This window comes from Sphingopyxis sp., from assembly GCF_025869345.1.
In the GTDB taxonomy this organism is placed as follows: domain Bacteria; phylum Pseudomonadota; class Alphaproteobacteria; order Sphingomonadales; family Sphingomonadaceae; genus Sphingopyxis.
In genome coordinates this window covers 57,672-115,342 of record NZ_JAOZVW010000138.1, presented here as the reverse complement: position 1 = coordinate 115,342, position 57,671 = coordinate 57,672, and the positions used below count along the sequence as shown (strand labels likewise).

Annotated in this window: 48 protein-coding genes (1 of these 48 only partly in view); 29 read left to right on the top strand and 19 right to left on the bottom strand. The window is 65.4% G+C overall.

Annotated features, from left to right (window positions below):
- From OJI97_RS15165 to OJI97_RS15125, 9 genes are all read right to left on the bottom strand, one after another.
- Positions 1-1,070, bottom strand: the 5' portion of a protein-coding gene (locus OJI97_RS15165; protein WP_297664839.1) for a histidinol-phosphate transaminase. 40 nt of this gene lie to the left of the window's left edge; the window shows 1,070 of its 1,110 coding nt (coding positions 1-1,070); it begins with the start codon at positions 1,068-1,070; its stop codon lies beyond the left edge, outside the window.
- An 11-nt stretch (positions 1,071-1,081) separates the two neighbouring features.
- Entirely contained in the window at positions 1,082-2,713 is a 1,632-nt protein-coding gene (locus OJI97_RS15160; RefSeq protein ID WP_297664837.1) for a thiamine pyrophosphate-dependent enzyme, read from the bottom strand.
- Between the two features lie 157 nt (positions 2,714-2,870).
- Positions 2,871-3,374, bottom strand: coding sequence for a flavin reductase family protein (locus tag OJI97_RS15155; protein WP_297664835.1), 504 nt, complete (start codon positions 3,372-3,374; stop codon positions 2,871-2,873).
- On the bottom strand, positions 3,371-4,162 hold the full coding sequence (gene pcaD, locus OJI97_RS15150) for a 3-oxoadipate enol-lactonase (protein ID WP_297664833.1): 792 nt from the start codon (positions 4,160-4,162) through the stop codon (positions 3,371-3,373). Before pcaD ends, OJI97_RS15155 begins: the two co-directional genes overlap by 4 nt.
- A complete protein-coding gene (locus OJI97_RS15145) occupies positions 4,159-4,863 on the bottom strand; it encodes a CoA transferase subunit A (RefSeq protein ID WP_297664831.1) in 705 nt (234 codons plus the stop codon). Before OJI97_RS15145 ends, pcaD begins: the two co-directional genes overlap by 4 nt.
- Complete coding sequence (locus OJI97_RS15140) at positions 4,860-5,765, bottom strand: dioxygenase (RefSeq protein WP_297664830.1); 906 nt, start codon at positions 5,763-5,765, stop codon at positions 4,860-4,862. The genes OJI97_RS15145 and OJI97_RS15140 overlap by 4 nt, the downstream gene beginning before the upstream one ends.
- Positions 5,766-5,790: 25 nt before the next feature.
- The gene (gene catC / locus OJI97_RS15135) at positions 5,791-6,075 is read right to left on the bottom strand and encodes a muconolactone Delta-isomerase (RefSeq protein WP_297664828.1); all 285 of its coding nucleotides are present in this window, start codon (positions 6,073-6,075) and stop codon (positions 5,791-5,793) included.
- 16 nt (positions 6,076-6,091) lie between these two features.
- Positions 6,092-7,207, bottom strand: coding sequence for a muconate/chloromuconate family cycloisomerase (locus OJI97_RS15130; RefSeq protein WP_297664826.1), 1,116 nt, complete (start codon positions 7,205-7,207; stop codon positions 6,092-6,094).
- A 192-nt stretch (positions 7,208-7,399) separates the two neighbouring features.
- Positions 7,400-9,937, bottom strand: a complete 2,538-nt coding sequence (locus tag OJI97_RS15125; protein WP_297664825.1) for a TonB-dependent receptor — start codon at positions 9,935-9,937, stop codon at positions 7,400-7,402.
- Positions 9,938-10,302: 365 nt separating this feature from the next.
- Here OJI97_RS15125 and OJI97_RS15120 point away from each other — a divergent pair, with 365 nt between their 5' ends.
- The 10 genes from OJI97_RS15120 to OJI97_RS15075 are packed head-to-tail and all read left to right on the top strand — an operon-like array spanning position 10,303 to position 21,161.
- Positions 10,303-13,506, top strand: coding sequence for a S41 family peptidase (locus OJI97_RS15120; RefSeq protein ID WP_297664823.1), 3,204 nt, complete (start codon positions 10,303-10,305; stop codon positions 13,504-13,506).
- Positions 13,507-13,508: 2 nt separating this feature from the next.
- Positions 13,509-14,864, top strand: coding sequence for an amidohydrolase family protein (locus OJI97_RS15115; protein ID WP_297664821.1), 1,356 nt, complete (start codon positions 13,509-13,511; stop codon positions 14,862-14,864).
- On the top strand, positions 14,861-15,997 hold the full coding sequence (locus OJI97_RS15110; RefSeq protein WP_297664820.1) for an amidase: 1,137 nt from the start codon (positions 14,861-14,863) through the stop codon (positions 15,995-15,997). Before OJI97_RS15115 ends, OJI97_RS15110 begins: the two co-directional genes overlap by 4 nt.
- On the top strand, positions 15,994-17,136 hold the full coding sequence (locus tag OJI97_RS15105) for an acyl-CoA dehydrogenase family protein (RefSeq protein ID WP_297664818.1): 1,143 nt from the start codon (positions 15,994-15,996) through the stop codon (positions 17,134-17,136). Before OJI97_RS15110 ends, OJI97_RS15105 begins: the two co-directional genes overlap by 4 nt.
- 35 nt (positions 17,137-17,171) lie before the next feature.
- Positions 17,172-17,531: a hypothetical protein gene (locus OJI97_RS15100; RefSeq protein WP_297664817.1), complete on the top strand. Its 360-nt coding sequence runs from the start codon at positions 17,172-17,174 to the stop codon at positions 17,529-17,531.
- The gene (locus OJI97_RS15095) at positions 17,528-18,055 is read left to right on the top strand and encodes a nuclear transport factor 2 family protein (RefSeq protein ID WP_297664815.1); all 528 of its coding nucleotides are present in this window, start codon (positions 17,528-17,530) and stop codon (positions 18,053-18,055) included. The genes OJI97_RS15100 and OJI97_RS15095 overlap by 4 nt, the downstream gene beginning before the upstream one ends.
- Positions 18,052-19,287, top strand: coding sequence for an aromatic ring-hydroxylating dioxygenase subunit alpha (locus OJI97_RS15090; protein ID WP_297664813.1), 1,236 nt, complete (start codon positions 18,052-18,054; stop codon positions 19,285-19,287). The genes OJI97_RS15095 and OJI97_RS15090 overlap by 4 nt, the downstream gene beginning before the upstream one ends.
- Positions 19,284-19,775: an aromatic-ring-hydroxylating dioxygenase subunit beta gene (locus OJI97_RS15085; protein ID WP_297664812.1), complete on the top strand. Its 492-nt coding sequence runs from the start codon at positions 19,284-19,286 to the stop codon at positions 19,773-19,775. The genes OJI97_RS15090 and OJI97_RS15085 overlap by 4 nt, the downstream gene beginning before the upstream one ends.
- The gene (locus tag OJI97_RS15080; protein WP_297664811.1) at positions 19,772-20,518 is read left to right on the top strand and encodes an SDR family oxidoreductase; all 747 of its coding nucleotides are present in this window, start codon (positions 19,772-19,774) and stop codon (positions 20,516-20,518) included. The genes OJI97_RS15085 and OJI97_RS15080 overlap by 4 nt, the downstream gene beginning before the upstream one ends.
- A gap of 10 nt (positions 20,519-20,528) precedes the next feature.
- A complete protein-coding gene (locus tag OJI97_RS15075; protein ID WP_297664810.1) occupies positions 20,529-21,161 on the top strand; it encodes a 3-oxoacid CoA-transferase subunit B in 633 nt (210 codons plus the stop codon).
- A 254-nt stretch (positions 21,162-21,415) separates the two neighbouring features.
- Here OJI97_RS15075 and OJI97_RS15070 read toward each other — a convergent pair whose 3' ends face one another.
- A complete protein-coding gene (locus OJI97_RS15070; RefSeq protein ID WP_297664808.1) occupies positions 21,416-22,639 on the bottom strand; it encodes an amidohydrolase family protein in 1,224 nt (407 codons plus the stop codon).
- Between OJI97_RS15070 and OJI97_RS15065 the strand changes: the two genes are divergently transcribed.
- Complete coding sequence (locus OJI97_RS15065; RefSeq protein ID WP_297664807.1) at positions 22,620-22,955, top strand: hypothetical protein; 336 nt, start codon at positions 22,620-22,622, stop codon at positions 22,953-22,955. The genes OJI97_RS15070 and OJI97_RS15065 overlap by 20 nt on opposite strands.
- A gap of 55 nt (positions 22,956-23,010) precedes the next feature.
- Here OJI97_RS15065 and OJI97_RS15060 read toward each other — a convergent pair whose 3' ends face one another.
- The 6 genes from OJI97_RS15060 to OJI97_RS15035 all read right to left on the bottom strand — a co-directional run bounded on the left by OJI97_RS15060 (position 23,011) and on the right by OJI97_RS15035 (position 30,811).
- Positions 23,011-23,859: a hypothetical protein gene (locus tag OJI97_RS15060; protein ID WP_297664805.1), complete on the bottom strand. Its 849-nt coding sequence runs from the start codon at positions 23,857-23,859 to the stop codon at positions 23,011-23,013.
- A gap of 13 nt (positions 23,860-23,872) precedes the next feature.
- Positions 23,873-25,846: a pyrroloquinoline quinone-dependent dehydrogenase gene (locus tag OJI97_RS15055; RefSeq protein ID WP_297664803.1), complete on the bottom strand. Its 1,974-nt coding sequence runs from the start codon at positions 25,844-25,846 to the stop codon at positions 23,873-23,875.
- On the bottom strand, positions 25,843-26,529 hold the full coding sequence (locus tag OJI97_RS15050) for a GntR family transcriptional regulator (protein ID WP_297664801.1): 687 nt from the start codon (positions 26,527-26,529) through the stop codon (positions 25,843-25,845). The genes OJI97_RS15055 and OJI97_RS15050 overlap by 4 nt, the downstream gene beginning before the upstream one ends.
- 30 nt (positions 26,530-26,559) lie before the next feature.
- Positions 26,560-27,474, bottom strand: coding sequence for an alpha/beta hydrolase (locus OJI97_RS15045; RefSeq protein ID WP_297664799.1), 915 nt, complete (start codon positions 27,472-27,474; stop codon positions 26,560-26,562).
- Between the two features lie 42 nt (positions 27,475-27,516).
- Entirely contained in the window at positions 27,517-28,455 is a 939-nt protein-coding gene (locus tag OJI97_RS15040; protein ID WP_297664797.1) for a serine hydrolase, read from the bottom strand.
- A gap of 124 nt (positions 28,456-28,579) precedes the next feature.
- Positions 28,580-30,811 (bottom strand): TonB-dependent receptor, encoded by a 2,232-nt coding sequence (locus tag OJI97_RS15035; protein WP_297664795.1) that lies wholly within the window; start codon positions 30,809-30,811, stop codon positions 28,580-28,582.
- Positions 30,812-31,058: 247 nt separating this feature from the next.
- Here OJI97_RS15035 and OJI97_RS15030 point away from each other — a divergent pair, with 247 nt between their 5' ends.
- The 5 genes from OJI97_RS15030 (at position 31,059) to OJI97_RS15010 (ending at position 37,463) form a co-directional block, all read left to right on the top strand.
- Entirely contained in the window at positions 31,059-32,378 is a 1,320-nt protein-coding gene (locus tag OJI97_RS15030; protein ID WP_297664793.1) for a DUF1254 domain-containing protein, read from the top strand.
- 3 nt (positions 32,379-32,381) lie between these two features.
- Positions 32,382-33,731 carry an alkyl sulfatase dimerization domain-containing protein gene (locus tag OJI97_RS15025; RefSeq protein ID WP_297664792.1) on the top strand — a complete coding sequence of 450 codons (1,350 nt, stop codon included), beginning with the start codon at positions 32,382-32,384 and terminating at the stop codon, positions 33,729-33,731.
- A 128-nt stretch (positions 33,732-33,859) separates the two neighbouring features.
- Positions 33,860-34,633, top strand: a complete 774-nt coding sequence (locus OJI97_RS15020; RefSeq protein ID WP_297664790.1) for a GntR family transcriptional regulator — start codon at positions 33,860-33,862, stop codon at positions 34,631-34,633.
- Positions 34,630-36,165, top strand: a complete 1,536-nt coding sequence (locus tag OJI97_RS15015) for a sulfatase-like hydrolase/transferase (protein ID WP_297664788.1) — start codon at positions 34,630-34,632, stop codon at positions 36,163-36,165. The genes OJI97_RS15020 and OJI97_RS15015 overlap by 4 nt, the downstream gene beginning before the upstream one ends.
- A gap of 56 nt (positions 36,166-36,221) precedes the next feature.
- Positions 36,222-37,463 (top strand): hypothetical protein, encoded by a 1,242-nt coding sequence (locus tag OJI97_RS15010; protein ID WP_297664786.1) that lies wholly within the window; start codon positions 36,222-36,224, stop codon positions 37,461-37,463.
- Between the two features lie 164 nt (positions 37,464-37,627).
- Here OJI97_RS15010 and OJI97_RS15005 read toward each other — a convergent pair whose 3' ends face one another.
- Complete coding sequence (locus OJI97_RS15005; RefSeq protein WP_297664784.1) at positions 37,628-38,662, bottom strand: hypothetical protein; 1,035 nt, start codon at positions 38,660-38,662, stop codon at positions 37,628-37,630.
- A gap of 147 nt (positions 38,663-38,809) precedes the next feature.
- On the opposite strand from OJI97_RS15005, the gene OJI97_RS15000 reads away from it, so the two are divergent.
- Positions 38,810-39,910: a helix-turn-helix transcriptional regulator gene (locus OJI97_RS15000; protein WP_297664782.1), complete on the top strand. Its 1,101-nt coding sequence runs from the start codon at positions 38,810-38,812 to the stop codon at positions 39,908-39,910.
- A gap of 322 nt (positions 39,911-40,232) precedes the next feature.
- Here the strand turns inward: OJI97_RS15000 and OJI97_RS14995 are convergent, their stop codons facing one another.
- On the bottom strand, positions 40,233-40,853 hold the full coding sequence (locus OJI97_RS14995) for a TetR/AcrR family transcriptional regulator (RefSeq protein WP_297664781.1): 621 nt from the start codon (positions 40,851-40,853) through the stop codon (positions 40,233-40,235).
- Positions 40,854-40,918: 65 nt separating this feature from the next.
- On the opposite strand from OJI97_RS14995, the gene OJI97_RS14990 reads away from it, so the two are divergent.
- The 10 genes from OJI97_RS14990 to tldD all read left to right on the top strand — a co-directional run bounded on the left by OJI97_RS14990 (position 40,919) and on the right by tldD (position 53,258).
- Positions 40,919-42,085, top strand: coding sequence for an SRPBCC family protein (locus tag OJI97_RS14990; RefSeq protein ID WP_297664777.1), 1,167 nt, complete (start codon positions 40,919-40,921; stop codon positions 42,083-42,085).
- Positions 42,082-42,957 (top strand): alpha/beta hydrolase, encoded by an 876-nt coding sequence (locus tag OJI97_RS14985; protein WP_297664775.1) that lies wholly within the window; start codon positions 42,082-42,084, stop codon positions 42,955-42,957. The genes OJI97_RS14990 and OJI97_RS14985 overlap by 4 nt, the downstream gene beginning before the upstream one ends.
- Entirely contained in the window at positions 42,950-43,819 is an 870-nt protein-coding gene (locus OJI97_RS14980) for a thioesterase family protein (RefSeq protein ID WP_297664773.1), read from the top strand. The genes OJI97_RS14985 and OJI97_RS14980 overlap by 8 nt, the downstream gene beginning before the upstream one ends.
- A complete protein-coding gene (locus OJI97_RS14975) occupies positions 43,816-44,436 on the top strand; it encodes a GNAT family N-acetyltransferase (RefSeq protein WP_297664771.1) in 621 nt (206 codons plus the stop codon). Before OJI97_RS14980 ends, OJI97_RS14975 begins: the two co-directional genes overlap by 4 nt.
- Positions 44,437-45,028: 592 nt before the next feature.
- Positions 45,029-47,269 (top strand): TonB-dependent receptor, encoded by a 2,241-nt coding sequence (locus OJI97_RS14970; RefSeq protein ID WP_297664770.1) that lies wholly within the window; start codon positions 45,029-45,031, stop codon positions 47,267-47,269.
- Between the two features lie 7 nt (positions 47,270-47,276).
- Complete coding sequence (locus OJI97_RS14965) at positions 47,277-49,052, top strand: ABC transporter ATP-binding protein/permease (protein ID WP_297664768.1); 1,776 nt, start codon at positions 47,277-47,279, stop codon at positions 49,050-49,052.
- Positions 49,053-49,215: 163 nt separating this feature from the next.
- Positions 49,216-49,548 (top strand): thioredoxin, encoded by a 333-nt coding sequence (gene trxA, locus OJI97_RS14960; RefSeq protein WP_297664767.1) that lies wholly within the window; start codon positions 49,216-49,218, stop codon positions 49,546-49,548.
- Complete coding sequence (locus OJI97_RS14955) at positions 49,545-50,426, top strand: hypothetical protein (RefSeq protein WP_297664764.1); 882 nt, start codon at positions 49,545-49,547, stop codon at positions 50,424-50,426. Before trxA ends, OJI97_RS14955 begins: the two co-directional genes overlap by 4 nt.
- Positions 50,423-51,787 (top strand): metallopeptidase TldD-related protein, encoded by a 1,365-nt coding sequence (locus tag OJI97_RS14950; protein WP_297664763.1) that lies wholly within the window; start codon positions 50,423-50,425, stop codon positions 51,785-51,787. Before OJI97_RS14955 ends, OJI97_RS14950 begins: the two co-directional genes overlap by 4 nt.
- Positions 51,788-51,803: 16 nt before the next feature.
- Entirely contained in the window at positions 51,804-53,258 is a 1,455-nt protein-coding gene (tldD, locus tag OJI97_RS14945) for a metalloprotease TldD (protein WP_297664762.1), read from the top strand.
- On the opposite strand, the gene OJI97_RS14940 is transcribed toward tldD, so the two are convergent.
- A complete protein-coding gene (locus OJI97_RS14940) occupies positions 53,255-54,229 on the bottom strand; it encodes a helix-turn-helix transcriptional regulator (RefSeq protein ID WP_297664760.1) in 975 nt (324 codons plus the stop codon). The genes tldD and OJI97_RS14940 overlap by 4 nt on opposite strands.
- A gap of 137 nt (positions 54,230-54,366) precedes the next feature.
- Between OJI97_RS14940 and OJI97_RS14935 the strand changes: the two genes are divergently transcribed.
- Both OJI97_RS14935 and OJI97_RS14930 read left to right on the top strand, forming a co-directional pair.
- Positions 54,367-56,388 (top strand): M3 family metallopeptidase, encoded by a 2,022-nt coding sequence (locus tag OJI97_RS14935; protein WP_297664758.1) that lies wholly within the window; start codon positions 54,367-54,369, stop codon positions 56,386-56,388.
- A complete protein-coding gene (locus OJI97_RS14930; protein ID WP_297664757.1) occupies positions 56,385-57,449 on the top strand; it encodes a PLP-dependent cysteine synthase family protein in 1,065 nt (354 codons plus the stop codon). Before OJI97_RS14935 ends, OJI97_RS14930 begins: the two co-directional genes overlap by 4 nt.
- Positions 57,450-57,671: the final 222 nt, after the last annotated feature.

Below are 57,671 nucleotides of genomic sequence, written 5' to 3'. Positions count from 1 at the left end.
TCGTTCTGGTGCGGCCGCCCGACGGTGATGCGCAGGCAACCGGCGGGGCCGCCGGCATGGACCGGGCGCGGGATAATCCCGTTCGCTTCCAGAAAAGCCGCCGCGCCCGCGGCATCATGTCCCGCGCCCGCGAAGCGCAGAAGATAGAAGTTGGCGGCCGACGGAATGAACTCGATCCCGCTGCCCGCGAAGGCGGCGGCGATCCGCGACAGTTCGATATTATTCTCGCGCCGCACGAAATCGGCATGCGCCGTATCGCGCACCGCCGCCTCGGCCGCCGCCAGCGCGGCCGCATTGGCGTTGAACGGCGTCCTGATCCGCTGCACCGCATCGATGATGCCGGGCGGCGCATACATCCAGCCAATCCGCAGGCCGGCAAGGCCGTATAGTTTCGAGAAGGTGCGCGTCATGACGACATTGGCGCGCGTTTCGACCAGGCGCTCGCCGGCATCGAAATCGTCCGCATCGACATAATCGGCATAGGCGCCGTCGAGGAGCAGGATCACATCGTCGGGCAGGCCTTCGACGAGCCGGTCGAGTTCGCGCTTCGGCAGATATTGTCCGACGGGATTGTTCGGAGTGGCGACGACAACCAGCTTCGTCCGGGGCGTCACCGCCGCGAGAATGCGATCGGCGTCGGGGCGCAGCACCGGCTCGTCGGCGACGACGAGCTTCGCCCCCTGAGCGGTTGCGTGGATGAAGGCCATTGCGAAGCTATATTGGCTGAGCACCACTTCATCGCCGGGTTCGACGAAAGCCCGGATGACGAGCTGGATCAATTCTTCCGATCCATTGCCGCACACGATCCGGTCGGCATCGAGCGAATGCACCTCGGCCAGGGCCGCGCGCAGCGCCTGCTGCGCCCCGTCGGGATAGAGCGCCAGCCGGTCGCCGACCGCACGATAAGCATCGACTGCCGCCGGACTCGGCCCGACCATCGATTCATTCGAGGACAGCTTCAGCGGATCGGCAACGCCCGCGATCGCCTGCTTGCCCTGCTGATAGGGGGCAAGGCTCGCGACACCCGCGGTCGGCTGGGGCTTGGTCCGATCGGAAATATCCACGCTCATCTCGTTCTGCCTCACTGTCCGAAAACCGGCGGGCGGATGATGAAGGGCCAGGGCGACGCCATGTCGGGCGTCGGCACCTCGATCAGCGCCGGGGCGCGGCGCTCGATCGCCGCCTTGATCGCGCGTTCCAGATCGGCCGGATTGTGGACCCGCTCGCCGCGCACCCCGAAGCTCTCGGCATATTTGACGAAGTCGGGGTTGGTGAGATCCGACGCGATCAGCCGGCCGCCGAACCATTCCTTCTGCTGGCGCTGGACGTTCTGGAACTTGTTGTTGTTGAAGAGGACGGTGACGAGCGGCAGATTATATTGCGCAGCGGTCGCCATCTCGTTCGCGGTGAACATGAAGCCGCCGTCGCCCGCGATATTGACGACCGCCTTGTCCGGGTGCGCCGCCTGAACGCCGAGCGCCGTCGCATAGCCATAGCCGAGCGTCCCCTGATAGCCGCAGTTGATGAGCGTGCGCGGCGCATAGACGGGCAGCGTGTACCACGAGGCATAGCCGCACTGGGTAATCTCGTCGACGAACAGCCCGTCGTCGGGAAGCGCGCGGCGGATCGCATCGAGATAGTCGAACTGCGGCTGCACCCGCGCCGCGATTTCGCCGCGGACGCGCTGCTTCACGCCCATCAATTCTTCTTCGCGCGAAGCCGCGGGGGTGGCGACGCGCTCCAGTGCCGCAATCAGTGCCGGGACGGCATCGGCGGCGTCGGCGTGGATGCGCACGTCGGGCGACTTGATCCGATCGAATTCATCGCCGTCGATGTCGATGCGGATGATCTTCATGTCGGGGCCGATGCCCCAATAGAGATATTGCTGCTCCATCCGCGAGCCGAGCCCGATGATGACGTCGGCGCCCTTCCACAGGTCATTACCCGCGGGGAACATCTGCGACAGATGGCTGCGGTCGCTGACGATACCGCGGCCGCTGCGAAAGGCGACGACGGGAGCTTGCAGGAAAGCGGCGAGCCGTTCGACATCGGCGCCCGCCGCGAGCGCGCCGCCGCCGGCGATGATCAGCGGACGCTTGGCGCCGGCAAGCAGCTTCGCGGCCGCGTCGACCGCATCCTGATCGAGCGCGGGCGCGGCGGGAATGACCGCGGCCGGCAGCGCGGCGACGTCGCGGCTTTCGGCCATGATGTCCATCGGCATTTCCAGGCTGACCGGGCGCTGGCGTCCGCTCAGCATCTGGCGAAAGGCCTCGTTGACCAGTTCGGGCGCCGCCTCCGGCGTCATCGCGCGATCGGCCCATTTCGTCAGCGTCCGCATCGTCGCGAGCTGATCGGGCAATTCGTGGAGATAGCCGATGCCCTTGCCCAGCCCCGCGGTCGGAATCTGACCGGTCAGGCACATGACCGGGGCGTTGGTCGCATAGGCGGAGCAGAGCGCGGCGGTGCTGTTGAGGACGCCGGGACCCGGCACCACGGTATAGACACCGGGCTTGCCCGTCGATCGCGCATAGCCGAACGCCATATAGGCGGCGCCCTGCTCGTGCCGGGTGCAAAAGACGCGAAGCTGATCGCCGGCATGAAACATGGCGTCGAAGAAATAGTCGAGCTGCCCGCCCGGAAGGCCGAAGATGGTGTCGACGCCATTGGCGCGTATCTGAGTCAGAAGCGCTTCGGCGCCGGTCATATTTGTCATGGTCGCTGTCAATCCAGTTTGATTGCGGAGCCGCCCAAGCCGATACTATCCGGCAGCGGAAGGCCTCCCTCTTCGGTTGTTTTTTTCGCCATTCGGGCGAGCGCGGACAATTGAAACAAACTGCCCCTTCGGATTAGCCCGCCTAATTCGGACGGCCTCAGCCCAGCAGTTCTGCGGGCACGGCATAGCTGCGCTGCGCATAGATCAGCGGCCTGCCCTCGCCCGAAAAACGCACCGCCTCGACCTCGCCGAACAGGACGTGATGCGTTCCGATCCGGCGGTGCTGCGCGACGCGGCAGTCGAAGCAAACGAGCGCGCCGTCGAGCAGCGGCGCCCCGGTCGCGCCCTCCTGCCAGGTCGCGCAGCCAAACCGCGCATCGCCGCTATGCGCCGAGCGTCCGGCGAAGACATCGGACACATCCGCCTGGCTTTCGGACAGCACATTGACCGCGAAGACGCCGTTTTCGATGATCGGCGCCGCGCCCGCGCTGTTGGCGTTGATGCAGATGAGCAGCGTCGGCTTCGGCGTGTCCGCGGATACCGACGTCATCGCCGAAACCGTCAGACCGGCGCGGCCCGCCGTTCCGCCGGTGGTGATGATGTTCACGGTCGCCGCGGCACGGCTCATCCCGTCCAGGAAATCGGCGCGCAGACCGGTCATCCTTCCTGCTCCAGAAACGCGCCCACCGTGGTATTGAACGCAAAAGACTGCTCCAGATTGGCAAGGTGGGCGGCGTCGAATTCGGCAAGGCGGGCGCCGGGAATCGTTTCGGCGAGGAAGCGGGCATGTTCGGGCGGAGTCGCGGGGTCGCGGAGGCCCGCGACGACCAGCGTCGGCGCGGCGACGAGGCGCGCGGTCGGGCGCATATCCATATCGCGGATGGCCGCGCTGCAGGCGGCATAGCCCCGCGGATCGGTCGCGAGCAGCATGGCGCGCGCATGATCGACGCGCGCCGGATGATCGCGGCGGAAATCGGGCGTGAACCAGCGTTCGATCACCGCGTCGGTGACGGCCTCCATCCCCTGCGCCGTGACTGCGGCGATCCGGTCCGCCCAGCCGCCGGGCGGCCCCATATAGGCCGATGTGTTCGCGAGCACGAGCCGCAGCAGCCGCTCGGGCGCGCGGTAGCCGAGCCATTGCCCGACCATGCCGCCCAGCGACACCCCCAGGACATGCGCCCGCGCGATCCCCAGATGATCGAGCAGGCCGATGACGTCGCGGCCCAGCCGGTCCATCGAAGAACTGCCGGGCACGACGTCCGAAGCGCCGTGCCCGCGCGGATCGTAGCGAAGAATCGAATAACGCCCCTCGAACGCTTCGAGCTGCGGTTCGAACAGCGCCATCGCGGTGCCGAGCGACGGCGAAAGGAGCAGCACGGGCCGCCCCTCGATCGGGCGATAGTCGAAAGCGATGGTGCAGCCATCGTCGGCGAGAAAACGGCCGGTCATGCGCCGCGCTTTCGCACCGTGAGCTTTTCGATCTTCCGCTCATAATGCACGCCCTGGACGATGCGGTTCACGAAAATCCCCGGCGTATGGATCATGTCGGGGTCGAGCATGCCGGGTTCGACCAGTTCCTCGACCTCCGCCACCGTGACCGCCGCCGCAGTCGCCATCGGCGGGTTGAAGTTGCGCGCGGTCTTGCGGAACACGAGGTTGCCGTGTGTATCGCCCTTCCACGCGCGGACGATCGCCAGGTCGGCGCGCAGCCAGCGTTCGCGGATATAGCGCTTGCCGTCGAACTCCTCGACCGGCTTGCCCTCCGCGACGACGGTGCCGACCCCCGTCGCGGTATAGAAGGCGGGAATCCCCGCCCCGCCCGCACGAATGCGCTCGGCGAGCGTTCCTTGGGGATTGAGCTCCAGTTCCAGCTTGCCTTCGAGGTAGAGCGTCTCGAACAGCTTGTTCTCGCCGATGTAGGAAGAGATCATCTTGCGGATCTGGCCATTGGCAAGCAGCGCGTAGAGGCCGAAGCCTTCGGCGCCGCAATTGTTCGACACGACGGTCAGATCGCGAACCCCATCCTCCCTCATCGCGGCGATCAGGTTTTCGGGATTGCCGACCAGTCCGAAGCCGCCCGACATGACCGTCATGCCGTCGAACAGCAGCCCCTCAAGCGCCGCCGTCGCCGTCGGATAGAGCTTGTTCATGCCGACGCGCGCGAGCGCGACGAAAAGCCTTCGTCGTTGGCTGATTCCGACCGCTGAAGAACGAAGTCGAACAGCACCGCCGGGTTGCCGCCGCTGCGATCCGGAACTGGCAGCAGGCCGTCGCGGGTGCCGAAGGCGAAATCGTCGTGCGCGTGCGGGTCGTCGCCGAAATTGATCTGCGTCGTCAGCGTTCGGTACCCCGGCGCCTCGATAAAGAAATGGACATGGGCCGGCCGATCGCCATGGCGTCCGAGCAGCTTCATCAACTGCTCTGCGGAACCTTCGGGCGGCACGCTGTAGCCGCGCGGCATTTTCGAATGAAAGGCATAGCGCCCATCGGCGCCGAGGCGGATGCGCCGCCGGTTGTTGAAGGGCGACTGCTCGCCCGTCGGATCGAAGTGCGAATAGAAGCCCTTCGAATTGGCGTGCCAGACATGAAGAATTGCATTCTTCACCGGCTCGCCATCGGGACCGGTGATGCGGCCCGACATCGTCAATTCCTCGGTATCGTCGGGGTCGGTGGTCAGATTGACGTCGTTGGTGGTCGTCAGGTCGCCGTCGACGAGCGGCGCGCCCGCGACATAGAGCGGCCCCTCGATCGTGCGCGGCGTTCCGCCGCTGCGTCCTGCCGCTGCATCCTTCGCGTCCATATGAAGATCGAGAAAATGCTCGATCCCGAGGCCGGGGACGATCAGGCCGAACTCACCCGCGCCGCGACCCAGGAAATCGACGCCGCGCCAGAATTCGCTTTCGGAAATGTCATGCCGTTCGACGACGCTCATCAGCGCCTCGAGCAGATCGCGGAGGATCGCCTTCAGGCGTGGGTCCCCGCCCGCCTCGCCGAGCCCGGCGGCGCGGTCGAGAAGTTGCTGCACGGCGTCGGATCGAATGATGTCGGTCATAGTCTTGCTCCCATTTGCTGCCGGCTCAATCGGCGTCGATCGCCGAGGGATGACGGCACAGCGCCGTCACCCGCACATCCATGAACGGATAGAGCGGCAGGCTCGTCATGATGTCGTGAAGTTCGCCGGCATCGGCGACGTCGAAGATACTGACATTGGCGTAACGCCCGGCAACCCGCCAAAGGTGCCGCCACTTTCCGGCGCGCTGCAGAGTCTCGGCCCGCGCCTTCTCGGTGGCCTTCAACGCGTCGAAGGTCTCCTTATCGATGTCGTGCGGCACGTTGACCGTCATTTCGACCATGAACAGCATGGCGGCTTTCCTTCCTTCAATTTCGTGCAAAGCGGCCGAGCCGCGCACGATCGATACGCACGCCCAGCCCCGGCCCGGCCGGAAGCTGAAGCATGAAATCGCGATAGTGCAGCGGCTCTTCGAGCAGTTCCTCGGCGAGCAGGAGCGGGCCGAACAATTCGGTGCCCCATTCCATCGGCGGCCCTGCCGCGAAGAGATGTGCCGACGCCGCCGTTCCGATGCCACCCTCGAGCATCGTCCCGCCATAGAGCGCGACGTGCGCGGCTTCGGCGATCGCGCAGACCTTGGCGGCCGCCGCAAGTCCGCCCGATTGGGCGATCTTGATCGAAAAGACGTCGGCGGCGCCCGCCGTCGCAAAGCGCCACGCGCTCGCCGGGCCGGTCAGCGCTTCGTCGGCCATGATCGCGCAGTCGAACCGCTCGCAGAGCGCGCGCATCCCGGCGACATCCTGTCCGCCGATCGGCTGCTCGATCAGCGCCACTCCCGCCTCCTGAAGCCGTGCGATGCCGTCGACCGCCTGCGTCCGCGTCCAATGCTGGTTGACATCGACCCGCACCGACGCGCGCCCTTCAAAGGCACGGGCGATCGCCGCGACATGAGCGCAGTCTTCCGCCACGCCTCGCTTGCCGATCTTGATCTTGAACATATTGTGGCGGCGCGCGGCGAGCATCGCCTCTCCTTCCTCGATGTCACGCGCCGTCTCGCCGCTCGCGAGAGTCCAGGCGACCGGCAGCGCATCGCAGCGGCGGCCGCCCAGCAATTCCGAAAGCGGCAGCTCTGTCCGCTGGCCCAGCGCATCGAACAGCGCCGTCTCGACCGCGCATTTGGCGAAGCGGTTGCCAACGATGAGCCGGTCGAGCAACGCCATCGCCGCCGCGGGCCGATCGGCGTTGGTTCCGAGGAGAAGCGGCGCAAAATAGGTTTCGATCGCGAGCTTGACGCCCTCGGGGCTTTCCTCGCCATAAGCGAGTCCGCCGATGGTCGTCGCCTCGCCGACGCCGACGATCCCGTCGTCGCGACGGACGAAGACGAGAACGATCGCCTGGGTGGTCATCGTCGCCATCGCCAGGACATGCTGCCGGATGGTCGGCACGTCCGCGATCACCACTTCGATTTTGTCGATACGCGCCATCGGCCCTCTCTTGTTGGAACGACGTCTAACGCAAAGGGCGCCCCGCCCTGCCGAGAGAAGATTTCATGCGGCCCATTCGCGGCGCTAATCGAACATTGTGCGGGAGCGCGCAGCCCTCCTCAAAAAAACAAGCCCGCCCCTTTTCAGAGGCGGGCCAGTCGAGGAGAGTTCGGGAAAACCCGAGCCCTGAACTTAGAACTCGGTCGTCCACTTCACCGACCAGGTGCGCGGATTATAGCTGAGCCGCGGACCGATGAAGCTGAAACCCTCGTTCGCGGTGTAATATTCGCTGGCGAAGAGGTTATCGATGTTGATCGACAGCTTGTTCTGTCCCCAATCCTGCGTGAAGCGCAGGTTGAAGAGACTGACCGGATCGACCTGCGTCGGGAAGGTCAGCGATGCCTGTTCAACCACGCCAAGCGCCGTCCGGCCACGATAGCTCCAGTTGAGCGCGACCGCCGCGTCGCCGCCCGCCAGCGGGAAACGCTGCTCGACGTTCGCCGAGGCCGTCCAGCGCGGCGAGTTGCCGATACGGATGCCGTCGAGCGGCTGGAGGGCCCCGCCCACGAGACCTTCGCCTCGTATATATTTGGCATCGAGATAGCCGACCGAGCCGCCGATCGTCAGCCCATCCGTAACCCGCGCGGTCGCCGACAGTTCGAAGCCCTTCGATCGCGCCTTGGGCAGGTTGGTGACCGAGTCAGCCTGAAGCTGGCGCGAACAGGTGCTGAGATCGAGGCCGGGCGTCACGATGACGATGGCGCCGGTCGATGCGAGGACGCAGAGCGTCTGGCGCGAGGTGAACTGGAAATCCTTCCAATCCATGTAGAAGAGCGCACCCTGCAACAGCAAGCGTCGGTTCATCAGATAGGCGTTGCCGCCAATCTCGTAGTTCCAGAGCTTTTCGCGCCCGAAAGTCGACGATCCGCCGAGCCCGCCATCGGGGTTGGCCTGACCGCCCGCCGGCTTGTAGCCCTTCGACACGCTCGCATAGATCGATGCGTCGTCGTTCGGCTTCCAGTTGATGGCAAGGCGGGGCGAGAAATCATGGGCTGCGCCGGTCGCGAAACGGCCGGTGCGCTGCTCATATCGTCCGCCGGTCACGAAACCGTCATAGACGGGAAGCTGACCCTGCGCGTCCATCAGCGCCTGTTCGGGTGTCAGCTCGCAGGGCCCATTGCCGTCAACGGCAGTCGACGTATCGAGCGGTGTGCCGACGGGGCGACGCGAGCAGGCCGCATAGACATCGCTCCAGCGGTTGGTGCCGCGGTCATAGGAATAGCGGCCACCGACGATGAGCGACAGGGCATCCGTCATATGCCATTCGGCGTTGGCGAAGGCCGCCCAGCCGCGCAGGCTGTTAAAGATGCGGTTTTCATTGGCCTTGTCGCCCGGCGCCCAGGGACCGAGCACCTGTTCGATCAGGATCTGGTTCACCGCGGTGAACTTTTCGCGATAGGCGATGCCGCCGATCGTCCAGTCGATCTTGTTATCTTCGCCGACCGACGAAAGCCGCCCTTCGACACTATAGGATTTGGTGTAGAATTTACCGAGCCGATTGATCGCGCGAATGCCCGATCCGTCGAGATCGAGGAACTGATCCTGGTCAGACTCGGCATAGCCCGCGACGAGAGTCAGCCCCACCTTGTCGCTGAATTCATGATAGGCCTTGCCGATAACCAGCGTCGTTTCGTTGTTCGTGAAATCGCGCGTGTCCTGGTAGAGCGAATCCTTGTTGTTACGGATGCTATCGACATCGAGACCGCCGAGTTGCGGCTGGGTTCCACCCGGCCCGGAGGCCACCCATTTGCGGAACTCGCCTTTTGCGTCGTAGCAGCCGATCCCGCCGAGCAATTCGGGCGTCGCGAGATTATAGGGCAGACCGAAGGCGCCCTGATTGATGCAGCTGCCGATCTTGGCCTGCATCCCCGAATTGTCGATCGTGTGGTTGACCTGGAGGTCGACCGTAGTCGCATCGTCGGGCTGCCAGCGGAGCTGGCCGCGAATGTTGAGATAATCGGCGTCGGTTCCGCCGCCGATCGGGTGACGGTTGCGCAGCGGCCCCTTGGTGGTTTCGCCCTGGACCGACAGGCGCGCGAACAGGCCGTCGGCCACCTTGCCGTTGATGACGCCTGCCAGGCTATAGGTGCTGAAACGGCCGAAGCCCGCATCGATCCGCCCATAGAAATCCTCGGTCGGCTTCTTGGTGCGGATGTTGATCGCGCCGCCTTCCGAGTTGCGGCCAAAGAACACGCCCTGCGGCCCGCGCAGGATTTCGACCGATTCGACGTCGTAGATATTGGGGTTGGCCTGCCCCGAAGCGAGCGTGCCCGCCGAAAATTCATCGACATAGGTCGCGAAGGCGCTCTGCGTCAGAACCTTCTCGCCGCCCTTGAGGTCGGCGATGCCGCGGATCGAAATGACGATCTCGCGCGCGCCGTTACGGCCGCCCTGCTGAAAGGAGACGTTCGGCGTCTGGAGCAGATAGTCCTTCGCATCGCTGTAGTTGCGGTCTTCCAGCGTCTCCGACGAAAAGACGGTGGCGCTGACCGGCACGTCGAGGATCGTCTGCAGCTTGCGCTGCGCGGTGACGACGATCGTGCCGTCGTTCACCTGTTCCTGATCGCCGGATTGCGTGTCGGACTGCGCGGCCGCCGGCGCAGCGAGCGCGAGCGCCATGACCGATGCGCCGATGACGCCGGCCCGTTTCCATTGACGGGACTGAATCATGTGCCGCCTATAAATGTCTGCCATCTGAAATCTCCTCCCAAAGTCCAGTCGAGCGACCCTGTAGAGGTCTCAGGCCCCACCGCCCGATCACGCAATTTTGTTGCGCATTCCGGCCAGGAAACTGGTCCAAATCCGGCCCCGCTCTGGAGGCATTGGAGTTATGGGAACCCCGCTCACCCTCACAAACGAGATAAATTTGCGGGAAACATGAGCCCGGCTCATGGAAGGCGCTCGCCGGATTAGGTCAGGTCATGGCCCCTGTGAGCAGCATTTGATTGTCCACCTGCCGCCCCCGCTTAGTCTTCCGGCTTACGGGTGCTGTCAGGAAGACGAAACTATCGTCGGCGCCCTCAGGGAGGGCTGCAATGACATATCGGAACAGGCTGCTGATCGGACTTGCGACGATCGCGCTGGGAACGGCCTCCGCCGCTGGAGCGACGACCGGCGAAGCCCGCCTGATGCGCTATCCCGACATCAGTGGCCAGCGGATTGGCTTTATCTATGCCGATCGCCTGTGGGTTGCCGACGCGAATGGCGGCAATGCCCGGCCGATCGCCGTCCCCGGCAGCGAACTCAACCGCGTCCGCTTTTCGCCCGACGGCCAGTGGATCGCGCTGACGGCCAAGGTCGACGGCAACGCCGACGTCTATATCGTGCCCGCCGACGGCAGCGCGCCGGCACGGCGGCTGACGCATCACCCGGCCGCGGATCTGGTGGTCGACTGGCGCCCCGATGGCAAAGCGGTGCTGTTCGCATCGACCATGGCGAGCCCGCGCGCCACTTATGACCAGCTCCACACCATCGACGTCGCAGGCGGCCTGCCGCAACGCCTGCCGCTGCCCTATGGCGAAACCGCGGCCTATACGTCCGACGGCAAGGCACTGCTCTTTACTTATCAGCGCGATTTTCAGGAAGAGGCCTGGAAGCGCTATTACGGCGGCCGCGCGCCCGACATCTGGCGTTTCGACTTCGCCACCGGCGCGACGCAAAAGCTGACCGATCATCCGTCGTCGGATTCGATGCCGATGCAGATTGCCGGGCGCACCTATTTCCTGTCCGAACGCGACGCCGCCGGGCGATCCAACATCTGGCGCCTCGGCGAGCAGGGCGCGGCGGACAGCGCCGTAACCGCCTATATCGACACCGACGTCCGGCGCCCGGCGACCGACGGATCGCGCATCATCTTCGAGGTCGGCGGCGGCCTTGCGATCTTCGACCCGGCAACGGGCGGCACGACGGCGGTGACCGTTCGCATCGATCCGGCATCCGTCGTGAAAGCCCCTGAAAAAATGCCGGTGGGCGACCGGATCACCAGCGCGGCGCTGTCCCCCGGCGGCGTGACGATCGAGGCGCGCGGCGATATCTTCACCTATGACCGGAACGGCCGGGCCGTTCGCAACATCAGCGCGACCTCGGGCTTCGCCGAACGCTTCCCGCGCGCCAATGGACGCGGCGACATCGCCTATGTGAGCGACGCCGACGGCGAATATGCACTTTATGTGAGGCCCGCCGATGGCTCGACGTCCCGCAAGATCGCCGATTTCGGACCCGGATTTCGCTATTCCCCTTTCTGGTCGCCCGACGGCACCCGCATCGCCATCTATGACCAGGAGCAGACGCTGTGGATCGTCGATGTCGCGAGCGGCGCCAAGACGCGCGTCGACCAGGGAAAATGGGGCTACCACCCCGAAATGGTCGAAGCGACCGCCTCCTGGTCGCCCGACAGCCGCTGGCTCGCCTACGCGCGCGGGCTCGACAACCGCAACAACGCCCTCTTCCTCTTCGATACGCAAAGCGGTGAGCGGCACCAACTGACCTCGGGCGCGTTCGACGACTTCGCGCCGATGTTCGAGGCAAGCGGCAATTATCTGCTGATGCTGTCGCGCCGCCGGTTCGCCCCGACCTTCGGCGATGCCGGTTTCGACGCGACCTGGACCTATACCAACGGCACCGTCGCGACCATTCTGCCGCTGCGGGCGAATGTCGCCGCGCCCGGCGATCTGGGCTGGGTCGCGCCGGCAAGGCAGGCGGCGGTCGTCATCGACATCGCGGGGGCCGAACGGCGACTGAAGCCGTTGCCGCCCAAGTCCGGGCTACTCGCCGCGATCCGGCCCGTCGACGGCGGATATGTGCTGATCCGCCAGGGCGACGGCGACGGCGACAGCCAGTTGGAGCGCTATGATTATGGCAAGGATGCCGCGCGCATCCTGCAATCCGGCAAGGGACTGACCCTCGCCGACGCGAACGCCGGCGAGATACTGACGCGCATCGACACGCAGCTCTATCGCGTCGATGCCGCGAAGGGGCAGCCCGCGAAGATCGACGGAACCCGGCTGGTCGCCACCGTCGATCATGCGGCCGAAGCCCAGCAGATGTTCAACGACGCCTGGCGCTATGGCCGCGACTTTTATTACGATCCCGGCCTGCACGGAATCAACTGGAATGCCGTCCGCGCGCGCATGGCGCCGCTCGTCCCCTATGTGACCAACGACGACGACCTGACCTTCATCGTGCGCGAGATGATGGGCGAGCTCAACGGCGGCCATGTCTATGCTTCGGCAACCGCCCCGCGGCCGCGCGGCGATGCGACCAATGTCGGCCTGCTAGGTGTCGATTTTGCACCCGATAACGGCCGGTATCGCATCTCGAAAATCTATCGGACAGGCGCGCGCGCCTATGAGGTCCGCTCGCCCCTCGACGATGCCGCGCTCGACGTCCGCGAAGGCGACGAACTGCTCGCCGTGAACGGCAAGCCGCTATCGGGCAGCACCGACCCATGGGAGGCTCTCACCGGCCTTGCCGGCAAGGAGGTCGACCTGAGGATCGCACGCGGCGACGGGGCGGAGCGCACCATCCGGGTCAAGACGCTGACCAGCGAGCGCAAGCTGCGCGAACTCGCCTGGGTCGAAGAGAATCGGAAAAAGGTCGATGCCGCATCCGCGGGACGCATCGGCTATATCTATGTCCCCAATACGAGCGCCGAGGGGCAGACCGAACTGATGATCCAGTATCGGTCGCAGTTCGACAAGGACGCGCTGATCGTCGACGAACGCTTCAATACCGGCGGCGCCCTCGGCGACCGCATGGTCGAACTGCTCCATCGCCCGCCGCTCGTCTATTTCCGGGCCCGCAACAGCAGCGACTATCCGCTTCCCGAACTCGCACATCGCGGCCCCAAGGCCATGATCACCAATGGCTGGAGCTATTCAGGCGGCGACGGCTTTCCGCTGCTGTTCAAGACGGCGAAGGTCGGGCCGCTGATCGGAACGCGAACGTGGGGCGGACTGATCGGCCCGGGCCTGTCGCTGCCGCTCATCAACGGCGGCTTCATCTCGCCCGCCCCCCAGCGCGTCTACACCGTCGACGGGCGCTGGGCCGAAGGCAATGAAGGCGTGAAGCCCAATATCGAAGTCGACAACGACCCGGGGCTGCTTGCCCGCGGCATCGATCAGCAACTCGATGCCGCGATCAAGCTGCTGCTCGATCAGGTGAAAGACGCAAAGCCCGTCCCCATCCCCTCCTTCCAAGGTCCGAACGACTGGAATCCCGCCTTGAGAAAGGAGAAATGATAGTGAAGAGACTGACACTCTGGCTTGCCGCCTGCGCCGCGATCTGCACCCCGGCGCTCGCCCATGAAGAGCGCGCGGAGGCTCCGGCCGCGGCGGCCGCGCCCGCCACCCCGGCGCGCGACAAGGTCAAGCTGATTCAGGCCGGCTGGCTGCTCGGCGTGCCCGGCCAGCAACCGCAGCGCGAGCGGACGATCGTCGTCCGCAACGACCGGATCGAGCGGATCGACAGCGGCTATACCGCCCCCGAAACCATCGTGGACGCCGACGTTGAACTGATCGATCTGCGCGATCGTTTCGTCCTGCCCGGCATGATGGACATGCACGTCCACCTGTCGTCGAATTCGCGCGGCGATGCGCCCTTCAAGATCAAATATGCGGCGGACGACCTGCCCGGCGCCAGCGTCGAGGAGCGCGACGACGTCACCCATCTCGTCGATGCGATCGGAAATGCGCGCAAGACGCTGATGGCCGGATTCACGACCGTCCGCGACCTCGGCAGCGCCGGCTGGAACATCGTCGCGCTGCGTGATGCGGTCGCCGCCGGCAAGCTCGAAGGCCCCCGCATCCTGACCGCGGTATCGATCGTCCGCCCCGGGGCAGGCACCGGACCCGGCGCCTGCTCGGGCGTCGAAGGCTGCCGCCGCGTGACCCGCCAGCAGATCGACATGGGCGCCGACCTTATCAAAATCTATGCGACCTGCAGCGGCAGCCTGCCGTGCGGGCTACAATATGCACCGCCGGTCTTTCTCGACGACGAATTGAAGGCGATCGTCGAAACCGCCCATTCGCGCCAGTTGCGGGTCGCCGCCCACGCGCATGGCGAGGAAGGCATCCGCGCCGTGCTGCGCGCCGGGGTCAATTCGGTCGAGCATGGGTCCTACACCCCCGCCGACAGTTTCGAGACTTTCAAGAAGAACGGCGCCTTCCTGGTTCCGACGATGTCGGTTCACGCCAATATCGAAAAGGACATCAAGACGGCGACCGGCCCGATGCGGGCGGTCATGCAGAATTTCCTCGACAAGCACGGCCCGCGGATGATGGCCGCCTGGCGCGCGGGGGTGAAGATCGCGGCCGGCACCGACGCCGGCGTTTCGGTTCACGGCGAAAATGCCCGCGAACTGGAATATTATGTGCGCGAAGGCATGCCCGCGGCGGATGCGATCAAGACGGCGACGGTCAACGCCGCCAGCCTGATCGGCCGCGAACAGGATCTCGGCACGATCGAGAAAGGCAAGATCGCCGACATCATCGCGGTAAGCGCCGATCCGCTCGCCGACATCACCGCGCTGCAACACGTCGATTTCGTCATGAAGGACGGCCGGGTGTTCCGCGACGACCAGGCGGCGAAGCGGCCATGACCCTTTCGCCGGCCCATCGTTCGATCTTCCTGACCGGCCCCTTTTCCGGCGACGGAATGCGCGTCGCGATCAAGGATTGCATCGATGTCGCCGGCGAAACCACCGCCGCCGGCAGCCGCGCGCTCGCCGCGCGCCCGCCGGCGGCGCGCGACGCGGCGGTGGTCGCACGCCTGCGCGGCGCCGGCTGCACCATCGCCGGCCGCGTCACCATGCACGAACTCGCCTATGGCGTGACGGGCGTCAACGGCTGGACCGGAACCCCGATCAACCCCGCCTACCCGCACCTCGTCCCGGGCGGATCGTCGAGCGGGTCGGCGGCGGCGGTCGCCGCGGGACTCGTCGATGCGGCGATCGGGACCGACACCGGCGGATCGATCCGCGTCCCCGCCGCCTGCTGCGGCATCGTCGGATTCAAACCGACCTTCGGGCGCGTCAGCCGGGACGGCCTGACCCCCGCGTCGAGCAGCCTCGACTGCGCGGGCCCTTTCGCGCGGTCGGTCGCCGCTATCGAGCGGATCATGGCGATGCTGGTCCCCGACTGGCGCGATACGCCGACGCCCCGCGCGCCGCGGGTCGCCTTCATGGCCGATGCCGGTGACGAGGCGATCCTGACCATCGCCCGCGCCGCCGCCGCGGCGGCCGCTGCGATCACCCCCATGACGCTGCCCGGCCTGGCCGCCGCTCAGCAAGCCGGGCTCCGCATCATCGGCCGCGAATGCTGGGATGCCTTCGCGCCGCTGATCGACGGCGGACTCGTCGGACGCGACGTCCACGACCGCCTGCTCGCCGCCTCGCGGGTCACCGATGCCGATCTGACCGAAGCGGAGGCGGTTCGCCAAAGGTTCGGAGCTGAAGTCGAGGCCCTGCTCGCGGACTTCGACGCCGTCGCCCTGCCGACGCTGCCCGCCGCGCCGCCGAGCCTGCTCGCGGCAACGGACCCGGCGGCGGCGCTCCCGATGACGGCCAATTGCCGCCCGTTCAATCTGTCCGGGCATCCCGCGATCGCCTTGCCCGTCGGCGAGGCCGGCGGCGCGCCCGTGTCGCTCCAGCTCGTCGGCCGCAAGGGCGGCGATGAAGCGCTCTGCGCGCTCGCCCGCACCATCCCCCTGTTCATGAAAGGAGAAACCGCATGACGGCGACCCCGGCCCTCGGACTTGCCAGCCCGCATCTCCAGCCCCTGCTCGACGATATCCGCGCCAGGCGGGCCGATCTGCACCGGCTGGGACATATTCCGCAGGATATCGTCGAACAATTCCAGAAGATCGGCCTCTATCGCGCGTTCGTGCCCGAACAGTTCGGTGGCGGTGCGATGACGCCGATGGAATTTCTGCGCCTTATCGAAACCATCTCGGCCGCCGACGGGTCCGCCGGCTGGGTCGCGAGCTTCGGCTTCGCGAGCAAATATCTGTCGTCGCTTCCCGCCTCGACGCTCGCCACCCTGTATCGCGAAACGCCCGACGTCGTCTTCGCGGGCGCGGTCTTTCCGCCGCAGCCGGTCACGCCCGAGGGCAAAGGCTATCGGGTTCGCGGCCGCTGGGGCTTCGGCTCGGGCTGCATGGGCGCCTCGCTGATCGGCGTCGGCGTGCGGATCGAGGGCGAAAGCGGCGGCCTGCCGCGCATGGCGGTCATGCCGCGCGAACAGGTCCGGATCGAGGAGAATTGGGACACGATCGGCATGTTCGCGACCGGCAGCCACGATCTGGTCGTCGAGGATGTGCTGGTGCCCGAGGAATGGACGCTGATCCGCGGTGCGGCGCCTTCGATCGATACCGCCGCCTATCGCTATCCGACGATGGCGATGGCCGCCCAGGTGCTCGCGATCGTCGCGGCGGGCGTCGCGCGCGAAGCGATCGACGAGGCCGTGAAGCTCGCGACGCGGAAAAATTCGATCACCGGCGCGCCCTCGATGGCCGACCGCCCCGCCTTCCAGACCGCGCTCGCGCAGATGGAGGCGCAGCTTCGTTCCGCCCGGGCCTGGTTCTATGAAGAGACCGAGGCGATGTGGGACCGGGTTTCGCGCGGCGACGCGGTGGCGGTCGAAGAGGTCGCGGCGCTGCGGATCGCATCGACGCACATCGCCAGGACCGGCGCCGATGTCACGCGCCGCGCCTTCGAAATGGCGGGCACGACCGGCATCTTCAACAGCCACCCGCTGTCGCGCCTGCTGCTCGACGCGCTGGTCGTCGCGCAGCACGCCTTCATGAACGACGGAACATGGCAATCGGGTGGCGCGGTGCTGCTCGGGAAGTCGCCGCCGCCCGGTTATCCCTGAACGCGAAATGCCCCGACCGATTACGAGGAAAGATCATGACCGACCAACCCAGGAAAATCCGCGCCCTGTTCTGCGGCGCCGTGCTGCAGGGCTTTTTCGACCTGCCCGGCAAGGACATCCCCACCGTCCTCAAGGCGACCGGCGGACTGCTGCGGCAGATTCGCGAAATGCCCGGCGTCGAGGTGCTCGGCACCTTCGACGACGATGAAACGATGGTCGGCACGTCGCCGACCGGCTGGCCCTGGACCTTCTACATCATGGCCGACGTGCCCGACCGCGATACGGCTGTCGCGATCTGCGGCCTGTTTCGCACGATCGAGGTCGGCGAGCACAGGCTGTGGAAATATATGCGCGTCGAAGCCCGCCTCGGCCGTGAACTGGTGATGCCCGAATGACCGATGGCGCGATCCTCGCACGGCTCGACCGGCTGGAGGCGGAAAGCGCCATCCGCCGGGTCGTCGCGCGCTATTTCCAAATTTGCGACGACCTCGGCCCCGACACGCCTTTCGGCGAACTCGGCGACTTGTTCACCCGCGACGCCCGCTGGGAAGGCAAGGGCCGCTACCGGCAGGCCTTCGGCGGCTATGACGGCCGCGACGCGATCGTCGCAATGATCCGCGGCTATTGCCTGCCCACGCCGCATTTCGCGATGACGGCGCATTTCCTTTCGTCCGAAACGATCGTCGTGACCGGCGACCGGGCGAGCGGCCAATGGATGATGCTCCAGACCTCGACCTACTCGGACAACCGCGCCGACCTGCGCAGCGCCGCGCTCGCGCTCGATTTCGCTCGCGAAGAGGGCCGATGGCGGATCGCCGCGTTCCGCACCCGAAACCTGTTTTCCCGCCGCGTCGATCACTGGACCGACACGGCCGACATCCCCGTGCCCGGCACGGCCAATATCGGAGCCGACCAATGACAAGCAGAGATTTCGACGCGCTCGTCCTTCCCGACCGCGTCCACAGCTCGCTCTATCGCGACCCCGCGATCTTCGAAGAGGAAATGGATCGCATCTTCAACCGCAGCTGGGTGTGGGTCGCGCATGAAAGCGATATTCCGAAGGCCGGCGATTTCCTGACCACGCATGTCGGGCGCCAGCCGGTCATCGTGAACCGCGACCGCAAGGGCGATATCCGGGTCATGGTCAACCGCTGCCGCCACCGCGGCGCAACGGTGTGCGAAGCGCGGCGCGGCAATGCGGCGGGTTTCGTCTGCCCCTATCACGCCTGGACCTATTCGCAGGACGGCAGCCTGCGCGGCGTGCCGCTGCCCAAGGGATACAAGGATTTCGACAAGGCCGAATATGGCCTGGTCCAGCTTCGCGTCGAAACCTATGCCGGGCTGGTCTTCGCGACCTTCAATCACGACATCGAGCCGCTCGATACCTTCCTCGGCCGCGCGAAGCCGTGGATCGACCTGTTCATGAAACAGGGCGGCGGCTTCCCGGTAAAGACCATGGGCGAGCATCGCTTCACCTTCCCGGGCAACTGGAAGATCCAGCTCGAGAACACGACCGACGCCTATCATTTCCCGATCGTCCACAAGAGCTTTCTGACCTCGCTCGACAATGCGACCGAGGATCTCTTCTCCTTCATGGACGCCGGCGGCTATGTCGAGGATCTCGGCAACGGGCATAGCGTGATGGTGATGATCCCCGAACTCGTCGACCTCGACGACAATCTGGACGCCGACATCCCCGATCGCTTCGCCGACATCGCCGAGGAATTGCGCAGGGATTATCCGGAAGAACAGGTCCGGAAAATCGTGCGTGCGATCGGCGGGTCGGGTTTCAACCTCAACCTCTTTCCCAACCTCGCCTGCTCGATGGCTTTCTTCCGCGTCCTGCGCCCGCTCGCGGTCGACGAGACCGAGATCAGGCACATCGCGATCGGCATGGACGGCGGTCCCGACATCGCCAACCGCGCGCGGCTGCGCCTGCACGAACATTTTCAGGGCCCGATGGGGTTCGGCACGCCCGACGACGCCGAAGCCTGGGAGCGGGTGCAGCGAGGTTCGGCGGGATCCGCCGACCCCGCGTGGATCATGGTCAATCGCGGCGAAGACAAGACCGCCGCCAATGCGGGCGACGTGACCGCCGAAACCGGTATGCGCGCTGCCTATCAGATGTGGAAAAGGATGATGTCGGCATGACCCGAACGATCGAGACCATCACCTTCGAAGATGCGGTACGATTCATCTCGCTCGAGGCCGATTGCCTCGACCACCGCGATTATGCCACCTGGCTCGGACTGTGGGCGAAGGACGGCATTTATGCCATTCCCATCGACCCGGATGCAGAGGATTTCGCCGACCGGCTGAACTATGCCTATGACGATGCGGCGATGCGCCGGATGCGGGTATCCCGCCTGACGAGCGGCGAATCGATGTCGGCGCGCGATGCGTCGAACACGCTGCGCAGCCTGTCGCGTTTCCGGATGCTCGATGACGAACCGGCATCGGACGTCCGAATCCGCTGCGCGCAGCATCTGGTCGACTACCGGCGCGGCGCCTATCGCACCTATGCCGCCAACGTCACCTACCGGCTGCGCGTCGAGGATGGCGGCATCCGCCTCGCCGAAAAGGTCGTGCGCCTCATCAACTCGACCGACGCGCTTGCGGGCATGAGCTTCCTGCTGTGACCCCACCCGCCTGCCATAATGTCGCGATCGTCACCGGCGCCGCCGGAGGGCTCGGCCAGGTCATCGCGCGCCGCCTGGCCGCCGACGGCTTTCGCGTTCTGCTGACCGATATCGATGGGGAGGCTGTCGCACGCGCCGCCGGAACGATGGCGGGCGATGTCGCACCGCTGGCGATCGACGTGCGCGACCCGGCGCAGTTCGAAGCCGCCTTCGCCGCGGCAACCGCGCGCTGGGGCGGCGTCGGGGTGCTGGTCAACAACGCCGCGCTCACCCGCACGACGCCCTTGTTCGAGATTTCTCCCGAAGAGTTCGACGCCGTGACCGCGGTGGCGCTGAAGGGATGCTTCCTCGGGTGTCAGACTGCCGGACGCCATATGCGCGCGCAGCGCTATGGCCGGATCGTCAACATCGCCTCGCTGGCCGGACAGAATGGCGGCGCCGCGACCGGCGCCCATTATGCGGCGGCCAAGGGGGGCATCATGACGCTGACCAAGGTCTTCGCGCGCGACCTCGCCGCCGATGGCGTCACGGTCAACGCCATCTCGCCGGGGCCGCTCGACCTCGACTCGGTCCGCGATCTCCTCCCGCCCGATCGGCTCGCCGCGGTGGTTGGCACCATTCCCGCCGGCACCCTCGGCGACCCCGACTATATCGCCCGTCTCGTGTCGCTCCTCGCGTCGCCGCAAGCCGTTTCGGCGGTCGGCGCGACGTTCGACGTCAACGGCGGGCTCTATCTGCGATAAGGATCGAACAATGCCCTGGACCCGCGACGAAATGGCGGCCCGCGCCGCGCGCGAACTGCGCGACGGCTATTACGTCAATCTTGGCATCGGCATCCCGACGCTGGTCGCCAACCATATTCCGGACGGCGTCCAGGTGACGCTGCAATCCGAAAACGGCATGCTCGGCATCGGCCCCTTTCCCTATGAGGACGACGTCGATGCCGATCTGGTCAACGCCGGCAAGCAGACCATCAGCGAGCTTCCCCACAGTTCCTATTTCGACAGCGCCGCGAGTTTCGCGATGATACGCGGCGGCCATATCGATGTCGCGATTCTCGGCGCGATGGAGGTCAGCGAGGACGGCGACATCGCGAACTGGACGGTTCCGGGCAAGATGCTGAAAGGGATCGGCGGGGCGATGGATCTGGTCGCCGGCGTGCGGCGGATCATCGCCGTCATGGATCATTGCGCGAAGGACGGCCGTCCCAAGTTCGTGCCGCAATGCACGCTTCCGCTTACGGGGCAGAATGTCGTCGATATGATCATCACCGACCGCGCGGTCTTCGCGCGCTCTGCGCCCGAAGCGCGGTTCGAGATCATCGAACTGGCCCCCGGCGAGACCGAAGCGGGCGTGCGGGCATCGACATCCGCCCGCATTGCCTGAATCACGGGGGGCGCCGGCAACGTCGCGCCTTTTTTCCCAGGGATTGTGGGGCTTCGGCTTTCAGTTGTCCGATTATGGAAAAACCGTGTTCCCCCGCGAAGGCGGGGGAACACGATACTATCCTCATATCAGTCCACACGTGGCTGAATCCCCACAATCCCTAGACCATCGGCCTCAAAACGACATTGCCGACCCAGGCAGCGCTGCGCGGGCCGGCAATGGAGGAACGCGATGACGGCAGCGGGGCAAAGCCGTTATTCTTCGTCCTTGACCACCCGGCCCGCCGCCATGACGAAAGTGACATGCTGCAGGGTTGCGACATCGTCGAGGGGGTTGGCGCCCGTGGCGATGATATCGGCGCGTTTCCCCGCTTCGATCGTGCCGATTTCCGCGTCCAGACCCAGAAGTTTTGCGGCATTGGTCGTCGCGGTGCGCAGGACATCGCCCGGAGTCATGCCGATCTTCCGATACCACAGAAATTCCAGAGCCTGCTTGCCGTGGGGCGTGATGCCCGCGTCGGTGCCGAAGGCGATCGGAACACCCGCCCGATAGGCCGCCCCGATATTGTTGGGCATATTGTCGAGAAACCCCCGAGTGATCGCCCGCGTCTGGGGGTCGGCCCTGTCATACCCGGCCTGCAGGCTGTTCAGCACGACCATCGTCGGCACAAGGAAGGCTCCGCTCTTCTTGAACAGGGCAATCGAACCCTTGTCGAGAAACCCTCCGTGCTCGATCGAATCCACCCCGCCGGCCAGCGCCGCATCGATCCCGGCAGTACTGTGCGCATGAGCGGCCACCTTGCGCCCGGCCGCATGGGCGGTGGTCACCGCGGCGACGATCTCATCATCCATCATCTCGGACGGCGCGGCGCCCAGGCGCGGATCGTTCCCGCCCTTGGTCGTCGCAATCTTGATGACGTCCGCTCCGTGCATGATCTGCGTGCGGACTGCCTTGCGGCACTCGAAAGGGCCATCGCAGATTCCCGAAGCGTGAAATCCTGCGAAGCCCCCGCTTTCGGGAACGGCAATGTCGCCATGCCCATGACCATTGGTCACCGAAATGATATCGCCTGCCGCCAGAATGCGCGGGCCGTCGAAACGGCCCTTGTTGATGGCATCACGAACGGAAAAGATCGCATCGGAAAAGGCTCCGACGTCGCGAACTGTCGTGAAACCGGCCGCCAGCGTCTTGCGGGCATTTTCCAGCGCGACCAGCGCCGCGTCGGCATCGCTCTGATTCAGCTTCGGCGGCCAGCCGATCGTCAGATGCACATGCGCGTCGATCAGCCCAGGCAGCACGGCAGACCGGGACAGGTCGATCACCGCCGCGACAGGTTCCCCAATGTCGGCCGCGCTCAGAAACCCGGGCCGGATCGCCTCGACCTTGCCGGCGCGAACGACGATCGTCTGGTCTTTCAGCGGCGGACTGCCAGGGACCGCGATCAAAAGGCCCGCATGGATGATCGTTGCGGCCGTCACGGCGTCCGAGGCGACCGGCGCCGCGCTGCTCGGCTTGATTGTTGCCGATGGCGAAGCGTCCGCCGCCAGGGCTGAAAAAGTCAACAATGCCGAGCTCATTGCCGTTAGCAGAGCCAAATTCCGCCGAATCATCGATTCCCCTCTCGTTTGCGTTGACGTCCCGGTTTGGCGGGTAAAGCCAAAGAGATGCCGTTTGACCGCTATCATTCGGATGACCCCGGAACGCATGATTTTTCCTAATGGCGATGGCCGGTTCGACGCGCTCGACGAGGACCCGGCCGACCCGGCCACGGCGGCGGAGAAGCTCGCCCCGTGATTACGGCCTTCCCTTCAAGGGAGCCGCCGACGCGCCCGGACATGGAGCCCGGCCTTCAAGGAATGACCCTCTTGTCATTGAGGAAGTCGACATCGGGATTTTCTCCGATGAAGGTCGATATATAATCCACATAGGGAAACTCGCCGCCCCAAGCCGGCTTCGTGAACGCGGGCGGGGTGTCGACGAAGGCCTTGCGCCACGCCCGATAGTCGTCGAACCACAGTTCCTCGACGCGGCCGTAGCGCGGCCGGTTGTCCGGGGCGAGCTTCTCCGCCGCCGTGGCCGGGTCCTCGAGAGTGCGATAACCGAAATATCGCCGCAAGCCCGGCACCTTCGCCATTTCCGGGACGTGCGTGCCGAGCAGCCATTTGTCGCCCTCTGCCTCGCTGACCCCCGCGGGATAGCGGAGATAGATCACCCAGCGGAAATAGGGAGTCTCCTTGGGCGGAACCCGCCCCTGAAGATAGACCTGCTGGGGATTGACCGGGACGATCACCGGCTGCGACCGCGCGAAGGAGCGGTCCGCCCAGCCGCCCGGCGGCGGATCGAGCATGTCGACGAGCGGATTATTCCGTCGGCCCTCGGCGAAATCGCCGAGACTGTCGTAATAGATTTCGGTCATCCGCCCGCGCCACACATGATAGCGCCGGGCGACGTCGTTGGGCACGATGTAACTGCGATAGGACAGATAATTCTTCTGCCAGGCGCGCATGGCGCGGTGCATTTGCTGCGAATGATAGGTCATGTACCAGCGATCGAGCGCGCCCAGGTTAGTCAGGTCGGGAACGTCGATCATGATGTAAATCTTGACGGCTTTCGGGTCCGCCGTGTCCGCCCTCGCCGGAACCCCGGCCGCGAGCGCTGTTGCAAGGAACAGGCATAATCCGGTCACCCATGTCCGCATCGCCGCGTCTCCTTCATGCCAGGCCCAAAGCGACGAGCTTGTGCGGCCACACGCGGAATCCCATCGCGTAAACGATCCGCTGCTGCCCATCGATCGAATAGGTCATCGGCGCGCCGAGCACATGGCCGGGGAGCGGTGTTTCCGCCACTAGCTCACCGGTCAGCTTGTCATAGGCGCGCAGCACCTTCTTCGCGTGGCGCGGATCGTGCGGGCCCTCGCCGACGAAAAGCAAGGTCTTGGTCGCCAGCGGCGCGGTGCGCTGCTCCGACCCGATCCATCCGAGCCTGAAGGGCGCGAACCGCGGATCGTCGGTTGCGCCCGGCCCGTTGGCCCGCATCCAGAGATGCTGGCCCGTGTTGAGATCGATCGCGGTGATCCGGCTGTAGGGCGGCTTGATCAGTGGCAGCCCGGCCGGGCCGTTCACCACCCCCGCCGCGCCGGCGATCTCGGTATTCACGGGTCCGGCGGTCGCGAGCTTGCCATTGTCGTCGAGCGCGAGCTGCGAGACCGAGGAGTGCGAGGTGACATAGAGAATCCCGGTTTCGGGATCGACCGCCGCCCCCTGCCAATTGGCGCCGCCGGTCCAGGTGGGATGGATCAGGGTCGGCGTCCTGCCGACCGGCGTATAGAGCGGACCGTAGCGATAGCGCGACAAGATCCGCTTCGCCTCTTCCTTGATCTCCGGCGTGAAGTCGACGAGCAGATCTTCGCTCATGCCCTGCGATTCGAACGGCAGCGGCCACGTCGGATGCGGCTGGGTCGGGGCGCTATGCTCGGTCGCGAGCTCGCTTTGCGGGACCGGCCGCTCCTCGATCGGCCAGACCGGCTTGCCGTTGGTCCGGTCGAAGACGAACAGAAACCCCTGCTTGCTCGCCTGCGCGACCGCCTTGATCGGTTTGCCGTCGACAATGATGTCGACGAGGTTGGGCGCGCACGGCAGGTCATAGTCCCAAAGGTCGTGATGGACGCATTGGTAATGCCAGCGGCGCTTGCCCGTCTCGATGTCGAGCGCGATCAGGCTGTTGGAGAACAGATTGTCGCCCGGGCGGCGCCCGCCATAGACATTGTCAGTCGCGCAGGTGCCGGGCAGATAGACGAGCCCAAGCTCTTCATCGGCGCTCATCGGCGCCCAGATGTTCGCGTTGCCGTTCCGTTCGGCGCTCCCGTCGCGCCAGCTATCATATCCGAACTCGCCCTTCACCGGCACCGTGTGGAAGGTCCAGCGAAGCGCCCCCGTGCGCGCGTCGAACCCGCGCACGTCGCCGGGCGGCATGATCGGCAGCACGGGCTGATCGTCGATATAGCCGCCGACCACCACCATGTTCCGCGCAATCAGCGGCGGGCCGAAGCCGCCGTAAAGCACGCTCGGCTTCATCGGAACGGGCCGTTGCAGCCCGACCCGGCGCAGATCGATCTCCCCATTGGTGCCGAAATCGGCAATGGGCGTCCCGGTCGCGGCATCGAGCGCGATCAGCCGGGCATCGCAGGTGGCGAGGAATATCCGGCGGTCGTCGCCATCGGCCCAATAGGCGACGCCGCGATGCTGAAAGCCCTTCGTGCTCGGCTTGCCGTTGGTCCAGGCTTCGGGATTATAGACCCAGATCGTCCGGCCGGTGCGCGCGTCGATCGCCGCCGCCTGGCTCATCGCGGTGGCGACATACAGAACGCCATCGACCATGATCGGCGTGACCTGGAACTCGCCGGGCCGAAGGTCGGGGTGCGCGGCGATGATGTCGCGGTCGGGCGATTCCCATTCCCAGACGACCTGCAACTGCGCAGCGTTGGTGCGATCGATCTGCGCCAACGGCGAATATTTGGCCGAATTGTTGAGCCCGCCATAGGTGGGCCAGTCGGTGCGAAGGGCATCGGCGGCAGCGGCGCGCTCGCGCGGCTTGCCCGCCTTCGCGCGCGCGAAGACGGCGCCGGGCATGGCGAGACCGCTCGCCCCGGCGAGCAGGAAGGTGCGGCGCGACGGAGCCTTGGTCATCGATTCCCTCCGAACGCACGGCCCGGTTCCGGGTGGAGCGAGCGGCGCGTGATGAGCACGGTGGCGCGGGCCGCGCCGGCGGCGACGTCGCGCTGGCGCGACTTGATCGCCGCCGCCATCAGTTGATGCGCGTAGAGCGATTCGATCTCGGACTCGACCGAACCGGGCCGATGCAGCCGCTGCTGCCACAGCGCCAATCGGCCGACATGGATCAGCATGCGCCGCGCGATCGGGCTTCCCGAATGCTTGCCGACGAAAGCACCGATGGTGAAGGATATCTGATACATCTTCCCCTTGTCGGCGGTGTCGGGCAACAGCGCGGCGTCGCCGGGGACGAGGCGGTCGAGCTCGGCGAAGGCCGCCTCGGGCATACGCTCGGCGGCCAGCGCGGCGCAGCGGGCATAGACATCCTCGAGGATGCCCAGAATGTCGAGGAACTGGTCGATGTCGATATTGGTGACGCGCGCGCCGCGCCACGGCAGGATCTCGACGAAGCCGACCTGCGCGGCCAGGCGGAGCGCCTCGCGCGCCGACGGCCGGCTGACCTGATAGCGATCGGCGATCTCCTGCTCGCGCAGCGGCATTCCGGGCTGGAGCCGCTGAACGATGATCTCGCGGATCAGCGCTTCCGACAGCCACGCATCGGTGGTCCGGTTGTCGCTCGCGCCCCTGGGCCTGATCATCTTCTTCACCATCGCCCTCGAACCGCGGCCCTAGTTCAGCCCGATCGACCGGAGGAATGCGTCAGCCGCATCGGTATAGGCGCCGCCGGTTCCGAGCAGCGCGTTGATCTCGCCATGCGTCATATCGACCGGGAAGGTCGTGACCCGCGCACCCAGCGCCTGCGCCTGCTTGGCGAAAGCCTCCGCCGGGGGACAGGCATCGGCGCGCTTCGACGAACAGACCAGCAGCATCGGCGCCGGCGCGACCTTGAGCCGCAGGGCCGGCGATGCCGCGCTCCACAAGGCCCGGTCGGTTCCGAACGCCCGGTCATAGAGGTCGAAATGCCGCCGCTCCATGATCGCGACGACATCATAGGCTGCGCTGTCGAGCGCGATCGTGCCGAGCCAGGGCCTGGCGCCGGCGTCGCGGGCAATCTCGGGCGCCGCCGCGAGCAGCGACACCAGATGCGCTCCCGCCGAATGGCCCATCAGCACGACACGCGCCGGATCGCCGCCCCATTTCGCGGCGTGGCCCTGGATATAGGCCAGCGCGGCGGCGACATCGCCCGCCTGAACCAGCGGGTTGGCGTTCGGCACCATCCGATAGTTCACCGACACCATGATATAGCCTTTAGGAAGCCAGTGATTCACCTTGTTGTCGATGACGGGGGGACGCGCCTTGTCGCCGCGCCACCAGCCGCCTCCGTGCACCATCACGATCATGGGCGCGCGGTCGGCTTTCGCGGGTCGATAGACATCGAGGCGCTGCGCAGGATCGCCGCCATAAGCGATATCGCGTTCGATCCGGGTTCCGGCGGGCGGCGGGACATGCTTCATCGGCGCGTCGTCCGCCCACGCCCCCGCCCCTGCCCGCGCGAAGCCGCGTTGCTGGGCCGCCGCACCCGCGCCGATCACCGCGCACGCCGCCAGGGCGCCGGCGAGAAGAAATTTGGTCGTTGCCGTCATTGTCGACTCCTATCGATGTCGCGCCCATCGCGCCGCGATGGCTCAGCGGACCATGTCCATCAGATGCTGCCAGAGCTGCTGATCGAAATTCTTGTCCGGTGCGGCGGCGCCGGTCCTGACGACGACGAGCCCGCGGCTGGGAACCACATAGAGCTGGTTGTCGAACGCCCCGAGCGCGGCCACCATATCGGCGGGTGCGGCCGGCACCAGCGGGCCGTCCCGTCGCCCGCGCGGACCGATCACATAGGCGCTGCCGTTGAGCCACCACAGCCGCCCATAGGCCGGGTTGACCGCCGAGCGCGCGAACATCGCCGCGAAGCCCTTTTCCGAAACGATACGCTTGCCGTTTTCGGCTACGCCGCGGTTCAGGATCATGCCTCCGAACCGCGCCATATCGCGCGGCGAGGTCACCAGACCGCTGTCGTTTCCCACCTCGGCGAATGCGGCCGGGCGCTTGCGCCACGCGGTATCGCGCATCCCCAGCGGCGCGGTGAGCCAGTCGCGGGTGATGGCGTCCAGCGGCCGTTTCGCCGACGCCACAAGGATGCGCTTGGCCACGGCATAGACCGGGGTGTTATAGGAAAAGACCGTCCCGGCGGGCGCCGCATATCCGAAGCTCTTGTCGAGGCCCGAGCTCATCGTCAGCACATCGACGACGCGGATTCGGGCTTCCTCGGCTGGGGAAGCCCTGGACCAGCCCTGCCCGATATAACGGGAAACGGGGGCATCAAGGTCGACGAGCCGCTTGTCGGCGGCCATCGTCACGAGGACGGAGACGAAACTCTTCTGCGCGGACGCCACATCGACCAGCAGGGCACCGTCGCGGGCGCGCCCGTGGACGAAAGCGGCGAACGCCCGGTCCGCAGCAGGCGCGGGCCAATTGGCCTCGACCAGAACCCGCCCGTCGCGGATGACGAGGAACCCGGTGCTATTCTGGCCCCGCACATAATCGAGCAGCCGCGCCCGCGCTTCGGGCGACACCGGAACCGAAGCCTCTGGCTCCGCCCCGCTTGCCGGGGCCGGGGCGCCGTTCGAGACCGCGGCGCATAGCATCGCGCCCGCCGCCAGCGCGGCCCTCCCCCGCCACCGCCCGTTCCATCGCATCTCAGAAGGCGACCTTGATGCTGCCGCCATATTCACGCGGCGAACTATAGAAATTGTTCTGGCTGATATCTTGCAGCAAGTAGACGTGATCGCTTATATTCTTGATATAAAATCGCAATTGCACACGATCGATCGTCACTCCGGCAGTAAGATCTACCGTCGTGTAGTTGGGCAATTTGTCATCGTTGGTCGGCTCGAAATAGCCGCCATGCTCGGTTCGCATATTGGCGCCGATGCTGCCGACCACGCCCCCGCCCATCGGCACCCGCAACACACCGCCCAGATTCAACTGGAGGTCGCGCGTTCTGTTGACGCGATTACCGGAAAGGTCGACGATGACGCCGGTATTATCGAGCGTCTCCGCTCCTTTGTTGAAGCGGCCGTGGCTGGTCGACAGCCCGGCATTGAGGTCGAGTCGGCCGAAGCCGAGGTCGATCCGCCCTCTTGTCTCCAGTTCGACACCGTAAATATGATTGCTGCCGACATTCTGCAGGATGAACTGCGGATTGGTGATGCTTGCCGCCGTCAGCGACTGCACATTCTTGGTTTCGGTGTAATAGGCCGCCAGGTTGACCGTCCATGCGCGATCAAAGAATTCCGCCTTCCAGCCGAACTCGCCGCCATAAACATATTCGGGATCGTAAGGGATCAGCTTCTCCGCATCGGGAGCGTCACCGGGGATGTTCGTGTTGAAGCCGCCAGGACGATATCCGGTGGCAAAGCGCGCGTAGATCATCTGCGCGTCGTTGAACTTGTACCGCAGCGTTGCCGTCGGCAGAAGCTTGGTCCAGCTGCGACTCATTTCGAACGATATCGGGGCGGTCAGCGACGCGGCGTTGCTGGCCGAACGATCGAAATCGATACGCTTGCGGTCATTCTGCACGCGCAATTCAAGGTTGAGGTTCAGCTTCGGCGTGATGTCATAGCCCAGGGTGGCATAGGCCGCGAACGAGCGCAGCTTTTCGATGCTGAGGTCGCTGCGGAACAGGCGCCGCAATGCGGCGGGCGTCGCCGACCCGTCGACGATGACGACGTCGTTGGATTTGTTGATCAGCCCGTCGACCCCGACGACCCACGACCAGCGCCCGCCCGATTGCGGCGAGCTGAGATAGATTTGCGCGCCGCCGTTCTCGAAGCTTTCCTTCTCGTTGTTGCGCAGCGTCACCGGCTTGCCGCCCAGAACAACGCCCTTGTAGCCGAGGAAATGGTCATAATCCTCGTCGAAGCGGCCGCCCGTCCGGTGCTTGTAATCGACGTTGAAATGCCAGTCGCCATAGCCGGTGGCGACCGTCGTATCCCAGTAAAGCGCGCGCTGCTTGATATGAGCATAGGCCTCGGTGCTCAGCACCCGCTCGAAAATGCCGGGATCGAGCGGCTGGCCGTTGTATAGCGTCGCGCGGTAGCCGAGGCTGCCGAATCCCGGCGTCCGGCTGTAATAATTCTCGAACGTCAGCCGGGTATCGACGCTGTCCGACGGTTTCCACGCCAGCGCCGCGCGCAGCCCGGTGCTGCTGCTCTGGTCGACTATATGACCGGTGGTGATGTTGGTGATGTGGCCATCGTTCTGGTCGATCACGAATCCACCCACGCGGGCGGCCAGCTTGCCTTCGACCAGCGGGACGTTGACCACGCCTTCCAGGTCGAGCGCTTCGACGCTGTCGTACCCGGCGCTCACCCATCCGTTCGCGTCGTGCAACCCGGGCTTGTTGGCGATCGCGTTGAGCGACCCGCCGACCGCGTTGCGGCCATAGAGCGCGCCTTGCGGACCGCGCAGGACCTCGAGCCGCTGGAGGTCGAACAGGTCGAGTCGCGTGAGCGTGCGGCCGCCGAACTTGCCGCCCGCGGCATAGTGACCGTCGCGATAGATGCCGGTGGCGCTTTCCGACGAACTGATCCGCCCGCCGCCCTGGCCGCGAATCGAGACGTCGCCGATGAAGGCGGGGCCGCTGGTGACGAGGGTGGCGCCGGGGATCTGGCGGATCATGCTCGCGGCATCGTCCACGAGGAGGTCGGAAAGCTGCTCGCCGCCGATCGCGGTAATCGCGGCCGGCACGTCGTGTGCGGTTTCCGCGACACGGCGCGCCGTGACGACGATGTCCCGATCATTCGACGCCGCGCCGGAAGACGCATCGGCTTGCCCCGCCGCCCCGGACGCCGTTTGCGCAAATGCCGGCGACGCAATCGCCAAGGCAATCGCCCCAGCGCTGACTCCGATCAGCCTTCTCTTGCTCATATCACCCTCCCATCGGTTTGTTTGCGCCCTTGTCCGACAATCTTTCATTATTGTCAAACGATATGGAGAGGCCTCGGCAAAGCCCCTCGGCCAAAGCCCAGCCCGGATTTTAATATTTTTCGTCAAAATTGCTCTGTATTTCTATAAATACCGACGATGGCCGGGGTGAGGCTATTGACCAACGCATATGATTATTGTTAGACAAAATTACATCGGCAAACGATGGGCAACACAGGGAGAGGTCGAGATGCTGGATCGCAGGCATTTGCTGGCAGCGGGCGCTGCGGCGATCGGCGGAGCCGTTTTCGCGGGGCGGGCTTTTGCGGCACAGCCGTCGCTTCGCGCCGCGGCACGCGAAGCCTGGCTCTATTCGGTCGCCTTGATCGAAGTGGCGAATGTGCGGCGGCGCATTCTCGCCAAAGGGCCGGCGAACGCCTTCGTTCCCAACCGCAACCTGACCAACATCCAGACGCAGCGGGTGACGTCGCCGAACAACGACACCATGTATTCGCACGCCATGCTCGATCTTGCGGCCGGGCCGGTCGAACTGACCCTGCCCGCGACTGGGAAGCGCTATTTCTCGGTGCAACTGGTCGACATGTACACCAATACGATCGCGGTGCTGGGCACGCGTACCACGGGGGGCGACGGCGGGCAGTTCGTGGTCGCGGGACCGGGCGGCAACGCGCCCGCCAACGCGATCCGGGCGCCGTCCGACTGGGCCTTCGTCCTCGCGCGGGCGCTGGTCGACGGCCCGGCGGACGTCGCCGCGGTTCGCGCCGTGCAGGACGGGCTGGCGATCAAGGGGACGGCCGGCCCGATCCCGGCGATCGCGGTGCCGGCGCGCGATGCGCCGTGGCGGGACTATTTCGCCGGGGCGGCGGCGTTGATCGCCGAATCGCCGCCGCCGGTGACCGACGACGCGCTGTTCGACCGGATCGCCCCGCTCGGCCTCACGCGCTCCGGCTTTCGGCCGCCCGATTTTACGGCGGAGGCGATCCGCGAGATCGAAGCGGGGATCGCCGATGCCCGCGCGATCGCCGCCCAGTCGCAGCTCGGCAAGTTGACGAAGGACGGCTGGGCGTATCCGCCCTGGGATCTCGGCCGCTTCGAACAGGATTATGAATTTCGCGCCCAGATCGCGGTGAGCGGCCTGTTCGCCTTGCCGCTCGAGGAAGCCTTCTATACCCGCTCGACCGGCGATGCCCCCGACGGCCTGTTCCACGGCGACCGCTATCACCTGCATTTCGCGCCCGGCGCGCTGCCGCCGGTCGACGGCTTCTGGTCGATGACGCTTTACGAGGCGACCGGCGACGGACAATTTTTCTTCACGCCCAACCCGATCGAGCGCTATGCGATCGGCGACCGCACCGAGGGGCTTGTCCGCAATCGCGACGGCTCGATCGATATCTGGATCGCCCGCCGGGATCCCGGCCCCGCGCGCCGGGCCAACTGGCTTCCCGCACCGGAGGCCAAGCCCTTCGTGCTTTCGATGCGCGCCTATGTGCCGCAGGCGCCGCTATTGAACGGGGTTTATCATTTCCCGCCGCTCGGCCGATTTTCCTGAATCATGGCTTCGAACAGACAAGCCAGACCCATCGCGCGATCGACAGCCGCTGCGACGGGACTGGCTTTCTTCCTTTCCTGCCTCGCGGCCGCGGGCGCCGCGGCGCAGGACGCCGGCCCCGCATCGAACCCCGCGCTCAGCACCGGACAGGGCGAGAGTGAAGCCCATCCCTATCTCGGCGGGCGCATCTATCAGGCGACGGCGTTCGGCAACAGCTTCATGGTGCCGACGCCGGGCGGCAATGTCATCATCGACACGTCGAACGCGCGCGCCGCCGAACGGCACCATGCATGGCTCACCAAGGTTTCCGGCGCGCCCGTCCGCTATGTCATCCTGACTCACGCCCACACCGACCATAGCGGCGGACTTCCACTGTGGCGCGGGCCCGGCACGCATGTGATCGCGCAGGAGAAAGAGGGCGAGTTTCTCGACTATCGCGCGCGGCTGAGCGGCCTGTTGGCAACCCGCGCGAGCGCGCAATATACCAAAACGGGCAGGACCGTGGTGAGCCACGCCAATCCCGGCAATCACGCCGCGCGGCCGCTCGCCGATATTGTGTTCGACAAGGAGTATCGCTTCCGGCTCGGCGGACTGACCTTCGTCTGTTTCGCCGCGCCGGGCGAGACACCCGACATGCTCAATGTCTGGATTCCCGAACTCAGGGCGCTCTTCATCGGCGACAATTATTACCAGTCCTTCCCCAATCTCTACACGCTGCGCGGCACCGAACCCCGGCCGGCGCTCGACTATGTCGCCTCCATCGACAAGGTTCTGGCGCTGAAACCCACCATCGTTCTGCCGAGCCACGGCGTCCCGATCGAGGGCGCCGACACGGTGCAGCGGGTGCTGACCCGCTATCGCGATGCGATCCTCTATGTCCACGACGCCACGGTGAAGGGGATGAACGAGGGCAAGGACGTCTACACGCTGATGCGCGACGTCAAGCTGCCGCCATCGCTCGACGTCGGTGAGGATTATGGCAAGATCGTGTGGTCGGTTCGCGGTATCTACGATGCCTATATCGGCTGGTTCGACGGCGACCCCGCCTCGATGTATCCGGTGTCGCCCGACGAGGCCTATGCGGAACTCACGCGCCTGGCGGGCGGGGCGGACCCTGTCGCCGCGCGCGCGCAGGCACTGATCGCGGACCATCGGGCGGCGACCGCGCTGCGCCTGACCAGCGCCGCTCTGGCGGCCGACCCGGTCAGCAAAGCGGCCCTCAAGGCGCGGATCGCGGCGATCGAGGCGCTGCTCGCGGCCTCGCGAAACGCGAACGAGAACGGCTGGCTTCGCAAAGGCCTGTTCGATGCGAAAGCGGCGCTCGCCGGGCCTGCGACCGGGGAAGAACCATGACGGCTTGTTGGAAAGAGGCGCTGCCTATACTGCCGCAAAGGACGGAATCCCGCCGTCGATTGGCGCAAATCATGCGGCGCGAGCCGGGGCGCAAGGCGCTCCCCTGCTTCGCGCACGAGGTAAGAAAAATGGCAAAGAGCAGCGGCAGAAGCAGGAACAGCGACGATAATCGCACCACCGACGCCTGGCTTTCGGAAGCGATCATCCGCGAGATCATCGTCCAGCGGCACCAGCCCGGAATGCCGCTCCGCGAAAATGAGATCGCCGAGCGCTACGAAGTCAGCCGGCCGTCGGCGCGCGAGGCGTTGCGGCTCGCCGCGCAGGCGGGCTTCGTCGAGATTCTGCCGTGGCGCGGCGCCCGCGTCGCGAACATCGATATCGACCAGTTCATCGATGCGCTCGGCATATTGGAGGATATTTATGCGCGCTGCGCGGCGCTGGCGAGCGAGCATATGCCCGAATCCGCCTTCGCCGAACTCGATCGTCATATTCCCGCCGACGCGGCGCACCTGCCCGATACGGCAGACAAGGGGCAGCTATACCGCCTGTCCTTCTCGATCGGCGCCTTCATCGGCAGGCATTCGGGCAGCCCGATCGCCGAACGGATGCTGCTGCACATCGGCCGGCTCGTCCTTTGGCAGCAGCGCCTGCATTTGCCCGGCACCGTCGAAACCGAAGTTGAATCGCTGCACGCCCATCGGCTCATGGCGGCGGCGATCAAGTCGCGGCAGCGCGATGTCGCCGCGAGCGCCGCACGCGCCATCGTGCTGATCACCCGCCGGTCGCTGCATCCGGCGCCGGTCCGCGAATCCGACCGCTCGACGCTCGCGAGTCTGGAATCGATCGGCCAATCGATCCGGCCCGTATCGGCCGGCGGCACATCAAGGGAGGATCGCGAATGACCCATGCAAAAAGGGCACAGCGCCCCACCGGCCGCGGGGCGGCGGCACGGCGCTCCTTGACGACGGCGGCTACCGTCCTGGCTGCTCTTGCGCTCGGCGCCTGCGCGGCCCCGCGCGAACGGGCGGCAGCGCCCCCGCCCGCCGCGGCCACCGACCAGCCGAACATCATCCTGATCGTCGCCGACGACCTCGGTCACGGCGACCTCAGTGCCTATGGCGGCGCCATTCGCACCCCGAATATCGACGCGCTGGCCCGGTCGGGAATCCGCTACGACACCGCCTATTCGACCGCGCCGATCTGTTCCCCGTCGCGCGCCGGGCTACTCTCCGGCCGGTTTCAGGGGCGCTTCGGCTTCTATTACAATCTCGTCGGCCGCGACGTTGGAATGCCGGCCGAAGAGACGACGATCGCCGAGGTCGCGAAGCAGGCGAACTACCAGACCGCGATGATCGGCAAATGGCACGTCGGCGACGGGGCCGGGCGCCACCCGCTCGACCAGGGCTTCGACAGCTTCTTCGGCTTCCTCGGCGGCGCGACCAGCTATTATCCCGACGGCACCAAGGGACTGGTGACCACCGACAGCGGCGAAGGCAAGCTTATCACGCGCAAGCGCTTTCCGATCATGGAGGGGCGCGAAACCGTCAATCCGCCCGGCAACATCACCGATGTGTTCACCGACCGGGCCGTAAAATTCGTCGGGTCGAGACATGATCGTCCCTTCTTCCTCTATCTGGCCTATAACGCACCGCATTCGCCATATGCGGCGACGACGGAAGATGTGCAGCCATTTGCGAAGGACCCGTCGCCGCAATCCCGAATCTACAAGGCGATGATGACAAAGCTCGACCAGAATGTCGGGCGCCTGATGGACGCCTTGAAAGCGGACGGACTCGACCGCCGCACGATCGTCTTTTTCATCAGCGATAATGGTTGCCCCAACTATGCCGAAGGCGCCTGCTCCAACGCGCCTTTCGCGGGGTGGAAAGCCTTTCCGCTCGAAGGCGGGGTGCGCGTGCCGTTCATCCTCAGCGCCCCCGGACGGGTGAAGGGCGGCCAGGTCGAGGCGCTCCCGATCTCGACGCTCGACATCATGCCGACGATGGCGGCCGCGATGCACCGGCCCGCGCCGCCGCAGAGCGAGGGGCAGAATCTGCTCGCCCCCTCCGCCCTGTCGGCGGACCGGATATTGTTCTGGCGCATGGGTCCCAATCACTGGACGCGGCGCGGCCCCTGGAAGCTGATTACGATCAACAAAGCGGCCGATGTCCAGACGCTCGCCGATGTAATGGGGAAACCCCTGCCCGACGGCACGCAGATCGGCCTATCGCCGCTCGGACAATGGCAGATGCTCTTCGACCTCGGCCGCGATCGCGGCGAAGCGAACGACCTTTCGCCGCAGCACCCCAAAGCCGTCACGGATATGGAGCGCCGCTTCGATCGCTGGGACGAAAAGAATATTCCCCCGGCCTTCACCAGCCGCCGCGAATTTCGAACCGAGATCGACGGCAAGAAGGTTCAGTTGCTGTTCTGACCCGATCGAGTGCACATATGATGCGACGTCAGCTATTGCAGGGAACCGGCGGCACGGTGATCGCCGGAGCCTTGCGCGAAAAGGGGGGCGAGGCCAGGGCGGCCGAAACGCTTGCCGCAGACCTCGACCGCTATATTGCATTCGGCGTCAAGCTCTCGGGCGGTCCGGGCGATCGGGATTGTGGCCGGTGGTTGGAGCAGGAGTTGCGCGCTGCCGGCTTCGCTACGACGCGGCAGGATTTCCCGGTGCCGGGGTTCGACCTTCACGATGCGCGGCTGGCCGTCGGCGCAGACATCATCCCCGTCATCCCGGCGGGAATCGTCGTTTCGACCGGCCCCGCCGGCGTGACGGCTCCACTCGCACCGATGAGCGCCGGGCAGGAGATGCCCAGCGATCTTGCGGGCACGATCGCGCTGGTCGATCTTCCCCACGCCCGCTGGTCGAGCATGAACGACGGGGCGATCCGCACGCTCCTGCCTCAGCTGTTTGCTGCAGATGCGCGGGCCGTGCTCTTCGTCACGCACGGCCCGACGGGCAAGGCCGCCGCGCTAAATTGCGACGCCCGCGCGTCGGGTTTCGGGCGCCCGGTGGCGACCATTGCGCCCGACCGGACCGCTCCCTTGCGCGCCCTCACTGGCGCAGAGGCGACGCTGGTGATCGATGGCGAGGCGAAAACCCGAGCCGCCTTCAACCTCGCCGGGCGGATCGATCGCGGCAAGGGCCGATGGCTGGTCGTTTCAACCCCGCGATCGGGATGGACCGCGTGTGCCGGCGAACGCGGTCCGGGCATCGCAAGCTGGCTCGCGCTCGCGCGTTGGGCGCCCACCGCGCTGCCCGATCACGACCTGCTCTTCCTGTGCAACAGCGGCCACGAATACGAGAATCTCGGCGCCGCGCACACACTCTCCGCCAACGCCCCCGCCCCCGACGCCACCGCATTTTGGCTGCACCTCGGCGCCAATGTCGCGGCGCGCGAGTGGCATGAACTCGGCGGCGGACGCCTGTCGCCATTGCCCAGTGCCGACCCGCAGCGCTTCCTGCTTGCAAGCGAGGCGTTGGTCGGCGAAGCGCGTGCCGCTTTTGCCGGTCTCGCGGGGCTCGAAATGGCTTATCCGGTCGGGCCGGGCGCTGCCGGAGAGCTCGCTACCATCGCAGCGGCCGGCTACCTCTCGATCGCTGGCATCTTCGGCGCCCACCGCTTCCATCATATTGCCGAGGATGACGCGCGCTGCGTGGACGCCCGGCTAATCGGGCCGGTCGTGCAGGCGTGTAAGAGATTGATTCTATCCGCTATGTAATGATGTCAAATAGCGACTTTCGGCGAGCAATAATAACGATGTCCCGGGGAACTCGGGGACATCGACGTTGGTGATGGCCGGTTGCGGTCAGGCCGCTTCTAGGTGCCGAACCTCAGAAAGCGGACGAGGGCTTGAGCGCTGTGCGGCCTGACCTTGGAACCATTCTATTTGCTGGGCCGCCGTGTTCGACAGCCGTAGGGCAGGCCCAGAATATCCGAGGGATAATGGTCGTCCTCGCCGACGAAGTCCCATCCCTTGCGGCAAACCTGAATGTCCCATTTCAGCCGATTATATTCGAACCACTCGCGCGCGTTCTGCACCTCGTTGGCATCGATCGTACCAGCGCCCCAGCCCATGCCCGGACATTTCGCGCCGTCCTGATGAAGGTCGTAATTGCTGTCGCTGCCGTCGAGCCGGTCGGGGGTGATACAGAGCCGCATCTCGAGCGGGTAGGCGCAGCTGTTGATCAGCTTGTAATGACCATAGGCCAATCCGCCACCGCCGGTTGCCGGCACCCCTTCGACCGACACGCATTTGCCGTGATCGGCATCGTCGTACATCCAGTCGGGGTTGCCCCCCTTGCCGCGATTTTGTCCCACCGCGCCGCCGGTCGCGCTGGCGGCGGCTCGCATACCGACCCCGCTCGTGCTCAGCCTTTTCGCAAGGGTCGAGAAGTCTTCGGCGCAATATTCGTCATTCTCGGCGTCGTCACAGCCGCGCGTGATGCTGCCCGAACCATTGAAGTCCCGCTCACCCGGAGGGTTCCAGGCCACATAGGATTTCCAGCTATATTTCCCGCTTTGAACACCATTTTCATAGAAGGAAGACGTCTCGGTCCAATCGCCCTTGAGGCTTCCGCTCAACGTGATTCTTCTGAAAATGCCCGGTCCGTTTATTGGTTGTCCGGCTACGCATTCCCCCGTCCAGATGAAATCATCCTCTTCGGAATCGATAAACCCCCCGTTTCCGCCAAATTCATAACTGAAGCAGCCGCCTCGAAAAGTGACCTTCGCGATATTGAGATCCACGAGTTCCGGGGTGTCATAGTCGGCACGGCCGCCGCTGTGGGTTTGCGCCGAGACAGCGCTCGGAAAAGCCAGCGCCATCGCGAGCAAAGCCATGGCGCAAAGCATGGCGACAAGTGCCATGCGCCCCGCCGCCGGCGGCTCGCCTCTCATGCCGACAACGCCATCGACCATCCGCCGTTCCTTCCGTTTCCATGTCATCTGCTCCGCGTTCATAATCTCGCCCGTCGGGACGCGCTTCCCCCGTTCGGGTGAAGGATGCGGCTTGTTGCGAAATCAGCGACGGGATAATCAGGGCCGGGAGCGGATTGAGGGGCGCGGATGAGAATCGATCTCGATGGGATTTACGCCGCGGTCGAAGACGATTGCGCCTTCGACGATCTCGCAGACCGGGTCGCGGAGGCGTGCGGCACCCGTTCCGCACTCCTGATCTTTCTGGAGAACAGGGTCGCGACGGCGGTCAAAGCGAACTGGTGGGACCAGGGGTCACTGACCACCTACGCCGAGCACTTCGTGCACGACGATCCCTGGATGACATTGTCGCTGAACCTCGGCCGCTTCGGCCGCGCCGCCGCTCTGGACAAGGCCATGTCACCGAAGAGGTTCCAGCGGACTGCCTTCTACAATGATTTGATACGCCAGGCCGGCGACGATACGGGACGCTGCCTGAGCGTCGCCCCGCTACCCGGACGCGAAGGGCTGATGCTGGGAGTTCACCGCGCCGCCGGCGACGCCGCCTTCACCGCGGGGGACGAGCGGCGGCTCGATGAGGTTTACGATCATGTCCGCCGCGTCGTTGCGCTGCGACGCACGCTCGCGGTCGAGCGGGCCCGGGGGGCAAGGCTTCAAAACCTCGTCGATCAGAGCGGCGAGGCGATCCTGCACCTCGACCGCAACCTGCGGGTCGTTGCGATCTCCGCCGCCGCCGAGCGCCTGCTGGATAAACGCGACGGCATTTTCCTGCGCGACCGGCGGCTTGTCCTGCCGATCGGCATCGAGACGAAACTGCGCGCTGCGGCGGGCGCCATCATCGACCGGATCGCCGGGGCCCGCACCGCACTGCTTTGCCCGCGTCCGTCCGGGCGCCGTCCCTATCGCCTGCGCCTCTTGCCGGCGGGTTTCGATGGCGACGCCGGAGTGCTGTTGCGGGTCGACGACCCGGACGCCGCTCCCGGCCCCGATTGGCAAGTCGCGCTGCGAGAGGCCTATGGCTTGTCGGCCATGGAGGCCGACCTTGCGTCGCGACTGCATGCGGACCATTCGCTGGAGGAGATCGCCGGCCAGCGCGGGGTCACGCGCGAGACGCTCCGCACCCAACTGAAATCGCTGTTTCACAAAACCGGCGTCACGCGCCAGATTTCGCTGGTCAGGCTGCTGGCCACCTTCCCGGCCGCGCCCCATGGCGGAAACTCGGGTGCTTGAGGCTGCCAGAAGTCGGCGCGCCAGTTTCACAGCGGCAGGCTATGCTGCTATTTGCAGGACTTGCCGCACACAATCTCGATGGGCCGCTCTCGATGGGCCGCTGGCCGGCGCTGCCGACACGACGATCTGGCCTGGCGCGCGACCGGCGCCGCCGCGTGATCGGGGGCAAATTCCAATGGCCCGGGCATTCCGCGCGCTACACGTTCGATGCACTGAGGCGCATGATCAAGATCGAGCCCACTAAGGGAAAGCGCGTGATCTCAAAACCCACGCCCCTTGGAAAAGACCGGTGGCGATCAAACCCGCGAATAACTTGTTGCTTTCACGCCCCCGGCCCTGCCGTCAGCACGGCGCGCAGCATATGCTGCAACTGCGCCGCGAATATCCCGTTCATGGCCTGCGCCGCTTCTGCCCCAAAGATGCCCCGGAAGGTCGGGCCGGAGACAGCATGATAGTTGACGGCGCCAAGGAGTTGAACGACCGTGGCGCGTAATTGAGCGTCCGACGCCTCCGACCAACCCGGCACGCTGCGAAGCATCATCACGAGTTCGTCGAGAAATGGCTTGAGATACCAGGAACCCGCGCTCTCAGCCCGGACCGGGTTGTCGAGAATTTCACGCATCAGCAACCGCGACCGTTCGATACGGGGCGGCGTGTCGGAGATCATGGCGACGACCCAATCCTGTAGCCGACGCGCCGGATCGACACCCGGTTCCAGGGCCCCTTTCAGATCGGCCAGTTCCTCCGCAATCTGTTCCAGCACCAGTCCATAGAGCCGCTCCTTGGTTCCGAAATGATGGAGCAACGCCTGCTTCGTCAGGCCGAGCTCCGCAGCGATCTGGGCGATGCTGACCCCGTAGAAGCCCCGTGCCGCAAATAAAGCGCGCGCCTCCGCGATCATGCGGTCGCGGGTCGAGGCGGAGGTTCTGAAAGCCGTGGCCATGCGTCATGGCTTGACGCCTACCGATCGGTAAGTCAACGTCCCTACCAACCGGTAAGGGGATTCGTATGGACCGCAAGGTCGAACTTGAGCTCATCGACGAATTGCGGGCGCTCGCCGCGTCCAAAACATTCTTCGTCGACGAAGCCGTCACGCGGAACCCGGTCGAGCACTATCTCAGCGAAGCCGGGTTTGCCCACGAGCGCGACACGATCATGCACCGCCTGCCCCACGCCGCCGCGCATATCAGCGAACTCGCGGGCGCCGGGGCCTTTCTGCGCTGCGACGTCTACGGCCTGCCCGTCCTGCTGACGCGCGACAAGCATGGCGTGGCGCACGGCTTTCACAACGTCTGCCGCCACCGCGGCGCGCGGCTGGTCGAGGCAGCGGCGGGCTGCGCCAATCGCTTCACCTGTCCCTATCATGGCTGGACCTACGCCAATTCGGGTCCGCTTGTCGGAGCGCCTCATTTCGAGAACGGGTTCGGCGGGATCGACAAGGCAGCGCTGGGCCTGAAGCCCCTCCCCGTAAAGGAAGCGTTCGGTTTCATCTGGGTGGTCGGCGATCCCGGCGGCGTCTTTGACTTCGACGACTATTTCGCGCCGCTTGCGGGCGAGCTCGATGCGCTGGGAATGACCGCAATGACGATCGCGGCCGAAGACCGCCGAACGTGCGACGCCAACTGGAAGATCCTGATCGAAGGCGGGATCGAATCCTATCACTTCCGCGTCGCGCATCGCGATACCATCGGCCCCTATTTCGAGGACAACCTCTCCAGCTATCGCGCATTCGGGCCGCATCTGCGGTCGGTCCTGCCGCGCACGAGCATGGCGCTGCTTCCCGAGGCTGCGCGGGACGGCTGGCGGATCCGCGACCATGCCAATCTCGTCTACACGCTGTTCCCCACGACCCAGTTCCTCGTTCAGCAGGACCATGTTGTCTGGATCCGGCAGGAACCGCTCGCGCCCGGCCGCACCGGACTTCGTCTGGCGACACTCGCCCCGACCGGCAGCGAGCCGGCCGGGGGGAAGAGCCGTGATCATTGGCAGCGCAACCACGCTATCACCATCAAGACGCTCGAGGAGGACATGAAGATCGGCGAAGGCGTTCACGCCGGGCTGGCCTCAGGCGCCAACGATCATGTCCTGTTCGGGCGGTTCGAGGGGGCGCTCGACCGATTCAATCGAACGGTTGCGGAGTATCTCGACCCCGCCCCCACGCGGAAGCCGGAATGACCGGCGCTCGGGACAGGGCGCAACAGCAGCGCATCATCCGTTCGCCCGATGGCCTCGATCTCGTCGCCGACCATGGCGGTCCAGCAGACGCCCCGGCGGTGATCCTGCTCCATGGCGGGGGCCAGACGCGGCATAGCTGGAGCCGGGCGGTGACGCGCCTGCGCGCCGAGGGATTGCAGACGCTGAACTTCGACGCGCGCGGGCACGGCGACAGCGACTGGTCGCCCGGTGGCGCCTATTCCCTTGCTGACCGGGCCAGCGACCTGAAGGCCGTGGCCAGCCTCCTGCGAACCCCGTTCATCCTTGTCGGCGCCTCGCTCGGCGGTGCGACCGCCATCCAGGCGATCCACGAAGGCTTGCGGCCCGTGGGGCTGGTGCTGGTCGATATCGTCCCCGAACCCGAGTCCCGCGGCATCGAACGCGTCCTCTCCTTCATGCACGGCCACCGCGGCGGCTTCGCTTCGATCGAAGAGGCGGCCGCCGCCGTCGATGCCTATAATCCGCACCGGGCCCGGACGCGCGATACGGGCGGCCTGATGAAGAATCTCCGCCACCGCGACGACGGGCGGCTCTACTGGCACTGGGATCCGCGGATGCTGGACAGGAATCGGTCGAGCACACTCGGCACGATGCCGGAAGCCGCCGAAACGCTGACCACCCTCCCCGACCTTCCCGTTCTGCTCGTCCGCGGCCTGTCGAGCGATGTCGTGAGCGATGCCAGCATCGCAGCCTTCCGTCGGCGGCTCCCCCGGCTCGAGGTCGCCGATATCGCGGGCGCGGGCCACATGGTCGCGGGCGACCGCAACGATATCTTCAACGACGCCATCGTCGCCTTTTCCAGACGAGCCCTGCCCAAGGAACATCATGCCTGACAACCCGCCTCCCGCAGCGCCCGATCAACCCGTGGTCTTCGCCCGGCAAGGCGATATCTGGCATCCGAGCATCCTGTCGCGCGGCCCATGGGACGCACGCGCGCAGCATGGCGGAGCCCCCGGCGCCTTGTTCGCCTATCTTGCCGAGGACGCCTTGCCCGACCCCGAATGGCAATTGTCACGCCTCAGCATCGAATTGATCAAGCCGGTGCCCGTCGCGCCGCTGACCACGCATCGGGACATATATCCCGGCCGCTCCACCGCGCGCGTAACCATCGACCTGTTCGCGGGCGAGAGCCTGGTGGCCCGCGCGCATGCCCTCCTCATCCGCGGCCAGACGCTCCGCCTGCCGCCGGACGCGCCCGGGTGGCAGCCCGCACGGCTGCTTCCCCCGCCGGCCGAATGCCATGACCCCCTCACCATTCCGGGGATGCCGACCAGCATTTCCTTCTACCATAGCGCGATGGAACATCGCATGGCGCAGGGCGATTCAACGCAGCCTGGGCCGGCCGCAACCTGGTTCCGCCTGACCGTTCCGCTGGTCCAGGATCAGCCGACATCGCCGGCCATGCGCGCGGCAGCGGCCGCCGACTTCGGCAGCGGCGTGAGTTGGGTATTGTCGGCGGAACAGTATCTGTTCGCCAACGCCGATCTCAGCCTGCACCTGCACCGTCCGGCGGAGGGTGAATGGATCGGACTGGCATCCGAAACGCAGGTCCATGCCGGCGGAATCGGCACCGCATTGTCACGGCTTTACGACGAAAGGGGCCCGATCGGACTCGCCACCCAGACCCTGGTGCTGCGCGAGCGCCCGCCATCACCGCCGGCGCCCATAGTGGAAGAAAGCGCGTCAATAGGATGAGCGCGCCGCCCACGACGAAGCTGGAGGTAACGGCTCAGGAAGTGGAGGCGATCCGCATCGCCGTTCGCAATGCCGATCTCTCGCTCCTCAGCCCCGCGCATCGCTTCGCGAGCCTCGCTCATGTCGGCGGATTGATTGCCCTGCTGGCCGATCCCGCCATCTCCGACCCGATCTACGATCTTCCCCGGCCCTTCACTCCCGACGTGATCGCAAACTGGATTTCGAAGGCGCGCGAGCGGCAGGCGCGTGGCGAAGCGATATTGGCGGTAACGCTCGACGAACAGGGCGAGGTCTCGGGTTATTCCTATTTCACGATCTGGCCCGAACGGTCGGCCGCCGAACTCGCCGGAGCAAGCCGGGCCGACGTGCAGGGCCGGGGCCGGGGCAAGGCGGGTGCCGCGCGCAGCTTCGGATGGATGTTCGAGCATCTCGGCGTTCGGCTGATCGGTCTCACCGCGGCACAGGACAATGTGCGGTCCGCGCGCGTGATCGAAGCTGCCGGCTTCAAGGCGAAAGGCGAGCGGCAGAGCATCCGGCCCGATGGATCGGTCCGCATCTCGAACTATTGGGAGCTCACCCGCGACGAGTGGCGGGCTTTGCTGCCGGACCATAAGTGAAGCCTCCGACAAGACGCTCAACCCGGCACGATTGAGCCGTTCGCTGAAGCTAGTGCCGTCGGCATCGAGCATCCGCTTGCGCACACCGCCAACCCCAACGACGCCGCGACATGCTGGATCGGCGCGCAGATTGGGCCGGTCGAGATCGCTCGCGGCGATGACCAGGCCGCGGAACTCGCAGTTGAATTCGGGCTGGCGGCGGAACAGGCGGCGAAAGATCGGCACGTCCGCCGCAGGCGACGCCTCGTGCACGAAACAGACAGGCGGCGGCGTCCATGCCTCGTCGCGCCGCCTCGCCTCGCGAGCGATTGCGAAGAGTTACAAATTACACTGTGATTAAAGAATTACTACACAAGCCAGCAAGACGGCATTCTGAAATCCACCTAGCTTACCCTCGGAAACAATCCCATCACCGTTGCGGTATCGCCAAAGCTATTGCACGAAAAAATCATTGCTATCTATATAGATAGCTAGATGTGATGACAATCCTTGGGGGATTTATATGCATCGCGGACTATTTCTTCTGCCCATCGTTTCGGCGTTAGCCGCCCCATCGGCCTACGCCCAGTCGACCGCTCGTTATAATTTTGACGTGCCAGCCGGGTCGCTCGGCCAGGTCGTACGCCAAATTGTCGCGCAGGCGCACGGTGGCGCAACATTCTCCGATATCCCGAACGAACGCAGGCCCGTCGATGGCGTCAATGGCTATCTGACGCTGCGCGAAGCGCTCGATAGGGTTTTGATCGGCACCGACCTTCGCGTCGTCGACAACGGCGCTGGCGAAATCCGCATCGCGAAGGCCGAGGGCAATCAGTCCGAAATTATCGTCATCGCGCAGATGACCGCCTATAAGCGCACCGATTCCGAGCTGCTGACACGGTCGGATACGTCAGTACGCGAGACGCCGGCGACGATCGACTCGGTTACCGAAGACGTGTTGCTCAGCCGTAACTCGACCAGCCTGGAGGACGCGCTGCGCAACATTCCCGGGCTCAGCGTCGACGGCAACTCGGGCTTCCTCGGCGTCAATGCACGTATGCGCGGCGGGAATACGCAGGGCGTCAGCTTTACCAACGGTCTTCGCAACAGTCCCTTCGGCGGCGGCACATCGACAATCGACGTCGAAGCGATCGAGGTGCTGAAGGGGCCCGCCTCGATTCTGACCGGAACCGAAGTCGGCGGCGGCCTCATCAACTATGTTCCCAAACGCGCACTCGGCAACAGTCCGACGCGGATCGACCTCGGGGTCGGAAGCGGCGACCAGATCCGCGGCTCCTTCGATACCGGCGGCGAGCTTTCGGCGTCCGATCGCATCTACTGGCGCGCCGTGGGACTGGCCGACTATGCCGACCATCGCCCCGGCGGCGGCAATTCGCCGCACGTCTACCAGATCACCGGAATTCTGGGGTATCGGGACCATGGGTGGAAGGTCGACGCCACCGCTTCCTACAGCAATGTCCGCACCGCCTTTCGCGACCGCTATTATTATCGGGATCTCGATCCGCAGGGGAACCCCGCCAACCTGGGCGTCCTGCCGGCGCTCGGCGTCAGCCCCGACACGTTCGTCCAGGCGACGGTCAGGAAGCTCACCTACAGCATCGAGAAGGACATCATCTCGAGCGATGGCTTCGTCCTTCGGTTCCGCGACCGCGGACAATATATGTGGGACAGGGGATCGGCGCAGATCGCCAGCCTGACGCCGGGCTTCGGCGGGCCGGGCCGCATCAACCGCAGCGCGATCGTGCAGACGGACGAGCAGTTCAGCACCTTCGCCGACCTCTATGCGAAGTTCAACACGGGGCCGATCGAACATCAGGCGATCGTCGCGCTCGATTATCTCTGGCTGCGCGGCAAGACCTTCTCCGTGAACTCGCCTTTCATGCCATTCTATTTCGTCGGCGGGCCCATCGCGCCGCTCGTGCCATTGCCGAGCTTCGATGACTATGATCCGACCAACTCGCTGATGAACCGGACCGACCGCGGCACCGATCAATATGGTCTCGTGATCCAGGATCAGATGGAATGGGGGCCGCTCCATCTCGTCGGAGCGCTTCGCAACACCTGGTCCGATGCCTTCACGACTTCAGTCCGCACCGGCGTCAAGCGACCGGTCAAGCAGTCGAAATGGGTCCCGAGCGGGGGTATCGTGTTCGATGCCGCGCCCTGGCTTTCGACCTATGCGAGCTATCAGCAAGCCTTCACGCCGACCGATCCTTCGCTGATCCAGTTCAATGGCGATCTGATCCCGTCGCAAATGCGCACCCAATATGAAGTCGGCGTGAAGACGGCCTTTTTCAACGACCGGCTTTCGGTCAACATCTCTCTGTTCAAATACAAAACCTCGAACACCGCGCTCGCCGACCCCGACCATCCGGGCTTCGTCATCCCGGCGCCGGGCGAGCGGGCCCGCGGCGTCGAGCTGTCGATTTCGGGGCAGATCACGCCGACCCTCAGCCTGATCGGCGGGCTGACATATACCCACGCGCGCGATGAAATGGGCGACCCGATCACCGGCAGCACCGATTTCGTCGGCAATCTGTGGGTAACCAAAGCATTCCGGATCGCGCCGGGCCAGCAGATCGAATTGGGTCTTGGCGGGGAGTATCGCAGCAAGACCAATATTCTGTCGGGGAGTCTAGACGGCGTGGAAACATTCCCGAAAGATTATCGCAGCGTCAGCGCCATGATCGGCTATGAGATCGACAAGACACGGATCAACCTGACGGTCGACAATCTCTTCGATCGACTCAATTTTTCGGAACCGCTCGCGGCCTGGACCATCGTGAGAGCGGCGCCGCGCACCATCAAGATCGTTCTCTCTCACACCTTCTGAGCAGATTATGACGGATGCCGTATCGCCCGAGGACGCCCAGGTCGTCAAAACCGACCGGCCACCCGAATTTCGTTCGGACCGCTTCTGGAACGACCTGAAATATATCGGAGGGCTGCTCGGGCGATATCTGCGCGCCGACCCCGTCATGGCGACGATCTTCGTCGCGCTCAAGGTCGGCGTCGGGATCGTGGGCGGCTATATCTCGGTCGAGATCGCCGCGAAAAGCGCGGACCTGACCGACGCGCTGATCGCTCGGCAGGCCGCGGCGATCTGGGGGATCGTGACCTGGCTTCTGATCCTTTATGTCCTCAACATCGTCCAGAATATGATCAACGCGCTCAGCGGCCTGATCTTGCGGATCCGCTGGCGAAATTTCTTCACTCTCCTGTTTCTCGGAAAGTGGCTGTCGAACAACAGCTTCTATCATCTCGAAGCCGAGGGCCGGGTCGATCACCCCGAACAGCGCATCCAGGAAGACGGCTATAATTTCCCGCAGGAAATCGTCGACAATATCCTGCCGTCGCTGACCTATATGGTCACCTATATCATTCTCTTCACCGCCAAGGTCTGGGAAATGTCGCCCTCGCTGCCGCTGACGGGCATCGGGCTCGACGTGACGATCCCGAGCTATCTTTTCTTCGTCACCATCCTGTTTGCGATCTTCTTCAACGTCACGATCCACAAGACGGGCAACCGGCTGACCCGCGCCGAGCTGGTCCGTCAGCGTGTCGAGGCCGGCTTCCGTCACGATCTCGCCCGCGTCCGTGAAAACAGCGAAGCGATCGCGTTCGAGAATGGCGGCCGCCGCGAACTCGGCCGGATGACGGGCTCGTACGGGCTGATCCGCGAGAACTGGCGGCACTATACGATCGCCCGCCTGCTCGTCGGGCTGGTGACGATCATTCCCGCCTTCTGGTCCAGCGTCTTCCCGATCCTCTTCGTGGTGCCGCTGGTCGCGGCCGGGAAGATGACCGTCGGCGAGATGCAGTTTTTTGTCGCGGCCCAACTCGGTCTCCAGACCGGTCTCACCTCTCTTTTTTCGGGCTATCAGGATATCGCGCGCGTCCGCTCGGCCGGCAATCGCATCCAGCTTCTCGAAACCGAGCTGTCGGAACCTCGAGCCTCGCAGATCCATCTCGTCGATGGCGGCCAGGAACTGGTGATCGCCGACCTTCGCATCCATTATCCCGATGGTCATCTGATGACCGATATCGGCAGCCTGTCGGTGCGGCGCGGCGACCGCATTCTCGTCCAGGGCGCATCCGGGGCCGGAAAAAGCACGATGCTGCGCGCGATGGCCGGGCTGTGGCCGCACGGCAGCGGAACGATTGCGCTTCCGCGCAGCGCCCGCATGGCCTTCCTCCCTCAGCGCAGCTATATGCCCGAAGGAACCCTCGCCGCCCTGTTGAGCTATCCCGCCGATGCCGCCGCCTATGACGACGGCAGCTACCGGGCGGTGCTGAAGCGCCTCTCGCTCGATCGCCTGCTCAACATGCTGGACACGCACATGGCCTGGGGCAAGGTGCTCTCGCCGGGCGAACAGCAGCGGATCGCCGCGGCGCGCGTCCTCCTCATGCGGCCCGATTTTCTCTTTCTCGACGAGGCGACGAGCGCGCTCGACGCTCATCTCGAAACCGAACTCTACCGTGCACTTGCGGCAGCGATGCCCGGCGCCGCCTGGATTTCAGTCGCGCACCGTCCCGCCATCGCCGAGTTTCACGATCAGGTCGTCCGCCTCGCCGACGGTCAGGCATTCAGGTCTCCCCTGCTCGCCAACGACTGACGCCGGCCGGACGGCCGCCTCGTAACAGGCGGGGTCGCTCGAACCGCAATTACACTCAAGTATAAAAAATGGGCTCCGGGGCTGCCAGACAGCGCCGCAATCCCTCTCTAATACCGTCACAAATAACAACGAACCGACAGCAGTTGACGTAAGGAACCAGAATATGGCGAATTTCAGCGAAGCCGATGACAGCAATTTCGAGCAGGAAGTTCTCGGTTCCGACCTTCCGGTTCTTCTCGATTTCTACGCCGACTGGTGCGGGCCATGCCGCGCCTTGTTGCCGACACTTGAGGACATTTCCCGCGAATATGACGGGAAGGTCCGGATCGTAAAGCTCAATGTCGACAACAGCCCGGAGACCCGCGACCGCTTCGGCATTCGCGCCATCCCCACGCTGCTCTTGTTCAAGGACGGCGAACAGCGTGCGACCGTGAACGGTGCGCCGACCCGCAGCCGGATCGCCGACGCGATCGAAGATATGCTGGGTGATGCATGAGCGGCGCCTTCGGCGGCGATGCCGTCCGCAAATCAAAGCTGATCGCGGCACTGTCGCGGGCGATCACGCAAAAGGATCGCGACCATCCGCTCTTCCGTTTCGGGGAGGGGCTGGACATCTTCGCCAGCGACCATGGCCTCGACGAGGCTTTCGTCCGCCTGGTCGTGGCGATCCTGCCCAGCCAGGGCGCGACGTTCGAAGCGGCGGAGGCTCATCTGCTAACGCCGCTGGCGGCGCTCGCCCCGGGCGCGCCGGCGCGGCGCGCGGTCCACGGATGGGTCGTGCGGGCGTGGGACGGTAATGCGGACCCGTTGCAAGGCTGGGTGAACGAGCCGGCGGCGATCACCGCCTGCGAGGCGCTGATCGCGCTGCACCGGCGACTGGCCGCGGGTGAACACGTCGACCTTGCGGTCTGGCCGCAGATGCGGGCGATGCTGCGCAAGGCACGCCCCGCCGACCGCATCGCCGCCGCCGCTTTCGAGACGATCTCGGCGGCCGCGTGGGACGTCGACACCTCGCCAGGGGTCGTCAGCGATGTGGCGCAAAGCTGGTTCGAGGCGATCATGGTCCGCGCCGACGCGCAGGTCGGCTGGACGCAAGAAGATAGCCGGCAGTTGCGCGACCATGTCCGCGACCTCAATCGGCGCGCCGAGGAACTGGCACCGACGCTGACCGATGTGAAAGGCGATGAGCGGGCGCGTTACGACGAGGCGCGACGCCGCCTGTTCGCACAGCAAAGCCATCCGCTCGAAGAGCGCGCGAAGATGCGCAACCAGGCCGTCTCCGACGCCCTGCCCGTCCATCAAGCGGCGCGGCACGATGCGCTGATGCTGGAAATTGCCGCAGCGAACCTCGCGGGATCGAGTGCGGTTCGATGAGCGACACCCCCTTCCTGCTCGCCCCCGCGCAACTCGAGGATGCGGCAGCGCTCGCCCTCGATCGCGCCAAGATATCGGGCGCGGCCGACGCGACCGCCGAAGTCATCGAGAGCACCCAGCTTTCGGTCGGCGTCCGGCTCGGCGAGATTGAAACATTGCAGCACCGGCGCTCGAAGCAGCTCAGGATTTCGGTGATCGTCGACGGCCGCCGCGCCGAGAGCATGACCAGCGAACTCACGCCCGATGCGATCGAAAGCGCCATCGAAGCCGCCTGCGCGATCGCCCGGCATGTGGCGCCCGACGAGAGCGCCGGCCTGGTGGACGCCGCATTCCTGGCGCGCGACATCCCCGACCTTGACCTGTTCCATATCTGGCTGCCGTCCGCCGAGGATGCACTCGAAATCGCACGCCGGATCGAGACGGCGGCGCTCGACGGCGAGGACCTGCCGGCCGGGACCGCGATCAAGGCCGAGGGCGCGCGCGCGTCGGCCTTCCATCGTCAGCTATGCTTTGCGACGTCGCGCGGCTTCATGGCGAGCTATCCGAGTTCGAGCCACTATTACGACTGCGGCGTGATCGCAGAGCGGAACGGCAGGATGCAGGTCGCCAACTGGTCGCGCACCGCGCGCGCCATCGACGACCTCCCCGCTCCGGACACCATCGGCCGGGCGGCGCGGGCGCGGGCGCTCGCCAAACTCGACGCGCGCGATATCCCGACCGGCGACATGCCGATCCTGTTCGAGGGGATATTGGCGATGGCGCTCGTCGATCCGGTCATGGGCGCGATCAGCGGCGAGGCGCAATATCTGTCCGATGGATTCTACACGGGCAAGCTTGGCGAGCGCATCTTCGCCGATCATGTTTCGATCGAGGAGCGCCCGCTCCTCCCCCGCGGCCTCGCAAGCCGGGCGTTCGATGCCGAGGGCGTCGCGACGGTCGACCGCGACCTCGTACACCGCGGCGTGCTGCAAAGCTATGCCCTCTCACGCTATTCGGCACAGCGGCTGGGGCTGCCACTGACTGGACATGCCGGCGGAATGTCCAATCTGCGATTGGTCGGCCATAACACGCGGCCTTCGGACACCCGCGAAGCCATGCTCCGCAAGCTCGGCAACGGCTTGCTCGTCACCGACATCGCCGGTGGCGGCACCGAGCGGACGACGGGCGATTGCTCCTTCGCGGTGACGGGTCAGCGCGTGGTGAACGGCGAAATCGCTCACGCCGTCGAAGGCGTCACGATCGCCGGGTCGCTGCCCGATCTTATGCGCGAGATCGTGGCGATCGGCGCCGACGAGCATGTCGAACAATCGATAACGAGCGGTTCCATCCTGGTCGGCGCGATGCGCGTCGCCGGGCGCTGAGCGGACGGAGATGACGATGACACCCAGTAACAGCCAGGTCGAAACCGGCCTTCTGACCGCCAACAATCTCGACCGGTCCCATCTCGACACGATCCTGGGCGGCGTGATGACGCGGTCGATCGACTATGCCGACCTTTATTTCCAGGCCAGGCGCCGTGAAGTGTGGCGCCTGAACGAAGGTCAGATCAACACGGGCAGCCACAGCTTCCGTCAGGGCGTCGGTCTGCGCGCGATCGCCGGCGAACATGCGGCACTTTCCTATTCCGACGATATTTCGCTCGCCGCCCTCGCGAGCGCCGCCGACACTACGCGGGCGGTCGGGCACGCTGGCCGGAGCGCACGCATCGCGCTGGGAAACACCGGGAGAAGCGAGGCGTCCGATGGACAGATCGCGCTCTATCCAATGGCCGATCCGTTGGGGCAAAGCACCGCCGACGAACGCGTCAATCTGCTGAAACGGGTCGATGCGCTGGCGCGCGCGGCCGATCCCCGCGTCAGCCAGGTCACGGTCATGCTGCAGATCGAGCAGAACCACGTCTTCATCGCGCGCAGCGACGGCGCGCGCAATGCCGACGCCCGCCCGCTCGTCCGCCTCGACATCACCGTCTTCGCCGAGCAGAACGGCCGCAAGGCGCGAGCCCATGTCGGCGACGGCGGGCGGATGGCGTTCGAGGAATTGACCCGGGAACGCGTGCAAGCGCAAGTCCGCAAGGCGGTCGACCGGGCCTTGCGACAGCTCGATGCGCGCGCCGCCCCTTCGGGACCGATGACCGTCGTGCTCGGCCCGCGCGAGACCGGAATCCTGCTTCATGAGGCGGTCGGCCACGGCCTCGAAGGCGATTTTCTGCGCAAGGGAAGCTCGGCCTTTGCCGGCCTCGTCGGTCAACGCGTCGCGGCGAAAGGCGTTACTGTGGTGGATGACGGCATGATCGCGGGAAGCCACGGCTCGCTGACGATCGATGACGAAGGCCAGCCGACCGAGCGCACGCCGCTGATCGAGGATGGCATATTAACCGGATTCCTCCACGACCTGCACAATGCGCATCTGCTAGGAACGCGGTCCACCGGCAACGGACGCCGCGAATCCTATGCGGCGATGCCGATCCCGCGGATGACCAACACCTTCATGCTCGGCGGTTCGCACGATCCTGCGGAGATCATCGGATCGGTCGCCTCGGGCCTTTATGTCGCCGGGGTCGGGGGCGGCCAGGTCGACATCACCAACGGACGCTTCGTGTTTCAGGCGACCGACGCCTACCTCATCGAGAATGGCCGCCTGACCGCACCGGTGAAGGGCGCGACGCTGGTCGGCAGCGGTCCCGAAACGCTGAAGCATATCGCGATGATCGGCAACGACCTGGCGATCGATGGCGGAAGCGGCATGTGCGGCAAGGCGGGACAGAATGTGCCGGTCGGTGTCGGGCAGCCTACGGTCCGGATCGACGGGATGACGGTGGGCGGGACGGCTTAATGAAGGCCGAGGCGGTAGTCCTTCGGCGACAGGCCGAACATCTCCTTGAAGCATTTACTGAAATGCGAATGTTCATTGAACCCGCACAGATAGGCGACCTCGGCGATCGAGAGGTCGGAATTCCCCAGCACCACTTTCGCGCGCGACAGCCGCATGTGCAGCAGCAAACGGCCGAAGGTGATATTGTAGCGGGCGCACGTCTTGTGCAGCATACTGACCGAGCATCGCAGGTCGGCGGCGGCATCGGCGGGCGTCAGCGCGGGGTCGGCCGCGCGTTTGGCAAGGCAGCGGAACAGCCGCCGCATCCGCCCTTCATATGCCGTGATGTCGACTTCGCCAGCGGAAGATTCGCGGAACGCCTGGCAAAGGATATCGCGCACGATCGGCGGAAAGACGTAATGCCCGTCGGCGGACGGACGCTCCGCCACCATGCCGACGATCGCGGTGCGCAGGATGGCGCCGACCTTGCCGGTCTTCTTGACCGGCACACCCCAGTCGAGCACCCCCTTGCCCTCGTCGCGGCCATCGACCCACATATAGGGAAGTGAAAGGACAAGAAGTTCGGCCGGGCCGTCAAGAATGATCTGAGTCTGGTCCAGATACGACATGAAGGCGCACAGCTCGCCTGCTTCAATCATCTTTTCCTTGCGGAACCGCACGAGCTGGGCGCGTCCGCTGACAATCACAGCGACGTGAAGGGTTGAGAGATTTGGGCTGACATTGTCGAGGGCCAGGACAGGACCATCATAGCGGAGCCGGCCGATTTCGATGGGGAAGCGGTCGATGCGATCGATAGCTGCGGAAATAATAGCCTCGCCGGCCCCGTGCGAAGCCACCGCAAAGCCGAGTTGATCGCGAAGTTCCGCTTCCCATTCGGTGACGGTCGACGGCGAATCTTCTGCGGTCAACTCCGCCAGCCGGCGGGCGTCGGTCGCGGCGGTCCAGTCGAGCCAGTTTTCAAGGCTGGACATGGGTCGCGACCATCGCACCGAACCCGGAATGGACGCCGGATAGAAAAGAATTAAGGGGCCTGTCGAGTGGCCTGAAGCGGCAAGGCGGCATAACCTGTTTCTATTCGGACAGGTGCTGGCCAGCAAGGAGAAATGGAATGAATGCGATCCTCGAACCCCTTTCGCTCCCGCCCTTTTCGGCGATCACGCCCGCGTCCATCGAGGTTGCCCTCGACGCCGCGCTAACCGAGTATCAGGCCGCGACCGATCAAGTCGTCGATCGGCGGGCGCTTGGCTTCGATGATATATGGATGCCGGTCGAGCGCGCGAAAAATGCCGTCGATGCGCTATGGTCGGCGGTCTCCCATCTGAAGTCGGTCGCCGACAACCCTGAATTGCGTGCGGCGCACGACATGGCGCGCGCACGCATCGTCGAGGCGACGACACGGGCGCTGCAGAACCGCGCCTATTTCGACCTGCTGACCGCCATGGCGAAAACCCCCGGGTTCGCAACGCTGGACCTGGCCGACCGCGTGGCGATCGAACGCAGGCTTCGCGACTGCAGACTGGCAGGTGTCGCGCTCGATACGGACGCCCGCGCCCGGTTCGCCGATATCTCGGTCGAGCTCTCGCAGCTCTCGACCGCCTTCGGCAGCGCCGTCGTCGACGCAACCGACGCCTGGTCGAAACAGATCACCGACGAAAGCGAACTGGCGGGTCTTCCCGATGCGGCAAAGGCCATGTTCCGTGCCGCGGCGTCCGCGAAGGGCCTCGATGGCTGGCTCATCACGCTCCAGATGCCGAGCGTCGATGCGGTCCTGACGTTCGCCGAGAATCGCGACCTGCGACAGACGCTCTATACGGCCTTTGGCACCCGGGCGTCGGATCAGGGCCCACATGCCGGGGAGTATGACAATGGCCCGCGAATGGCGCGAATCCTCGAACTGCGGCGCGAGGCGGCCGGCCTGCTCGGCTTTTCCGATCCCGTCGCCTGGTCGCTCGCCACGAAAATGGCGGCGGACAGCGGCGAAATCCTTGCTTTCCTTCGCGACCTCGCCGCGCGCGCCAGGCCTTCGGCGGAACGCGACCTCGCGGAGATGCGCGCCTTCGCCGCGTCCGATCTGGGCATCGACGATATGCAGCCCTGGGATATGGGCTTCGTCGGCAATCGCCTTCGCGCCGCGCGCTACGCGGTCGACGAGCAGGCGGTCCGCCGCTTCTTCCCGGTAGAAAAGGTGATCGAGGGATGGCAGGCACTTCTCCATCGTCTGTTCGGCATTCGCCTGCGCGCGCGGGACGACGTCGATCTCTGGCACACCGATGCTACCTTCTATGACGTCGTCGGCGAGGACGGCCTGGTCTTTGCCGGACTGTATATCGACCTCCATGCGCGCGCCGGCAAGAAGGGCGGCGCGTGGATGGCCGAGGCGCGGCCGCGGCTGCGCAGCGGCAATATCGTCAGCCATCCGGTCGCCTATCTCACCTGCAACTTCGCGCCCCGTGGCGGCGGCGATCCGTCGCTTCTTTCGCACGGCGACGTTCAGACGCTGCTCCACGAGACGGGTCACTGCCTCCACCTGCTGTTCACCCGCGTGAACCGGCCCAGCGTCGCCGGGGTCAACGGGTTCGAATGGGACGCGGTCGAGCTTCCCAGCCAGCTGATGGAAGATTTCGCCTGGGACCGCGACATACTCACGAGCATGTCGGGGCACCTCGACACCGGCGAGCCGCTCCCGGCGGAGCTTTTCGCCGCGATGCTCGCGGCGCGCAACTTCCAGTCGGGCCTCGCCGTCCTGCGTCAGATCGAGTTCGCGATGTTCGACCTGATCCTCCACCTCGGCACGCTCGGTTCGGATCCCATGGCGGTCATCGGGGCGGTCCGCGACGAGATCGCGGTGATCCGCCCGCCCGCGTGGCACCGTTTCCCGCATGCCTTCGCCCATATCTTCGCGGGCGGCTATGCCGCGGGCTATTACAGTTATTTATGGGCCGAGGTCCTGTCCGCCGACGGGTTCGGCAAGTTCGTCGAGGCGGGCCTCGTCGACCGCGCCACCGGCGATGCCTTGCGTGAAGAAATCCTGTCGCGCGGCGCGACGCGCTCTGCCGCGGAGAGTTTCCGCGCCTTCCGCGGCCGCGCGCCCGATAACGCTGCGATGCTGGCGCGCCGGGGCCTCGCGTGAGCGATCGACGCCGATGGGTCGCGAATGCGGTGCGCCGCATCGAAGCCGATTTCAACCGGTCGGCCGATACGCATCTGATCCGCCTCGACCTCGATCGCCATCCGGGCATCACTCTCTATCTCAAGGATGAAAGCTCGCACCCCACCGGCAGCCTCAAGCATCGGCTCGCGCGCTCGCTGTTCCTCTATGCGCTGTGCAACGAATGGATCGGGCCAGACACATGCGTTATTGAAGCCTCGTCGGGTTCGACCGCCGTCAGCGAAGCCTATTTTGCCAAGATGCTCGGTCTTCGCTTCATCGCCGTCGTTCCGGCGGCGACGGCGCAGCCCAAGCTCGATGCGATCCGCTTTCACGGCGGCGAAATCCACATGGTCGACGACCCTGGCACCGTCTATGCTGTCGCGCAGCGGCTGGCGCACGAAACCGGCGGCCATTATCTCGACCAATTCACCTATGCCGAGCGCGCGACCGACTGGCGCGGCAACAATAATATCGCCGAAAGCATCTTCGCCCAGATGGCCGAGGAGGAATATCCGGTGCCGGCCTGGATCGTCTGCGGCGCGGGAACCGGCGGTACGTCGGCGACGATCGGCCGCTATATCCGTTACCAGCGGCACCCAAGCCGACTGTGCGTCGCCGATCCCGAGCAGTCGATCTTTCACCGCCACCATGCCGACCGCAGCCAGGTGACGCTGCGCAGCAGCCATATGTCTCGGATCGAGGGAATCGGGCGGGCGCGGGTCGAGCCAAGCTTCCTCCCCGGCGTGATCGACCGGATGATCGCGGTCAGCGACGCCGACAGCATCGGCGCGATGCGCGCGCTCTCCGATCGGCTCGGCCGGCGCGTCGGCGGATCGACGGGCACCAATATCTGGGCGTGCCTGCATCTGGCCGAGGACATGGAACGCGCGGGGGAGCACGGCAGCATTGTGACGCTGCTCTGCGATGCCGGCGACCGCTATGGCTGCACCTATTATGACGAAGACTGGATCGCGGCGCAGGGGATCAACTGGAGTCCCGGCGCCGACCGCGTCGCCCATTTTCTCGGCAGACCATCATAACGTGCGGAATGGTGCTAGTGGCCGTTTGCTGAATGGCCGCTTGCAGGCACAGATCGTGAGAAGCGGACATAAGCGTTCGCAAAGTGTCAGCCGTCCCCAATCCGTTAGAGTGGTGTATTGATGACCCTGCAGCTTTCCGGCGCCGAACGCGGGGCGGTGTTCCACGTCACGACATTGCCATTGCGTTGCAGACGCACGCCAGTCTTGTTCTCATAAATCTGC

Excerpts from the sequence above, each read along its gene's own strand:
- OJI97_RS15160 (WP_297664837.1), bottom strand. The coding sequence starts at position 2,713 with ATGACAAATATGACCGGCGCCGAAGCGCTTCTGACTCAGATACGCGCC.
- OJI97_RS15155 (WP_297664835.1), bottom strand. The coding sequence starts at position 3,374 with ATGACCGGTCTGCGCGCCGATTTCCTGGACGGGATGAGCCGTGCCGCG.
- pcaD (WP_297664833.1), bottom strand. The coding sequence starts at position 4,162 with ATGACCGGCCGTTTTCTCGCCGACGATGGCTGCACCATCGCTTTCGAC.
- OJI97_RS15145 (WP_297664831.1), bottom strand. The coding sequence starts at position 4,863 with ATGAACAAGCTCTATCCGACGGCGACGGCGGCGCTTGAGGGGCTGCTG.
- OJI97_RS15140 (WP_297664830.1), bottom strand. The coding sequence starts at position 5,765 with ATGACCGACATCATTCGATCCGACGCCGTGCAGCAACTTCTCGACCGC.
- catC (WP_297664828.1), bottom strand. The coding sequence starts at position 6,075 with ATGCTGTTCATGGTCGAAATGACGGTCAACGTGCCGCACGACATCGAT.
- OJI97_RS15130 (WP_297664826.1), bottom strand. The coding sequence starts at position 7,207 with ATGGCGCGTATCGACAAAATCGAAGTGGTGATCGCGGACGTGCCGACC.
- OJI97_RS15125 (WP_297664825.1), bottom strand. The coding sequence starts at position 9,937 with ATGATTCAGTCCCGTCAATGGAAACGGGCCGGCGTCATCGGCGCATCG.
- OJI97_RS15120 (WP_297664823.1), top strand. The coding sequence starts at position 10,303 with ATGACATATCGGAACAGGCTGCTGATCGGACTTGCGACGATCGCGCTG.
- OJI97_RS15110 (WP_297664820.1), top strand. The coding sequence starts at position 14,861 with ATGACCCTTTCGCCGGCCCATCGTTCGATCTTCCTGACCGGCCCCTTT.
- OJI97_RS15105 (WP_297664818.1), top strand. The coding sequence starts at position 15,994 with ATGACGGCGACCCCGGCCCTCGGACTTGCCAGCCCGCATCTCCAGCCC.
- OJI97_RS15100 (WP_297664817.1), top strand. The coding sequence starts at position 17,172 with ATGACCGACCAACCCAGGAAAATCCGCGCCCTGTTCTGCGGCGCCGTG.
- OJI97_RS15095 (WP_297664815.1), top strand. The coding sequence starts at position 17,528 with ATGACCGATGGCGCGATCCTCGCACGGCTCGACCGGCTGGAGGCGGAA.
- OJI97_RS15090 (WP_297664813.1), top strand. The coding sequence starts at position 18,052 with ATGACAAGCAGAGATTTCGACGCGCTCGTCCTTCCCGACCGCGTCCAC.
- OJI97_RS15085 (WP_297664812.1), top strand. The coding sequence starts at position 19,284 with ATGACCCGAACGATCGAGACCATCACCTTCGAAGATGCGGTACGATTC.
- OJI97_RS15075 (WP_297664810.1), top strand. The coding sequence starts at position 20,529 with ATGCCCTGGACCCGCGACGAAATGGCGGCCCGCGCCGCGCGCGAACTG.
- OJI97_RS15065 (WP_297664807.1), top strand. The coding sequence starts at position 22,620 with ATGATCGTTGCGGCCGTCACGGCGTCCGAGGCGACCGGCGCCGCGCTG.
- OJI97_RS15060 (WP_297664805.1), bottom strand. The coding sequence starts at position 23,859 with ATGCGGACATGGGTGACCGGATTATGCCTGTTCCTTGCAACAGCGCTC.
- OJI97_RS15055 (WP_297664803.1), bottom strand. The coding sequence starts at position 25,846 with ATGACCAAGGCTCCGTCGCGCCGCACCTTCCTGCTCGCCGGGGCGAGC.
- OJI97_RS15050 (WP_297664801.1), bottom strand. The coding sequence starts at position 26,529 with ATGATCAGGCCCAGGGGCGCGAGCGACAACCGGACCACCGATGCGTGG.
- OJI97_RS15045 (WP_297664799.1), bottom strand. The coding sequence starts at position 27,474 with ATGACGGCAACGACCAAATTTCTTCTCGCCGGCGCCCTGGCGGCGTGC.
- OJI97_RS15035 (WP_297664795.1), bottom strand. The coding sequence starts at position 30,811 with ATGAGCAAGAGAAGGCTGATCGGAGTCAGCGCTGGGGCGATTGCCTTG.
- OJI97_RS15030 (WP_297664793.1), top strand. The coding sequence starts at position 31,059 with ATGCTGGATCGCAGGCATTTGCTGGCAGCGGGCGCTGCGGCGATCGGC.
- OJI97_RS15025 (WP_297664792.1), top strand. The coding sequence starts at position 32,382 with ATGGCTTCGAACAGACAAGCCAGACCCATCGCGCGATCGACAGCCGCT.
- OJI97_RS15020 (WP_297664790.1), top strand. The coding sequence starts at position 33,860 with ATGGCAAAGAGCAGCGGCAGAAGCAGGAACAGCGACGATAATCGCACC.
- OJI97_RS15015 (WP_297664788.1), top strand. The coding sequence starts at position 34,630 with ATGACCCATGCAAAAAGGGCACAGCGCCCCACCGGCCGCGGGGCGGCG.
- OJI97_RS15005 (WP_297664784.1), bottom strand. The coding sequence starts at position 38,662 with ATGGTCGATGGCGTTGTCGGCATGAGAGGCGAGCCGCCGGCGGCGGGG.
- OJI97_RS15000 (WP_297664782.1), top strand. The coding sequence starts at position 38,810 with ATGAGAATCGATCTCGATGGGATTTACGCCGCGGTCGAAGACGATTGC.
- OJI97_RS14995 (WP_297664781.1), bottom strand. The coding sequence starts at position 40,853 with ATGGCCACGGCTTTCAGAACCTCCGCCTCGACCCGCGACCGCATGATC.
- OJI97_RS14990 (WP_297664777.1), top strand. The coding sequence starts at position 40,919 with ATGGACCGCAAGGTCGAACTTGAGCTCATCGACGAATTGCGGGCGCTC.
- OJI97_RS14985 (WP_297664775.1), top strand. The coding sequence starts at position 42,082 with ATGACCGGCGCTCGGGACAGGGCGCAACAGCAGCGCATCATCCGTTCG.
- OJI97_RS14980 (WP_297664773.1), top strand. The coding sequence starts at position 42,950 with ATGCCTGACAACCCGCCTCCCGCAGCGCCCGATCAACCCGTGGTCTTC.
- OJI97_RS14975 (WP_297664771.1), top strand. The coding sequence starts at position 43,816 with ATGAGCGCGCCGCCCACGACGAAGCTGGAGGTAACGGCTCAGGAAGTG.
- OJI97_RS14965 (WP_297664768.1), top strand. The coding sequence starts at position 47,277 with ATGACGGATGCCGTATCGCCCGAGGACGCCCAGGTCGTCAAAACCGAC.
- trxA (WP_297664767.1), top strand. The coding sequence starts at position 49,216 with ATGGCGAATTTCAGCGAAGCCGATGACAGCAATTTCGAGCAGGAAGTT.
- OJI97_RS14955 (WP_297664764.1), top strand. The coding sequence starts at position 49,545 with ATGAGCGGCGCCTTCGGCGGCGATGCCGTCCGCAAATCAAAGCTGATC.
- OJI97_RS14950 (WP_297664763.1), top strand. The coding sequence starts at position 50,423 with ATGAGCGACACCCCCTTCCTGCTCGCCCCCGCGCAACTCGAGGATGCG.
- tldD (WP_297664762.1), top strand. The coding sequence starts at position 51,804 with ATGACACCCAGTAACAGCCAGGTCGAAACCGGCCTTCTGACCGCCAAC.
- OJI97_RS14940 (WP_297664760.1), bottom strand. The coding sequence starts at position 54,229 with ATGTCCAGCCTTGAAAACTGGCTCGACTGGACCGCCGCGACCGACGCC.
- OJI97_RS14935 (WP_297664758.1), top strand. The coding sequence starts at position 54,367 with ATGAATGCGATCCTCGAACCCCTTTCGCTCCCGCCCTTTTCGGCGATC.